This window comes from Rhodococcus sp. SORGH_AS_0301 (assembly GCF_030818285.1).
Lineage (GTDB): Bacteria > Actinomycetota > Actinomycetes > Mycobacteriales > Mycobacteriaceae > Rhodococcoides.
This window is the reverse complement of the sequence record NZ_JAUTAC010000002.1, coordinates 3,253,626-3,310,115: the sequence shown is the minus strand read 5'-3', so window position 1 is coordinate 3,310,115 and position 56,490 is coordinate 3,253,626. Positions and strand designations below refer to the sequence as shown.

The 56,490-nt window shown below is 66.2% G+C and carries 59 protein-coding genes and 2 pseudogenes (2 of these 61 running past the window's edge); 18 read left to right on the top strand and 43 right to left on the bottom strand.

Going from position 1 to position 56,490, the window contains the following annotated elements:
• On the top strand, positions 1–632 hold the 3' portion of the coding sequence (locus QE397_RS16305) for an SDR family NAD(P)-dependent oxidoreductase (RefSeq protein ID WP_307095991.1). It extends 130 nt beyond the left edge of the window; only the last 632 of its 762 coding nucleotides appear in the window; the start codon falls outside the window, past its left edge; it ends in the stop codon at positions 630–632.
• A gap of 80 nt (positions 633–712) precedes the next feature.
• Positions 713–1,615 (top strand): oxidoreductase, encoded by a 903-nt coding sequence (locus QE397_RS16300; protein WP_307095989.1) that lies wholly within the window; start codon positions 713–715, stop codon positions 1,613–1,615.
• A gap of 163 nt (positions 1,616–1,778) precedes the next feature.
• Here the strand turns inward: QE397_RS16300 and QE397_RS16295 are convergent, their stop codons facing one another.
• The 17 genes and pseudogenes from QE397_RS16295 to mftA form a co-directional block, all read right to left on the bottom strand.
• Positions 1,779–2,366, bottom strand: coding sequence for a hypothetical protein (locus tag QE397_RS16295; RefSeq protein WP_307095987.1), 588 nt, complete (start codon positions 2,364–2,366; stop codon positions 1,779–1,781).
• A gap of 122 nt (positions 2,367–2,488) precedes the next feature.
• Positions 2,489–2,671 (bottom strand): annotated as a pseudogene (locus tag QE397_RS16290) (hypothetical protein); the annotation flags it as partial.
• 507 nt (positions 2,672–3,178) lie between these two features.
• Positions 3,179–3,967 carry an alpha/beta fold hydrolase gene (locus tag QE397_RS16285; RefSeq protein ID WP_307095985.1) on the bottom strand — a complete coding sequence of 263 codons (789 nt, stop codon included), beginning with the start codon at positions 3,965–3,967 and terminating at the stop codon, positions 3,179–3,181.
• A 364-nt stretch (positions 3,968–4,331) separates the two neighbouring features.
• The gene (locus tag QE397_RS16280) at positions 4,332–6,122 is read right to left on the bottom strand and encodes a siderophore-interacting protein (RefSeq protein WP_307095982.1); all 1,791 of its coding nucleotides are present in this window, start codon (positions 6,120–6,122) and stop codon (positions 4,332–4,334) included.
• A gap of 84 nt (positions 6,123–6,206) precedes the next feature.
• Positions 6,207–7,220, bottom strand: coding sequence for an ABC transporter substrate-binding protein (locus QE397_RS16275; RefSeq protein WP_307095980.1), 1,014 nt, complete (start codon positions 7,218–7,220; stop codon positions 6,207–6,209).
• 32 nt (positions 7,221–7,252) lie between these two features.
• On the bottom strand, positions 7,253–8,050 hold the full coding sequence (locus QE397_RS16270) for an ABC transporter ATP-binding protein (protein WP_307095979.1): 798 nt from the start codon (positions 8,048–8,050) through the stop codon (positions 7,253–7,255).
• Positions 8,047–9,024, bottom strand: a complete 978-nt coding sequence (locus QE397_RS16265) for an iron chelate uptake ABC transporter family permease subunit (protein WP_307095977.1) — start codon at positions 9,022–9,024, stop codon at positions 8,047–8,049. The genes QE397_RS16270 and QE397_RS16265 overlap by 4 nt, the downstream gene beginning before the upstream one ends.
• 10 nt (positions 9,025–9,034) lie before the next feature.
• The gene (locus QE397_RS16260) at positions 9,035–10,000 is read right to left on the bottom strand and encodes an ABC transporter permease (RefSeq protein WP_307095974.1); all 966 of its coding nucleotides are present in this window, start codon (positions 9,998–10,000) and stop codon (positions 9,035–9,037) included.
• Positions 9,990–10,949 (bottom strand): siderophore ABC transporter substrate-binding protein, encoded by a 960-nt coding sequence (locus tag QE397_RS16255; RefSeq protein ID WP_307095971.1) that lies wholly within the window; start codon positions 10,947–10,949, stop codon positions 9,990–9,992. Before QE397_RS16255 ends, QE397_RS16260 begins: the two co-directional genes overlap by 11 nt.
• 104 nt (positions 10,950–11,053) lie before the next feature.
• Positions 11,054–11,296, bottom strand: coding sequence for a hypothetical protein (locus QE397_RS16250; protein WP_307095969.1), 243 nt, complete (start codon positions 11,294–11,296; stop codon positions 11,054–11,056).
• A gap of 138 nt (positions 11,297–11,434) precedes the next feature.
• Positions 11,435–12,454, bottom strand: a complete 1,020-nt coding sequence (locus tag QE397_RS16245) for a hypothetical protein (protein WP_307097603.1) — start codon at positions 12,452–12,454, stop codon at positions 11,435–11,437.
• Positions 12,455–12,704: 250 nt separating this feature from the next.
• Positions 12,705–14,120, bottom strand: a complete 1,416-nt coding sequence (mftG, locus tag QE397_RS16240; RefSeq protein WP_307095967.1) for a mycofactocin system GMC family oxidoreductase MftG — start codon at positions 14,118–14,120, stop codon at positions 12,705–12,707.
• On the bottom strand, positions 14,117–14,776 hold the full coding sequence (mftE, locus tag QE397_RS16235) for a mycofactocin biosynthesis peptidyl-dipeptidase MftE (protein ID WP_307095965.1): 660 nt from the start codon (positions 14,774–14,776) through the stop codon (positions 14,117–14,119). Before mftE ends, mftG begins: the two co-directional genes overlap by 4 nt.
• A gap of 59 nt (positions 14,777–14,835) precedes the next feature.
• A complete protein-coding gene (gene mftD / locus QE397_RS16230) occupies positions 14,836–16,092 on the bottom strand; it encodes a pre-mycofactocin synthase MftD (protein ID WP_307095963.1) in 1,257 nt (418 codons plus the stop codon).
• Positions 16,093–16,096: 4 nt separating this feature from the next.
• Positions 16,097–17,404, bottom strand: coding sequence for a mycofactocin radical SAM maturase (gene mftC / locus QE397_RS16225; RefSeq protein ID WP_307095961.1), 1,308 nt, complete (start codon positions 17,402–17,404; stop codon positions 16,097–16,099).
• Positions 17,401–17,715, bottom strand: a complete 315-nt coding sequence (gene mftB / locus QE397_RS16220) for a mycofactocin biosynthesis chaperone MftB (RefSeq protein WP_307095959.1) — start codon at positions 17,713–17,715, stop codon at positions 17,401–17,403. Before mftB ends, mftC begins: the two co-directional genes overlap by 4 nt.
• Before the next feature lie 7 nt (positions 17,716–17,722).
• A complete protein-coding gene (gene mftA, locus QE397_RS16215) occupies positions 17,723–17,833 on the bottom strand; it encodes a mycofactocin precursor MftA (RefSeq protein WP_155957132.1) in 111 nt (36 codons plus the stop codon).
• 202 nt (positions 17,834–18,035) lie between these two features.
• Here mftA and mftM point away from each other — a divergent pair, with 202 nt between their 5' ends.
• Positions 18,036–18,884: a mycofactocin oligosaccharide methyltransferase MftM gene (mftM, locus tag QE397_RS16210; protein WP_307095955.1), complete on the top strand. Its 849-nt coding sequence runs from the start codon at positions 18,036–18,038 to the stop codon at positions 18,882–18,884.
• Here the strand turns inward: mftM and QE397_RS16205 are convergent.
• From QE397_RS16205 to QE397_RS16175, 7 genes are all read right to left on the bottom strand, one after another.
• Positions 18,881–19,513: a response regulator transcription factor gene (locus QE397_RS16205; protein ID WP_027507086.1), complete on the bottom strand. Its 633-nt coding sequence runs from the start codon at positions 19,511–19,513 to the stop codon at positions 18,881–18,883. The genes mftM and QE397_RS16205 overlap by 4 nt on opposite strands.
• Complete coding sequence (locus QE397_RS16200; protein ID WP_027507087.1) at positions 19,513–20,805, bottom strand: sensor histidine kinase; 1,293 nt, start codon at positions 20,803–20,805, stop codon at positions 19,513–19,515. The genes QE397_RS16205 and QE397_RS16200 overlap by 1 nt, the downstream gene beginning before the upstream one ends.
• A complete protein-coding gene (locus QE397_RS16195) occupies positions 20,802–22,040 on the bottom strand; it encodes an iron-containing alcohol dehydrogenase (protein WP_081821461.1) in 1,239 nt (412 codons plus the stop codon). The genes QE397_RS16200 and QE397_RS16195 overlap by 4 nt, the downstream gene beginning before the upstream one ends.
• A gap of 56 nt (positions 22,041–22,096) precedes the next feature.
• On the bottom strand, positions 22,097–23,602 hold the full coding sequence (locus QE397_RS16190) for a VWA domain-containing protein (protein WP_027507089.1): 1,506 nt from the start codon (positions 23,600–23,602) through the stop codon (positions 22,097–22,099).
• A gap of 1 nt (position 23,603) precedes the next feature.
• A complete protein-coding gene (locus QE397_RS16185) occupies positions 23,604–24,671 on the bottom strand; it encodes a MoxR family ATPase (protein WP_307095950.1) in 1,068 nt (355 codons plus the stop codon).
• Between the two features lie 31 nt (positions 24,672–24,702).
• Positions 24,703–25,974 carry an NDMA-dependent methanol dehydrogenase gene (gene mdo, locus QE397_RS16180; protein ID WP_027507091.1) on the bottom strand — a complete coding sequence of 424 codons (1,272 nt, stop codon included), beginning with the start codon at positions 25,972–25,974 and terminating at the stop codon, positions 24,703–24,705.
• 397 nt (positions 25,975–26,371) lie between these two features.
• Positions 26,372–27,235 (bottom strand): LysR family transcriptional regulator, encoded by an 864-nt coding sequence (locus QE397_RS16175; RefSeq protein ID WP_027507092.1) that lies wholly within the window; start codon positions 27,233–27,235, stop codon positions 26,372–26,374.
• Between the two features lie 70 nt (positions 27,236–27,305).
• Here QE397_RS16175 and QE397_RS16170 point away from each other — a divergent pair, with 70 nt between their 5' ends.
• A complete protein-coding gene (locus QE397_RS16170; RefSeq protein WP_307095946.1) occupies positions 27,306–28,199 on the top strand; it encodes a DMT family transporter in 894 nt (297 codons plus the stop codon).
• 97 nt (positions 28,200–28,296) lie between these two features.
• On the opposite strand, the gene QE397_RS16165 is transcribed toward QE397_RS16170, so the two are convergent.
• Entirely contained in the window at positions 28,297–28,734 is a 438-nt protein-coding gene (locus tag QE397_RS16165; protein ID WP_307095943.1) for an SRPBCC family protein, read from the bottom strand.
• Between the two features lie 145 nt (positions 28,735–28,879).
• Here QE397_RS16165 and QE397_RS16160 point away from each other — a divergent pair, with 145 nt between their 5' ends.
• Together QE397_RS16160 and QE397_RS16155 are read left to right on the top strand one after the other, a co-directional pair.
• Positions 28,880–30,097, top strand: coding sequence for an oxidoreductase (locus QE397_RS16160; protein ID WP_307095940.1), 1,218 nt, complete (start codon positions 28,880–28,882; stop codon positions 30,095–30,097).
• Between the two features lie 56 nt (positions 30,098–30,153).
• The gene (locus QE397_RS16155; RefSeq protein WP_222640156.1) at positions 30,154–30,816 is read left to right on the top strand and encodes a TetR/AcrR family transcriptional regulator; all 663 of its coding nucleotides are present in this window, start codon (positions 30,154–30,156) and stop codon (positions 30,814–30,816) included.
• A 90-nt stretch (positions 30,817–30,906) separates the two neighbouring features.
• Here QE397_RS16155 and QE397_RS16150 read toward each other — a convergent pair whose 3' ends face one another.
• The 3 genes from QE397_RS16150 to QE397_RS16140 are packed head-to-tail and all read right to left on the bottom strand — an operon-like array spanning position 30,907 to position 32,739.
• The gene (locus QE397_RS16150) at positions 30,907–31,716 is read right to left on the bottom strand and encodes an SGNH/GDSL hydrolase family protein (protein ID WP_051613665.1); all 810 of its coding nucleotides are present in this window, start codon (positions 31,714–31,716) and stop codon (positions 30,907–30,909) included.
• On the bottom strand, positions 31,713–32,114 hold the full coding sequence (locus QE397_RS16145) for a nuclear transport factor 2 family protein (protein WP_027507097.1): 402 nt from the start codon (positions 32,112–32,114) through the stop codon (positions 31,713–31,715). Before QE397_RS16145 ends, QE397_RS16150 begins: the two co-directional genes overlap by 4 nt.
• A 40-nt stretch (positions 32,115–32,154) precedes the next feature.
• Positions 32,155–32,739: a PadR family transcriptional regulator gene (locus QE397_RS16140; protein WP_027507098.1), complete on the bottom strand. Its 585-nt coding sequence runs from the start codon at positions 32,737–32,739 to the stop codon at positions 32,155–32,157.
• Between the two features lie 558 nt (positions 32,740–33,297).
• On the opposite strand from QE397_RS16140, the gene QE397_RS16135 reads away from it, so the two are divergent.
• Positions 33,298–33,528 (top strand): ANTAR domain-containing protein, encoded by a 231-nt coding sequence (locus QE397_RS16135; protein ID WP_155957134.1) that lies wholly within the window; start codon positions 33,298–33,300, stop codon positions 33,526–33,528.
• 373 nt (positions 33,529–33,901) lie between these two features.
• Positions 33,902–34,789, top strand: a complete 888-nt coding sequence (locus QE397_RS16130; protein ID WP_307095934.1) for a sugar phosphate isomerase/epimerase — start codon at positions 33,902–33,904, stop codon at positions 34,787–34,789.
• A gap of 27 nt (positions 34,790–34,816) precedes the next feature.
• Here the strand turns inward: QE397_RS16130 and QE397_RS16125 are convergent, their stop codons facing one another.
• Positions 34,817–35,602: an SDR family NAD(P)-dependent oxidoreductase gene (locus QE397_RS16125; RefSeq protein WP_307095933.1), complete on the bottom strand. Its 786-nt coding sequence runs from the start codon at positions 35,600–35,602 to the stop codon at positions 34,817–34,819.
• A gap of 89 nt (positions 35,603–35,691) precedes the next feature.
• Between QE397_RS16125 and QE397_RS16120 the strand changes: the two genes are divergently transcribed.
• Positions 35,692–36,180, top strand: coding sequence for a MarR family winged helix-turn-helix transcriptional regulator (locus QE397_RS16120; protein ID WP_056449297.1), 489 nt, complete (start codon positions 35,692–35,694; stop codon positions 36,178–36,180).
• A 308-nt stretch (positions 36,181–36,488) separates the two neighbouring features.
• Here the strand turns inward: QE397_RS16120 and QE397_RS16115 are convergent, their stop codons facing one another.
• The 8 genes from QE397_RS16115 to QE397_RS16080 form a co-directional block, all read right to left on the bottom strand.
• Positions 36,489–37,043: a dihydrofolate reductase family protein gene (locus QE397_RS16115; protein ID WP_307095930.1), complete on the bottom strand. Its 555-nt coding sequence runs from the start codon at positions 37,041–37,043 to the stop codon at positions 36,489–36,491.
• 24 nt (positions 37,044–37,067) lie between these two features.
• A complete protein-coding gene (locus QE397_RS16110) occupies positions 37,068–38,675 on the bottom strand; it encodes a carboxylesterase/lipase family protein (RefSeq protein ID WP_307095928.1) in 1,608 nt (535 codons plus the stop codon).
• Positions 38,672–39,262, bottom strand: a complete 591-nt coding sequence (locus tag QE397_RS16105; protein WP_027507105.1) for a TetR/AcrR family transcriptional regulator — start codon at positions 39,260–39,262, stop codon at positions 38,672–38,674. The genes QE397_RS16110 and QE397_RS16105 overlap by 4 nt, the downstream gene beginning before the upstream one ends.
• A gap of 75 nt (positions 39,263–39,337) precedes the next feature.
• Positions 39,338–39,490: a hypothetical protein gene (locus QE397_RS16100; RefSeq protein ID WP_155957135.1), complete on the bottom strand. Its 153-nt coding sequence runs from the start codon at positions 39,488–39,490 to the stop codon at positions 39,338–39,340.
• A 448-nt stretch (positions 39,491–39,938) separates the two neighbouring features.
• Positions 39,939–40,451 carry a DinB family protein gene (locus tag QE397_RS16095; RefSeq protein WP_027507107.1) on the bottom strand — a complete coding sequence of 171 codons (513 nt, stop codon included), beginning with the start codon at positions 40,449–40,451 and terminating at the stop codon, positions 39,939–39,941.
• Between the two features lie 97 nt (positions 40,452–40,548).
• Positions 40,549–40,953, bottom strand: coding sequence for an ATP-binding protein (locus QE397_RS16090; protein ID WP_081821462.1), 405 nt, complete (start codon positions 40,951–40,953; stop codon positions 40,549–40,551).
• Positions 40,954–41,042: 89 nt separating this feature from the next.
• The gene (locus tag QE397_RS16085; RefSeq protein ID WP_307095923.1) at positions 41,043–41,426 is read right to left on the bottom strand and encodes an STAS domain-containing protein; all 384 of its coding nucleotides are present in this window, start codon (positions 41,424–41,426) and stop codon (positions 41,043–41,045) included.
• Complete coding sequence (locus QE397_RS16080; RefSeq protein WP_051613667.1) at positions 41,423–42,280, bottom strand: GAF and ANTAR domain-containing protein; 858 nt, start codon at positions 42,278–42,280, stop codon at positions 41,423–41,425. The genes QE397_RS16085 and QE397_RS16080 overlap by 4 nt, the downstream gene beginning before the upstream one ends.
• Positions 42,281–42,629: 349 nt before the next feature.
• Between QE397_RS16080 and QE397_RS16075 the strand changes: the two genes are divergently transcribed.
• Together QE397_RS16075 and QE397_RS16070 are read left to right on the top strand one after the other, a co-directional pair.
• Positions 42,630–43,430 carry an enoyl-CoA hydratase-related protein gene (locus tag QE397_RS16075; RefSeq protein WP_307095920.1) on the top strand — a complete coding sequence of 267 codons (801 nt, stop codon included), beginning with the start codon at positions 42,630–42,632 and terminating at the stop codon, positions 43,428–43,430.
• Positions 43,431–43,516: 86 nt separating this feature from the next.
• The gene (locus tag QE397_RS16070; protein WP_027507111.1) at positions 43,517–43,759 is read left to right on the top strand and encodes a hypothetical protein; all 243 of its coding nucleotides are present in this window, start codon (positions 43,517–43,519) and stop codon (positions 43,757–43,759) included.
• A 69-nt stretch (positions 43,760–43,828) separates the two neighbouring features.
• On the opposite strand, the gene QE397_RS16065 is transcribed toward QE397_RS16070, so the two are convergent.
• The 3 genes and pseudogenes from QE397_RS16065 to fdxA all read right to left on the bottom strand — a co-directional run bounded on the left by QE397_RS16065 (position 43,829) and on the right by fdxA (position 45,938).
• On the bottom strand, positions 43,829–44,260 hold the full coding sequence (locus QE397_RS16065) for a molybdenum cofactor biosynthesis protein MoaE (RefSeq protein ID WP_027507112.1): 432 nt from the start codon (positions 44,258–44,260) through the stop codon (positions 43,829–43,831).
• Between the two features lie 332 nt (positions 44,261–44,592).
• Positions 44,593–45,612, bottom strand: a pseudogene (gene glp, locus QE397_RS21825) (gephyrin-like molybdotransferase Glp); the annotation flags it as partial.
• The gene (fdxA, locus tag QE397_RS16060; RefSeq protein ID WP_027507114.1) at positions 45,612–45,938 is read right to left on the bottom strand and encodes a ferredoxin; all 327 of its coding nucleotides are present in this window, start codon (positions 45,936–45,938) and stop codon (positions 45,612–45,614) included. The pseudogene glp and the gene fdxA, both read right to left, overlap by 1 nt.
• A 286-nt stretch (positions 45,939–46,224) precedes the next feature.
• On the opposite strand from fdxA, the gene QE397_RS16055 reads away from it, so the two are divergent.
• Positions 46,225–48,468 (top strand): molybdopterin-dependent oxidoreductase, encoded by a 2,244-nt coding sequence (locus QE397_RS16055; protein ID WP_307095916.1) that lies wholly within the window; start codon positions 46,225–46,227, stop codon positions 48,466–48,468.
• 125 nt (positions 48,469–48,593) lie between these two features.
• Positions 48,594–48,806 (top strand): molybdopterin-binding protein, encoded by a 213-nt coding sequence (locus tag QE397_RS16050; RefSeq protein ID WP_307095914.1) that lies wholly within the window; start codon positions 48,594–48,596, stop codon positions 48,804–48,806.
• 28 nt (positions 48,807–48,834) lie between these two features.
• Here QE397_RS16050 and QE397_RS16045 read toward each other — a convergent pair whose 3' ends face one another.
• From QE397_RS16045 to QE397_RS16035, 3 genes are read right to left on the bottom strand one after another with little or no spacing between them, the layout of a single operon-like run.
• Entirely contained in the window at positions 48,835–49,092 is a 258-nt protein-coding gene (locus QE397_RS16045; RefSeq protein ID WP_307095912.1) for a MoaD/ThiS family protein, read from the bottom strand.
• Positions 49,085–50,173 carry a GTP 3',8-cyclase MoaA gene (moaA, locus tag QE397_RS16040; protein ID WP_307095909.1) on the bottom strand — a complete coding sequence of 363 codons (1,089 nt, stop codon included), beginning with the start codon at positions 50,171–50,173 and terminating at the stop codon, positions 49,085–49,087. The genes QE397_RS16045 and moaA overlap by 8 nt, the downstream gene beginning before the upstream one ends.
• Before the next feature lie 28 nt (positions 50,174–50,201).
• Entirely contained in the window at positions 50,202–51,452 is a 1,251-nt protein-coding gene (locus QE397_RS16035; protein WP_307095907.1) for an MCE family protein, read from the bottom strand.
• Positions 51,453–52,847: 1,395 nt separating this feature from the next.
• Between QE397_RS16035 and QE397_RS16030 the strand changes: the two genes are divergently transcribed.
• The 5 genes from QE397_RS16030 to QE397_RS16010 all read left to right on the top strand — a co-directional run.
• Positions 52,848–54,080 carry a molybdopterin-dependent oxidoreductase gene (locus QE397_RS16030; protein WP_307097601.1) on the top strand — a complete coding sequence of 411 codons (1,233 nt, stop codon included), beginning with the start codon at positions 52,848–52,850 and terminating at the stop codon, positions 54,078–54,080.
• Complete coding sequence (locus tag QE397_RS16025; protein ID WP_307095905.1) at positions 54,077–54,589, top strand: hypothetical protein; 513 nt, start codon at positions 54,077–54,079, stop codon at positions 54,587–54,589. The genes QE397_RS16030 and QE397_RS16025 overlap by 4 nt, the downstream gene beginning before the upstream one ends.
• A 164-nt stretch (positions 54,590–54,753) precedes the next feature.
• Entirely contained in the window at positions 54,754–55,443 is a 690-nt protein-coding gene (locus tag QE397_RS16020; RefSeq protein WP_222650878.1) for a hypothetical protein, read from the top strand.
• Between the two features lie 39 nt (positions 55,444–55,482).
• A complete protein-coding gene (locus QE397_RS16015) occupies positions 55,483–56,334 on the top strand; it encodes a class I SAM-dependent methyltransferase (protein WP_307095903.1) in 852 nt (283 codons plus the stop codon).
• 14 nt (positions 56,335–56,348) lie between these two features.
• On the top strand, positions 56,349–56,490 hold the 5' end (the start) of the coding sequence (locus QE397_RS16010; RefSeq protein ID WP_307097599.1) for a hypothetical protein. It continues 1,220 nt past the right edge of the window; 142 of the gene's 1,362 nt are visible here — the first part of the coding sequence; its start codon is at positions 56,349–56,351; its stop codon lies off the right edge, out of view.

The following is a 56,490-nucleotide window of genomic DNA, read 5'->3' as shown; positions in this document are numbered from 1 at the left end:
AACGTGGTGCGCACCTGGTCGCCGAGATCGAAGGCGCCGGCGGATCCGCCGCGTTCGTGAACGGCGATCTCGCCGCGTCACCTGCCGACCTGCGTGCGCTGGCCGCCGCGTGGACCACCGCTCTCGACGGGCGGGTCGACATCCTGGTGCACAACGCGGCACTCTGCCCCGCCGTCGACACCGTCTCCCTCACCGACGCCGATCTGGAAGCGACACTTGCCGTCAACGTCCGGGCACCGCATGTTCTCACCGCAGCCCTGGCGCCGGCAATGGCCGAACGAGGCACCGGCGCGATCGTGGTCGTCGGATCGTGGATGGCCACGGTGGGCCATGCATTCGTCGGCCTGTATTCCGCCACGAAAGCGGCCGAAGCTCAGCTCGCTCGAAGCTGGGCCGCCGAGTTCGGACCGCAAGGGGTGCGAGTGAACACTGTTGCGCCGGGCGCCACGCGCACTCCGATCAACGACTCGAGTAGCGACGTCATCAGTCAGATGACGGCCGGCATTCCGGCCCAACGTCCGGGTAGGCCGGAAGAGATCGCGTCGGCCATCGCGTGGATGGTCTCGGATGAGGCGGCTTACCTGCACGGGGCGACGATTCCGGTGGACGGTGGCATCACCGCAACCCGTTAGGCGGCGGTGGCTGAGGTTCTCGTGGAGTGCACCTTTGCAGTTCGCCGAGTGACCCGCCGCGCACGGCTACTGTTGGACCGGTGACCTCGACGTGGACGACCGTAGACATCCCGGATCAGACGGGGCGGCGTTTCGTCGTGACCGGCGCCAACAGTGGCTTGGGTGCGGCCACGGCCCGAGCCCTGGGTGCTCGTGGGGCGGAGGTGGTACTCGCGTGTCGCAATACCGACAGGGGAGTGGATGTCGCCCGCGAGATCGGGCCGACTGCGACCGTTCGCGAGCTCGATCTCGCCGATCTGGCCTCCGTGAGACGCTTCGCCGACGCAACCGAGCCCTTCGACGTCCTGGTCAACAACGCCGGTGTGATGGCGCTGCCGCAGAAGAAGACGGCCGACGGTTTCGAGATGCAGTTCGGGACCAATCACCTCGGCCATTTCGCGTTGACCGGACTGCTCGTCGACCGCATCTCCGACCGGATCGTCACGCTCTCCAGTCTCGCGCACACGAGCGGACACATCTCGATCGACGACCCCAACTTCGAGCACCGCCGCTACAGTCGCTGGGCTGCCTACGGCCAGTCCAAGTTGGCGAATCTTTTGTTCGCGTACAAGCTTCAGCGGCGCCTGTCGGAAGCGCGCTCCTCGGTCGTCTCCGTCGCGGCGCATCCCGGTATCTCGTCCACGAACCTGGCGTCCCATACCGAATCCGCCCTGGACAAGATTTTCTCGTTGGGAGCGGGCGTCATCGGTCAGAGCTCGAACATGGGAGCATTGCCGCAGCTGTACGCGGCGACGGTCGCCGGCGTCGAGGGAGGCTCGTACATCGGACCCGACGGGTTCCGGGAGATGCGTGGACATCCGACAGTCGTCTCGTCCAGTAAACGTTCGCGCGACTTGAAGCTCGCGACCGCCCTGTGGAATCTGTCCGAGCAGCTGACCGGGGTGAGCTACACGAGCCTGCGCCGGGACCCGCCGATTGCCTGAGGGCTCCACTGCCCGGGGGAGCACGCTGCCGAGATGCTGTTCACAGGCAGTCGCGTCACAGCGGAGACCAGCTTCCCATCGGACTCGCGAACCGGGTGATTCCGGCGGACCAGCCAGCACATCGGTGCAGGCTCGGATGGACCTCCGCGCGTGCGGATACCCCTCACAAGTTCGCATTCGGTGAACCATTCATCCAAGCCTCTGTCCGTGCCCGGTTCTCGGGCAGATCCACCGCGAAACCGAGGTGCCGTGACAACGTGGTCAGGCGGTGAGCCACGCTGCTGTGGTGCAGGTTCACTAGCCGTGCTGCGCTCCGGAGCGTTCCGGAGTCGCGGTAGACCTCCAGCGTCGACACCAGTTCGGCTCCGTTGTACATGTCGTCCAACGTTCGGATGCGCACGAGGTCGGCAACGTTGTCGTAGTCGGGTGGGTGTTCGCCCGCGAGGAGGTCGCCGAGCACCGAGGTCGGCCGCATCGACGACCGGACGGGTAGTCGTGGTCTGGTGGTAGGCGAACTTGCTGTGCCGACGAGGCGGTGAGCCGTCGCTGCTGGCGCCAGAAGCGAAATACCCATTGCCACGGTTCGAGTCGTCGTGCCGGCAGGCAGATGTTCCGCGTCGGCGAGTGCCCTCCGCGGCTGCACGATATGAGCCGGTGTCAGAACCATTCGATCGACGAGCATGTCATCGAGTGGAAATGGCGTGCCGATCCACTCGATCCTGACGGTTCCGACGACGATGTCGTCGATCACGACGACTCTCGTGGACGACGTCGAATGGCGTGATGTCAGCAGATCTATATCGACGTCGGAGGCGTGGAGCGTGCTGACTGCGCCCCGCACAGTGCACCGCTCGCTTCGGAATTCTCACCTGTTCACTCTTTCTGCGTGTTGTCGTGTCGCTGGCGCTGTCTGGTTCCGTAGGCGGCTTCCTTGACTGCGTCGTCGTCTTCGAGGCCGGATCCGAGGGCGCCGCCGATGGTGGCGATCGAGGCGAGGAGCCAGCTGAGTTCGAGGTAGTCGGCGGTGGTCGCGCTGTGCCCGAGGGTCGAGGACAGGACGTGCGCTCGGAGGGAGAGGGAACTGACACCCTCCGAGTAGCACCGACGATGCGGCCCTGCTCACGATGCCCATTCCCGGGCAGCGTCGCGGCGACCTCGCCGCCGAGGACCGGGGCGATATATTCGGCCGGCCCCGATTCGTTCAGCATGTCAGCAGTGAAGCAGGCACCCGCGCCAGGCAATGCGTCGGGTCACGACCACTCCTGAGCCTCATGCCCGATTGCACGAAGATCGTCGACTCGCTCAGTTCGGGGAAATGCCGGAGGCGTGCTCGTGCGCCACCTGTGAAGTCACCGGACGAGAGGAATGGCGGCCCTCCGGCCCTGCCCGCACGCCGCCTCCGATCTGATGTGCGGGCAGGGCCGGATCCCTCGGTAGGACGCGCCGCGACCCTCCCGCGACACCGGGACAGTCGTCACCACGCAGCGAGTTCGCCGGGGGCCGGTCGAGGTCGCCGGCGAATGGTGACCCGCGATCGACATGCACTGGTCGGACCTTTGAGAATCATCCTCTCTCGGTGCGGTCGAGAATCAATCGAGTGGCTTCTCGAGGTGCGTCCCACTGCGGAAAGTGACCGCATCGCTCGAACCAGTGCAGAACGGCATCGGGGAACAGCTCCGAAGCGCGCGCCGCTTGCTTCGGCACTGTCACCAGATCTCGTCGTCCCCAACCGATTGTGACCCGTCCGGGCACTGTGCCGGGCGAGGCGCCTTCCTGCTTCGGCCCATGGATGAGGGCATCGAGAGCGGCCTCGGTCGACGGGGAGTCGGCGAGCCCTCGCACGTCGGGCAACACGGTGTCGCGCGGGAGCGCCCATGGCCGCGCCGACAACTGTGCCAGCAGCAGGGTCCTTCCCGCAGGGTTGCCCAGAAGTGCAGGCAGGAAGCGCCGCAACAATTTGACAAGGGCTATCGACGGCCGGAGTGTGGCGCCGAAGACAGCGCGTTCGCGGTCGCTCCAGAAACCGCCGGGGTCGAGTGCCACGGTGTCGCCGCCGACTCCCCGTCGAGCAAGTTCGAGGACGATTCGACCGCCCATGGATTGACCGACGGTGGAAATGCCACCCAGATCGTGTTCGCGAATGAAGTCCGCGACGGAGTCGGCGAGAGCAGCGATCGATACTTCGCCCGTCAATGGCGGCGTGTCGCCGAACCCCGGTAGGTCGACCGCGATGACGTCACGGTGTTCCGCCAGTTCGTCGATGATCGGGGACCAGGATCGCCATCCGACGCCCAAGCCGTGCACCAGCAGCAGCGGGCTGCCATGTCCGAATCTGACATAGTTCAACGTCATATAGTTGACAGTACGCGAATGCCCGGTCGACGCAGGGGTTCCGGAAGACCGATGGCACCCGCTCGCCCAGCGTTCGAGTCGGCCACTCTTCGCCGGGTACGACTGTTCGGGACCACGTCACCGGCGTGGCGATTCGCCTTCGCTGATGATTTCGAGATGTCCCGGAGGCGACAGCGCGTCTTCGCGTTGCGGCTCGTCCCGCGGTGAGAACGCAGGTGCGCCGAGGCGGTCGTCATCGGGCTGTCCTGCTGATCGCGTGTGTGCAGCAAGTCCAATTGCAGGTACTTGTCTCGGTCGTCGAGACCGCGTGCGCGAAACAGTCGGTCGGCTTCCTGCGAGGTTCAGACGAGAGTCGTCCGACCCATCACGTCGCCGACCCAGATCGGCCTCGAAATTCGACCACAGTGGACCCCCACCCGAGGGTTCCGACACGTGCGTCGGCCCCGACGGACTCGGCAATCAGCTCGCGCACCTCGGCTTCGGTGCGTCGCCCGGATCCGTACAGGCACAGTCGCAGAAGGTCGTCCTCGGTGTCGTGGTCGTCGGTGGTGGCCGGATCGAGCACGTCGGTGACGAGGACGACCCTGCGCGCGGAGGTCGCCAGCATCGACAGCAGCAGGCGGGCGTCGGCGTCCGGGTGGGTGTCGATCAGGTCGACGGCGATCGCGAGGTCCACGGGGGACGCAGACCGGGCGACGTCGCCGGAGTCGACGCATCGGACCGCACCTCGCCGTTCGTGGGCCACGTCCGCCACGTTTCGGCCGTTGCGGTCGGGATGACCGACGAGCGTGATCTCGAGGTCGGGACGTTCCCGTACGAGGGTGTCGGCGTAGACGCCTGCCCCGTCGCCGTGGAGTGCGACCGTCCGGACTCCGTCGAGATCGACCGCGTCGGGCAGTGCGGGAGCGCGGTAGACAGCGGAGAACGCCGCTTCCTCGTGGAACTCGTCCGCGACACCGGGCTCGGCCATCTTGTCGGCGAAACGATGTGTCGCAGCGGGTGTCCCGGTCCGGATCGTCTCGGTGAGTCCGAGGAGCGACCGTTCGAGTCGGGTGTGGATCCTGTCGTCGTGCAGCGACTGGTTGAGAAACGCGTCCGGGTCGGCGAGCAGGGACCCCATCTCGGTGAGGGCGCAACGCTGACCGTCGGTGGTGAGAAGGTCGAGCAGCACGAGGTGCCGCACCAGCTTCGCCGTGGCGCCGGGGTGAGTGCTGCATGCTGCGGCGATCGCGTCGACGGTGTCGGCGCCGCCGTCGACAGCAGCGAACACCCCGAGCGTCACCGCGGTCCTGATCACCAGCGGGGTCGCCAGGTCCGCCATCTCGTGCAGGCGCGCCGCGGCGTCCCTCGCCTGGCCGCTCTCGGCCGGGGACGCGTCCGTTCGTTCCTCGCGTCTACGCCAGTACCCGGCGATCTCGACGAACTTCTTGTCGATCTGCTTGTCTAGCTTCGCCCATCGACGTAGTGGCGTGATGGTCTGTGCTTCGCCGGCCACCCACAGGTACGGCTGCCCGGGTCGCCACGGCGCCGTTCGGACCGCGTCGACGAGCCGGGAGTCGCCTCCGGCTTCGGACCGGTACAGCCAGGTGATGTCGACGTCGGCAGCCGAGCGCAGTTCCTGTCGGTGCGAGCGCTCGGCCACTTCGACGACCACCGTCGCCGGCAGATCAGCGGGCAGCATCTCGAGGCAGCGCGCGATGGCGGGCAGGGCGGTCTCGTCGCCGGCGACGAGCATCCAGTCCACCTCGCGCGGCAGGCTCGCGGAGTGTTTCGGTCCGGCGATCAGCACCGTGTCGCCGGGCTCCACCGTCCGGGACCACGTCGCTGCGAGTCCGCCCTCGTGGGCTGCGAAGTCCAGCACCATCTCTCGCTCGGCCTCGTCGAACCGGCGCACGGTGTACGTGCGTGCGTACGGGAACGATCCTGCGGGCCAGTCGACGGTGCCGTCGTCCTGATTCCTGGGTACCGGGAACGGCAGGGTCCCGGTGACCGGGTCGACCGGAAGAATCTTGACGTCGTCGTCGAATCCGGTGGTCCGCACCGGAGGCAGCTCGACACCGTCGCGCACGTGCCGGTCCATCGACGGCCCGCCCACCACGACCCGTCGCATCCCGGGGGTCACGTCCTCCACCCGCAGGACATCGAGTTCTCGCATGCAGATCGGAAAGACCTGAACGTCGCGCACTGTGCCCGCCATAGGAATCCCTACCTCCTGATCCGTTCTCACCGAGTGGCACTGCTACGCGGCGAACGTCTGCTGGATCTGGTCCAGCGTGGCCATGACCCCGTCGTAGTCGGGTCGGTAGCTCGTCGCCGGGAGTTCGTGGACAGTGCTCGCGGCGAAGGCCGGCAACACCGCGTAGGCCGGATCCTGCTTCAGCTGCTCAAGGGTGCGCCCGGCAACCGGGACGACGAACATCACCGGGGCGGTGGCGACGGAACCGAGCAATTCGGGGCTGACGATGAACGAGTCCCCGGAACCGTACAACTCCGGATTCCCGGCCTTGGTGAGAATGTCGTCGGCTTCGAAACCGACTTCCGACAACAACGTCGGCAATGCCGCGGTCTGCGGAATGAAGGAGGGTTCATTGGTGCTCAGCGACAGGAAATAGGCGACGGGAGACCCGGGAACGGTGATGGAATCCCTGACATCGGCGACCTTGTCCTCGTATGCCTGCAGGAGAGAGTCGACCTTGTCGCTCTCCCCGGCGGCGTCGGCGACTGCCGCGAGTTCGCCTTGCCAGGTGGTGACCGTGGACGGGATCAGCACGGTGGGTGCGATCGCGGCGAGCTGATCGTAGGCATCATTGGCCAGGATGGCGGAGTAGCCCTGCCCGCCACCGATGATGAGATCAGGTTCGGCCTGCGCAATGGCTTCGATGTTCAGCGATTCCCCCGCCGGCAGTTCCACTGTGCCCCGGGCGGAAGCCTTGTCGGCCCACTGTGGAGGGAAGCCGCCGTCGAGGTTGGTCACACCGAGCAGTCGGGTGTCGGTGATGGCGACGGGCGCGTCGAGTGTGTAGAGGTATCCGGCGAATCCGGCCGAGAGGACCGCGATGCGCTGGGGGTCGGCGGGCACGGTCACCTCTCCTTTGTCGGTGGCGATCACGCGGGTCTCGCTCGGTGTCGGCTCGACAGTTGCAGCGGTGTCGTCGGCGGTCGAACTGCACGCGGACGCGCCGAGGACGACGAGCGCCATCGACGCAGCGGCGACGAGGCGGACGCCTCGCCGGCGAAGGGGGGAGTGCACCATGGCGAATCCTTTCGAGAGCACTGTCGTGCGTGTCATGGTTGTGTCGAGGCCGCGATACGCACCTCGTTCCGAGGGCGGGCGTACACGGCGGTCCGCGCGCCGTCGATGTCGTGGACGCGCACCCGGGTATCGAACACGTCGCTCAGGATGTCGTCGTGCATGATCTCGCCGGCGGGCCCGCTGACGACTATCCGGCCGTCCCGCATCGCGACGATGTCGTCCGACCAGGCCGCCGCGAAGTTGATGTCGTGCACCACGAGCACGATCGTGCGCCCCAACTCGTCGGCCGCGCGTCGGAGATGGCCCATCATCGCCACCGAGTGCTTCATGTCCAGATTGTTCAGCGGCTCGTCGAGCAGGACGTACGGAGTGTCCTGCGCGAGAACCATGGCGACGAACGCCCGCTGGCGTTGACCACCCGACACCTGGTCGAGGTGGCGCCCAGCGAGGGTGTCGAGGTGCAGGAAGTCGAGCGCACGGTCGACGTGTTCGTGGTCGTGTGCGCGGAGTCGGCCGCCGCAGTGCGGGAACCGGCCGAACGAGACGAGCTCGCGGATGGTGAGCCGCGCGGTCAGGTGGTTGTCCTGGCGCAGCACCGAGACGATGCGGGCCAAGTCTCTCGTGGCCGTGTGCTGCACCACGGCGTCTCCGATGGTCACGGTTCCGGTGGTCGGCTCGAGCAGTCTGCCCATGATCGAGAGCAGGGTCGACTTGCCCGCTCCGTTGGGCCCGACGACCGAGGTGATGCCACCCTCTGCGATGGTGCCGCTGACCGGTCCGAGCACCGTCTCGCTCTGGTAGGTCTTGGAGACGTCCGAGAACGTGATCACAGTCTGCCTTTCCGGAGGACGACGACGAGGAAGAGCAGTCCACCCGCGAATTCGATGACGACCGTGAGGAAACCGGCCGCGTAGAACACGTGCTGCATGACGAACTGTCCGACGACGAGCGTGAGCATGCCGAGCAGGAATGCCATCGGCAGCACGTACTGGTGTTTGTAGCTGCCGGTCACCTGATAGGCCATCGTCGCGACGATGAAGCCGAAGAAGGTCATCGGCCCTGCCAGCGCGGTGGAGAACGACACCAGCAGCGCCACCAGAACGAGCACGAGCGTCAGTTCACGCTTGTGGTCGACGCCGATGGTCGTCGCGGAGTCACGGCCGAGCAACAGCGCATCGAGCCGGAAGCGTCTGCGCCACAACACCACTCCCACCGCGACGCACACCGTGAACGCGAGGGGAAGCATGCCCGGATCCACCCCGCTGAGGCGACCGAACAGGCGAACGGACAGGAGGTCGTACTCGGTGGGGGAGAGCAGACGCTGCAGGAACGTCGAGAGGCTGTCGAAGGCCAGCCCCAGGACGACGCCGACGAGCAGCATCGTGAAGAGACTGCCGAGGCGACCGGAGAAGAGCCAGCGATAGAGGATCGTGGCGAACAGGACCATGGTGAGGGTCTGTGCGATCACTTTCGGGGTGCCGTCGGTCCGAGCGATGACGGAGCCGCCGAAGACGAACACCATGACGGTCTGCATCAGCACGTACAGCGAGTCGAAACCGACGATGGACGGAGTGAGCAATCGGTTGTCTGTGACGGTGTGGAAGACGACGGTGCCGAGCCCGTGGGCGAAGGCCGCGACGGCCATGGCGCCCAGCATCGTGGCGCGGCGTTCCACCGCGAACTCGAAGGAACCCCGGACGAACAGGAGAAGGAAGCAGGCGATCGCCCCCGCCAGCACCGCGGAGGCCACGAGAAGTCGTCGGCGCGGACGTGGTCCCGAGTCGGTGCGTACCAGCGTCGGCATCGAGGGTGATTCACGCAAGAACATGACGTCGCTGCCTCACCACGAGAAGGACGAAGACCGCGGCGCCGAGCGCGCCGAGAATCACCGAGGCCGGAATCTCCATGGGCGCGACCACCGTGCGCCCGATCAGGTCGCACACCAGCAGCAGTCCGACGCCCAGCACCGCCACCCACGGGAGGTTCCTCCGTACGTCGTCTCCCAGGACCATGGACACGATGTTCGGCACGATGAGGCCCAGGAACGGGATGAAGCCGACCACCACGCTGGTGACACCGGTGCACACCGCCACCATCGCGACGCCGAGCACGACGGTCGCGTCGTAGTTCAGTCCGACCGTGGTGGCGAGGTCCTTCCCGAGGCCGGCGACGGTGAAGCGGTGCGCGAGCAGGTAGACGAGCACGGCGATGACGACGACGGCCCACAAGGGTTCGTAGAAACCGCGCACGATGCCGCTGAATCCGCCGGACCGCCACGCGGACATGGACTGCAGCAGGTCGAATGTGCCGGCGAGGAAGGTGGTGATCGCGCCGACGACGGCGCCCAGCATGATGCCGACCAGGGGGACCACCAGTTGTTGTTCCAACGAGATTCGACGTAGCACGCCCACGAACAACATGGTGCCGACGAAGGCGAACGCGGTGGCGATCAGCATCTTCGGCATCGGCCCCAGATTCGGCGCCAGCAGCAGGGCCGCGAGAATGCCCAATCCCGCCCACTGGCTCGTGCCGGCGGTGGTGGGCTCGACGAACTTGTTCTGAGTGATCATCTGCATGACCACGCCGGACACCGCCATCGCGACGCCGGCGAAGATCAACGAGAGGGTCCGCGGGACGCGGGAGATGAGGAACATCTCCCGCGCCACCGGGTCGGTGAGCAGTGTGCCGAGCGAGATGTCGAACTCGCCGACGAGCAGCGACGCCGCGACCAGGGCGGCGGTGACCACCGCCGAGCCCAGAAGTACTGTCCTACGATGCATTCGAGAAGGCATCCGCGAGCTGCTTGTACGTCTCGGCGTACGCCTGGATGCTCTCCCGGGTGTAGAAGTACGGATCGAGGTAGACGATCTGGTCCTCGGACGCGAACGTCGTGCGGACGAACGCCTCCTGCGCATCGATCACCGACTTCGCCGGAGCTGCACCGGGTTCACCGGCCGCGGCGTCGCGGTCCAGCACGATCATCCAGTCCGGGTTCGCCGCGGCGACGGCCTCCGGCGCGAGGCCGGAGTCCCCGTGCACATCGCCGGCCTCACCGGCGAAGACGTCGCGCAGGTTCAGCGGCTCGATGATCCGCCCGATCCGTCCGGCGCCGTTGTCGATCTTGCCGCCCGAGACGACGGACAGGAACACCGACTGGCCGGTGGTCCGCTCCGCCGCGTTGTCTTCGGCGGCGTCGAGAGCCGCGATGATCTCGGCCGCCTGCTCCTCGCGGTCGAAAACGACGCCGAGAGAGGCGGTCTGGCGCTTCAGTGACTCGACGTAACCACCCTCGGCATCGTCGGACGGCGCGATGTCCAGCGTCGGGGCGATACGACCGAGTTCGTCGGTGTACTCCGAGAAGCGGTAACCGCCGATGATGAGATCGGGTTCCGCCTCGTTCACGATCTCCAGATTCGGCTCCCTGTGCGTCCCCACGTCGAGGATGGCGTCGTCATCGATCCAGTCCTCGAACCCTTCGTACGGCATGATCGGCTTGGGCAGCGCCACCGGTTCGACGCCGAACGCGCGCAGGGTCTCCAGCGACGTGTTGTCGAGGGCGACGACACGCTGCGGGTTCTGGGGGACCTCGACAGGTCCGGTGGCGGTGTCGATGGAGACGGCGGTGGCGGAGTCCGCGGACGTGGTGTCGTCGGTGCTGCAACTCGCGAGCGCGCTCACCGTGATCACGGTGGCGAGGAGGGCGAGGATCGGGGTTTTCGGGGTCTTCACGAGGCTCCAGAGGGTGTGATGTCTTGACCGAACCTTTACTCGCTGGAGCCTAGCTACTTAGGTAAGGCTACGCAAACCCCTACCGCGTGGTCGTGACGGTCTCATCAGTCCGTGCGTGAATCGTCGTCTTGTCTGAGCCACCAGCATGTTGCCGCGTACAACGCTCCGAGCCACACGGCGGCAACCGCCAGCATGCCGCTGAGGTTGCTGCTGCCGGAGAACATCGCGACGGCGATAGCGACGATCAGCACGGCATAGCTGATGGCCACAAACATCATTCGGTATCTAGACCGGCCAACCGCGACGCGGCGGTCGGCGAGGGAGGCGCTGAGAACGGAGCTGCTCATGATCAAGGCATACTCTTCCGTCCGAACCGGGGAGCGTTCGACGCGCTCGCAAGGGGGCGCACCACGCTCATTCAGATCAACGGGTCCACCAACCCCGTGCCTGGACAGTGCACCGCTCGCTTCGGAATTCTCACCTGTTCACTCTTTCTGCGTGTTGTCGTGTCGTTGGCGTTGTCTGGTTCCGTAGGCGGCTTCCTTGACTGCGTCGTCGTCTTCGAGGCCGGATCCGAGGGCGCCGCCGATGGTGGCGATGGAGGCGAGGAGCCAGCTGAGTTCGAGGTAGTCGGCGACGGTCGCGTCGTGCCCGAGGGTCGAGGACAGGACGTGCGCTCGGAGGGAGAGCCAGGCGGTGAAGAGCAGCAGACCGAACAGGGCGATGTGGAGGACGACGACACCGATGGTCAGGGTGATGACGGTCGCGGTGTTGTAGAGCCTGGAGCGTTCGCGTTCCTCGTCGGATTCGGGCCGTTCCCACAGTTCGTGGTCGATGACGAGCCAGAGGATGAGCGCCACCGTCGACAGGATCGTCGCCGCACAGAGGCGCGATCCGCCCATGGTGTCGGCGAACGACCAGATGGTGCTGGTGGACAATGCGAATGCGCCGGTGGCGAAGGCGCCGACGAGCACTTTGGACAGGCTGGTGACCAGCCGCCAGGGCCGGTTGGCTCGCACCATTCCGGAGACCAGTCGGAGCGTGCGCAGTCCCTTCGGTGCGAGGTACCGGGTGCTGGTTTCGTGCTGTTCGGCGGGGAATCGTCTCGCGGCGCTCGTCGGTGCGAGTTCGGGTTCGCCGAGGATGCGTGCAAGGGCGAGTTCGACGACGGTGGTGACGCGTCGAGTGAGGTCGATGCCGCCGACGGCGGCGATGGAGATCAGTGCGAACTTGTGATCGGCGCTGACCTCGCCGATGACGGGGACGGTGTTGTCGCGGCGGGGGAGGTCGGTGAGGTAGACGACGATGTCCTCGTGGTCGGAGTCGGTGTCGACGGTGTCGATCACGTCGTCGAGTGAGGCGTGTTCGTCGGATACGAGGGGTTGTCGGCGCACGGTGGTGGTCCATCGGCGGGGCGGTGATCCTCGTTCGGTGAGGCGTCGGGGTAGGTGGTCCGAGAGGTGCTCGGCGAGATCGGCGGGTTTGCCGGGGTCGGCGATGAGCAGTACCGATACGCCGTCTCCCGCTGGACGGGTGGGTCCTTTTTCGGTGTGGGTCGTGGTCTGTCATCGCCCGGTGCTACCCGGTCGATCGACCGATAAATGTGACGACTGGCCGTCCGTGGTGGCTTTTCGCCAAGGCCGAGGTGCACGTGCAAATATCGAGCGGGCGGAGAACGCCGACACGGTCGACCTTGGGTGAGAACGCAGATTTCCGGCGCCGGGGATCTCGGAGCGCCCGAGGTGACACTGCGCGTCACAGTTGTCGTTCGCGATGCGATCCTGTGGTCGAGGGCTGACCGATCGCGAGATGCGCGGCGTGCAGTGCCGCCATCACCACCGTCTCGTGCGGCCCGACTGAGGGGACGCTCGGGAACATCGACGAGTCCATCACGTGGAGGCCGTCGATTCCGTGCACGGCGCAGTGGTCGTCGACCACGGAGAGCGGATCGGTGCCCATGCGGGCACTGCAGCACATGTGCGCCGACGTTCCGAGCCTGTCCACCAAGCGCTCCGAGCGAGCACTCTCGACCACGCCGAGCGACGACGCGAGCGTTCGAGCGAGGGTGACGCCGTCCAGCAGTCCAGCTCTGTCTCGTTGTGAAGTGAGGTAGCGGTATTCGATCCGCGGCGCGGCGAAAGGGTCGGCCGACACCGGCGAGATGCGTCCGCGCGAATCGGGTCGCATGAGAGCAACACCCAGCACCGGATTCATCGGCGGCAGCCCGGGTATCAGCTGGTCGAAAGATGCTGTGTAAGGGCGGATCTCCACATCGCCGACGTGCAGGACGACGTCGAGAGCGCGGGTTCGTACCTCGGACGGAGGTCGAAGCGGAACGTACGGCACCGTCACCTCCGGGTGATCACGAAACCCCACTCCCACGCCGGGCAGCGCATGGTGCACGTCCACGCCCACGCTTCTGAGCAGTGCAGGGTCGCCGATGCCTGAATGCATCAGAAGCAGTGGTGTTCTCACCGCGCCCGCGGTCAGGATGATCGTGTCCGCCCGGAGGACGAAGTCCCCGTCGTCGTCGATGCCCGTGACGCCGACCGCGCGTGTCCCCTCGAGAAGTACCCGCGCGACACGGGTGCGCGGTCGCACGTCGACGAGATGGCGTACCGGCGCCAGATACGCGTGTGCCGTGGTGACGCGGTAACCGTCCCGAACATTCGAGGGCACGGCCATCCAGGCATCGGTGCCTCTTTCGGCTCGGCTGACGCACGAGAACCCGGCCGACGAGCATGCCCGGGCGAAGGCTCGGCCGATCTCCGAGTCGATACTCGCCGTGGGCACCATGTGCCGCTCGACGTCGTCGTAACGGCGCCGGACAGTGGGCCAGGACCATGTCGTCCGCGGCCAGGCGTCGAAGTCGGCAGAGGGGGCGCGGAGAAAGTACGCACCGTTGACGGCGCCGCTTCCCCCGAGGACTCGGCCTCTGGCCATGAATCCTGTCCGGCCGGCGGAGAGCTCGACCTCGAACGTGTCCACCCGCTCCGATCGGGGCCCGATAGGCAGCTGCGTCGCAGAGCGCAGATCCTCGGCGTCGATGTCGGACTTTCCGGCTTCGAGAAGTGCGACGGTGGCCCCCGCCGCAGCGACTGTCGCTGCGACAACGCATCCCGCACTACCGCCCCCGACGACGACGACGTCGAACGAGTCACCGGTGGTCACAGTCGGCCGTGCGTGTCGGGAGCCCACGATCGAACGGCTGCGGCGAGGGAGTCCCCCATCGATGCCACGAGCGAAGCGCCCTCGGCGGCGCTCGCACCCCGAGGGTTGCCCAGAACACCGTTGCTGGTGATCGCGCTCATCCCCAGGGTGCGTAGGCGCGGAAGCAACGAGGCGATCGGGGCGGTGATTCCCACCTCCACAGCAGACTCGTCCACCAGGTTCGGTGCGAGATGCATCATGAGGGACGTTTCGGTACGACCGGCGTGGGCATCGCCGCCGGCGACCGCGCAGGGAAACCATGCGACATCTCGGCCCTCGTATCGCAGGAGACCGACCGCGGAGACGAGGGACGACAGGTTGCCACCGTGGCCATTGACGAACACCACTCGATCGGCCCATCGGCAGATGGATCGGCCGTACTCGACGAGGACAGCGGTCAGTGCTTCGGCTCCGAGAGAGACCGTGCCGGCGAAGCCCTCATGTTCGCCGCTGGCCCCATAGGCCAGGGCAGGGGCGAGAAAGGCGTCATCGAGAGACCCCGCGACTGCTGCGGCGACGCGGGTGTCGGTGTCCAAGGGGAGATGCGGGCCGTGTTGCTCCAGCGACCCCACCGGCACCGCCACCAACCGAGCCCCGACTGTCTCGCGCGAGCGCATCGCTCCCAGGTTCGAGGACTGAGCGGGCCTCGACGACGACACGCTGAACCGCCCTACCGTCAGGACGACCGACGTGCGGAGGTCAGCACGGTGGTGGCAGCATCGGACACTGTCGGCGAGGGCACGCTCTCGCCCAGCCGGCGAGTGAACCCGTCCGGAACGACGATGTCCTGCGGGGTCAGGTCGTGGATCGAACTCTTGCCCATGCCGAGCAGCGCGCTGTCTGTGCCCATACGCAGTACATCCAGAACGTTCTCCACACCGGCCTGCCCGTTCGCGGCGAGCCCCCACAGATAGGCGCGGCCGATCATCACTGCGCGGGCACCGAGGGCGACGGCTTTGACGACATCGCTGCCGCGGCGGATTCCGCCGTCGAGTAGTACCTCGATCTCGTCGCCCACGGCCTCGGCGACGGCGGGCAGCATACGGATGGTGGCCGGTGTGCCGTCGAGGTTGTTGCCGCCGTGGTTGGAGACGGAGATGGCGGAGAAACCGGCGTCGACGGCTCGGTGGGCGTCGTCGATGCGGGAGATGCCCTTGAGCATGAACGGGCCGTCCCACTGCGCACGGAGCCAGGCGATGTCGTCCCAGGACGGCGGTGGAGTCTGCTGCCACATGCCGTACGCGCCGAAGAACGTGGGTAGCTGAGGTGCGCCGGCGGGCAGGATGTTCGGCGTCGTCAGGTCTGGCACTCTGCCGGTTCGTGCGAACTTGTACAGCCAGGCGGGCCGGAGAATGCCTTCGGGTGCGAACTTGACCATGGACGCGAGATTCATTTTCTCCGGAATGGTGGGGCTGCCCCAGTCGCGCCCGTAGGAGAACGACCAGTCGAGGGTGAGGATCATCCCCACCGCCCCGGCAGCTTTCGCCCGTTCCATGCGGGCGACCATCTCGTCGCGGGTGCCGAGCCAGTAGACCTGGAAGAGTGTCTGCGGGTTGGCCGCCGCCACGTCCTCGACGGACTTCGATGCGAACGAGGACAGGCCGATGGCGGTGCCACGCGCCGCCGCCGCACGAGCCACGGCGACCTCGCCGTCGGGGTCGACCGCCTGAACTCCTGTCGGCGAGATGATGACAGGCATGGAGATGTGCTGCCCCATCACCGTTGTCGACTGATCACGCTCGTGACAATGTCCGGCGACCCTGGGTGCGAATCCGAGTTCGCCGAAGGCCGCGAGATTGTCGTCGTAGGTCGTGCCACGTTCGGAGCCGGCGATCAGTGCGGAGTACACCGATGCCGGGAGTCGCTTCTTCGCTCGTCTCTGCGCTTCGGCGACAGTCTCCATCCAGGCGGGTCGTGACCAGGGGGTGCGCATGGTGTCAGTCCTTCTCTCGAGGCATCCCCGCAAGGGGGCTCTCGTCACACAGTTTCGGGGCCGGCCGGCCTCCGGCCTTCCCGAGGGCCGGCCGGCCTCCGGCCTCCACGAGGGCGGGTGCGCCGTCGCGGCGGGTGAGCAGCGTCAAGGGGATCGACGCTTTCGGGGTGGAACGCTTGCCGGTGCGGGAGTGGTCGACACTCGACTTCGGCACGGTGCCGCGGTCGGCGGCGAGGGCAGATTCGCCGTAACCCTGCACGCATTCGGGGTCGGGGCCGTCCATGGGAAGGCCGGTGAAGAACTTCGCGGCCATGCATCCGCCGCGGCAGGCATCGAAGTGCGCGCACTTCGTGCACGCGCCGGACGTCTGCGGTGAGCGCAGTTCCTGGAACAGTTCCGAGGTCTGCCAGACGGCCTGGAAGCCGCCCATGGTGGGGGTGGCGTCGCGGACGATATTGCCGGCGAGGAACTGTTCGTGAATGGCGAAGGGGCAGGCATAGACGTCGCCGATCGGGTCGATCAGGCACACCACTCGTCCTGCGCCGCACAGATTCAGACCCGGTAGGGCGTCGCCGAAGGCGGAGAGGTGGAAGAACGAGTCGCCGGTGAGCACACCCTCGCCGTTGGCGACGAGCCAATCGTAGAGCTCGCGCTGCTGTCCCGCGGTGGGATGCAGGTCGTCCCACACGTCCGCGCCGCGACCGGACGGACGCAGGCGGGTGATGCGCAGGGTGGCGTCGTAGGCGTCGGCGAGGGCCTTGAACTCGTCGAGCTGAGAGACATTGTGCCGGGTGACGACGACGGAGATCTTCGCATCGCGGAACCCGGCGTCTTTCAGGTTCTTCAGGGCGCGGACGGCCATGTCGAACGAGCCGGGGCCGCGGACGGCGTCGTTGACCTCGGCGGTGGCGCCGTCGATGGAGATCTGCACGTCGACGTAGTCGGACGCGGCGAGCCTGGCGGCGACCTTCTCGTCGATCTTGACGCCGTTGGTGGAGAACTTGACGCCCACCTGGTGGGCGGTGGCGTAGTCGACGAGCTCCCAGAAGTCCGATCGCACAGTCGGTTCGCCGCCGCCGATGTTGACGTAGAACACCTGCATCTTCTGCAGTTCGTCGATGATCGACTTGCACTGCTCGGTCGACAGCTCCCTCGGGTCGCGCCGCCCGGAGGAGGACAGGCAGTGCACGCAGGAGAGATTGCAGGCGTAGGTGAGCTCCCAGGTCAGGCAGATGGGGGCGTCGAGGCCGAGTTCGAACTGGTCGACCAGGCGGCCGACCGGTTGCTCGGGGCGGGCGAGGGTGGAGGTCATGCCGGGCCTTCCTTCACGGGAGTGGGAACGATCATCGTCGAGTCCGCGAGAGCGGCGAGTGCCTGCGCGTAGCGCGGTATCGCCGATTCCTCGATTCCCATGGCCGACATCGCGGATCGTGCATCCGGATGCGACGACAGCGAGGTGACCAGTGACACGATGACGGCGTTCTTGAGGAACGAGAGCTTGCGGGTCCCGAAGTGATACAGCAACGCCCCGAACGGTTCCGGGCGCAACGCGACCTGAGGATTGAGCTGCCACGCCAGGGCCAGGTCCACCGTTCGGGGCGATGCAGCGAGCACGTCGGTCACGGCCGACTCAGTAGACGCCGCACATGCCGTCGATGGAGACTTCCTCCACCAACGACTCCTGAACCAATGGCTCCTGCTGCGACGTGTCGGTCGTCTCGGTGGGATCGCTGTGAGTCATGACGTACCTCCGGTCTCGGGTGTCTCGAACGCGCATTCTCGGGTGAGGTGCGTGAATTCACTGTAGGACCGAGAGAGATTCAGGTGTCCGATGTTCCTCTGTGACAGGCCTGTTGGCGCCCGAGGACTGCCCGATCGGGCAGGTTCGGAACCGGCCGTCACGTCGCGGCGTTCGGCCCTAGGATCGATGCTGTCCCCGACAGATGTGGGAGAGGCCTGTGACCGCGACACTCCAACCATTCGATTCCCTCGCACCGTGTGCGCCCGGTGTGTGGAGGCACGGCAACGTGACCGTCACCCGCTCCGACGATCGGATCGCCGGTGGCATCCATATCGGGCGCAGCGGAGGCGTGCTGGAGGTGCGACACTCCCTGACCGCGGATCGCCTCAGCGATGCGCTGGTCGGCGAGGTCACCGACCGAGTCTCGGCATCCGGCTCAAGCAGATCGGAGTTCGAAGCGATCATGGTCGGCCTCGTGAGGTCCACCGTCCCCGGCGCGGTCGCGGCCTGGGCCACTTTTTATCGTAATTCGTTGACAGAGTTGACATCCGGTACATCAGACTTTGCACCGATTCATGCCTGCGCTGACGACCTGGTCGACGGCGACAGCGTGCTCGACCTCGGTTCGTGCTTCGGATTCTTTCCCCTGCGGCTCGCTTCTCGTGGCGTGGACGTGATCGCTACGGATCTTCACGGGGGAACCGTGCGTCTGCTCGACGCCATGACGACTGCTCTGGGCCTCGACGTCGCCACCCTGGTGTGCGATGCCGCCTCCGTGCCTGTGCCCGACGCTCACGTCGACACCGTGACGGCGTTGCACCTTCTCGAACACGTCGACCTGAGATCGGGTGACGCGATCGTGCAGGAGGCGCTGCGCGTCGCACGCCGGCGAGTGGTGATCGCGGTGCCGTTCGAAGAGGAAGCCGAACGCTGTCACGGCCATGTCCGCACCTTCGATCTCGCCGCACTGGCATCCGCGGTCTCGCGCAGTGGCGCGCCCTTCGACGTGTTCGAGCACCACGGTGGCTGGGCCGTGCTCGACGCACGCTAGATCAAGCCGCCCTTGCTCGCAGCGTAGACGGCCTCTGCACGGCGACTGACGCCCAATTTGCGCATGATGTTGCTGACGTGGAACTTGACTGTGGTCGCCGAGATGAACAGTTCGGTGCCGATCCTGGTGTTGGACATGCCGTTCGCGAGCAGGCGCAAGACTTCGAGTTCGCGCTCGGTCAGTCTTCCGTCGGGTTCGCCTCCTCGGTTGAGCGACCGCACCACGGCGGATGCACTGCGGGCGTCGAACGCGGACTCGCCGCGAGACACTGCACGGATGGCTCGCACGAGTTCGGTGGTGTCGACATCCTTGACCACGTAGCCGCGTGCGCCCGCATGAACGGCTTCGACGACGAGTCGTTCGTCGAGGAACGTGGTGAGCACGAGCAGGCCCATGGACGGATGCGACTTCGACAATTTCTTGCACAGGGTCAGACCCTCGTAATCCGAACTGGCGGAGAGCTTGAGATCCATCAGAACCACGTCAGGGGTGAGGTGAGCCGCCGTCGTGGTGGCTTCGTCGAGTGATGCCGCCTCGCCGACGATTCTCAGGTCGGGCTCACGTTCGAGGACGGAACGCAGACCCTGGCGCAGGATCGCGTGGTCGTCGACGAGAAGGATGGAGGTCATCATGCTCCGATCGGAATCGTTGCGGCGATGCGTATCCCGCCCAGGCGCGAACGTCTGACGTCGAAGGTGCCGTCGAACTCTCGTACGCGCGCCGCCATGTTCACGAGACCGCGGTGTGAGCCGCCGAGGTCGTTGGTCTCCGCGAGTCGCATCACGACGCGGAGATCGCGGGGATCGCCGTCGCCGTCGTCGTCGACTGTCAGCAGTACCGAGTGGTCGCGATACGTGAGGCGGAGTGCCGCGCGGGAGGCGTTCGAATGCACCGCCGAATTGAACAACGCTTCACCGGCGATACGAAGGACCGCGTGCTCGAGGTCGCTCGACAACTCGACAGCGTTACCGACGGTGTTCACTTTGACCTGCAATTCGTCCGGCATGTGCACGACAGCGAGTTGATCGAGCATCTCCGGGAGTGTGGACCGATCAGAGTCACCCGCGTGGTTCAGCGCGTAGATCGCTGATCGCAATTGTTCGACTGCACGCTTGGTCAGGTCTTTCGCCAGATCGAGGCGATCTCGGCGTTCCGCGTCGGGGATCTCGCTGCGGCACACCTCGATCTGCATACCGGCGGACAGCACTGCCTGGGTGACACTGTCGTGTAGTTCACGGGCGATGCGGTGCCGCTCCTCGTCCACTACCTGGTGGCGCTGGACCGCGCCGAGCTGTCGCTGCGTGGTCTCCAGTTCAGCGTTACGCACCGCGAGGTCCGCCGCGGTGCGGCGGGCATTCTGGAACAGGGCCGAGTTCTGCAGCGCCACCGCAGTTTGCGAGGCGAGGATGCTCAGGACGGCCCCGTCGGTGGCATCGAGAGTCCGATGCTCACCGGTCCACGCGGCGAACGCCCCCACAGCGCCGCCCACCGAATCGATGGGGACGAACGCGTAGTGGGGTTCTATGACAATGCCACCCTGCACCCGCGCTCGGCGGATGTCGTCGAGGCACTTGACCACGTCGTCGGGCAGGGGAGGGCCCTCGACGTCGCCCACGAGAAACGGTGTCGCGTCGGGGCCCAGGACCAGGCGGCGAGGGCCGGCGTCCGGAAGTGCGCCGTCCGTGAGGGCGAAGACGACCCAGCGGGCGCCGAGGTGCGCGCGAGCGGCCTCGGCCACTGCACAGATCAGGGTCTCGGGCCCCTCGACCGTGCGGACGAGTGCACGCGACACCAGATCGAGGGCGTGGAAGATCCGTTCGGCCCGTTCGGCGGCTCCCCGGTATTGCGGGTAGTAGGTGCTCTTCGACGATCGCAGGCCGGTGAGGCGGGACAGGTCCGTCACCGGTTCGCGCTGAGTCACAGTGCTTTCCGGAACAGTGCTGCGATATCGCTCTGAGTGGCCGGCCGCGGATTGGTGGCCATGCAGGCGTCGCGGAGCGAGAACTCCGCGAGGCGCTCGACATCGGCGTCGGTGACGCCGATGTTCCCGAGTGTGCGGGGAACCCCGACGGCCCGCGCCAGAGTCTCGACACGATCCGCGACCGCGAACGCTGCCTCCGCGGCCGATCCGCGGGCCTCGGGGAGCCCGAGACTCGCGGCGACGGGCACGTACGGCCGGCCGTCGGCGCCTGCGTTGAAGCGGATGACATGCGGCAGAAGTATTCCGTTGATGACGCCGTGGGGGAGGTCGAGAAGACCACCCACCTGGTGACTCATCGCGTGCGCGGCTCCGAGGATGGCATTGGTGAACGCGAGTCCGCCCTCGAGGCTGGCCTGGGCCATCACGGTGCGCGCAGGAAGTCCGTCGGGGTCTGCGATCGTGTGGGCGAGAGTCTCGATGACGAGAGTGACCGCCCGGAGGGCATGGTGGTCCGTGAGGGGATTGTGGGCGAGCGAGACGAAAGCCTCGATCCCGTGCGTCAGGGCGTCCAGGCCGGTGGCCGCACTGAGCCATTCCGGCATGGTGGTGAGCAGTCGCGGATCGATGATCGTGATGTCCGGGACCAGTGCACGGCCGAGGATGGTGATCTTGGTGCCACGGTCGGTGTCCGTGACGATGCAGAACTGAGAGACATCGGCGCCGGTGCCGGCGGTGCTGGGGACCATCACGACAGGCGGGATGGGTGATTCGACCGTGTCGACGCCCTCGTAGTCGAGGATGCGACCGCCGTTCGACGCGAGGATGGCCACGCCCTTCGCCGCGTCCATGACGCTACCGCCACCGATTGCGACGAGGACGTCGCATCCGCGGTCGCGATAGACGACGTGGCCGGCCGCGATCTCGTGGTCTTTCGGGTTCGGGGTCGGGTCCGCCCACACCACCGGTGCCATGCCGTGCTCTCGTAATTCCTTCTCGATCGCCGCGACCCACCCTGCCTCGAGCAGTCCCACGTCGGTCACCAGGAACGGGCGCACTCCTCCCAGTCTCGCGACCGCGTGCGCGACCTCGCCGGTGGAACCCACCCCGAAGACGATCTCGGGGGCGTGGAACTTGACGACCCGGCCGACGGCGTTGACGTCACCGAGCGGAACGTCCAGGCCGGGAACAGTCGGGTCCGCCGAATGCGCCGAGGACGGTGCAGAGAATCCGGACATGTGATCCAGCTTACGGCGCAACGGCCTGTCGATACCTGCCCGATCGGGCAGGACCGTCACCGCAGAGCATTGCCGAGTTCGGGTGCTCGGTCGATGAGTTGCCGAGCATCGCGGGCCACCACGACGCCGTCGCACACGTCTGCGTACTCGCGCATGGAGCACGATGCCTGGTCCCAGTACCGCTCAGATTCCGGGGTGATCCATGCCAGTCGGTGAACCCGGCGTGAGATCTCCTGAAGCCTGTCCACTCCCGCGGGGAGACCGTTGCATCGGCCGTCGCCGACGACGATGACGGACGTCCGTGATGTGATGAACGAGCCGTGGTGGGTGAGTACCTCGTCGAGCACGCGTCCGTAGTCGCTGCTGGCTTCGAGGTCCAGTTCCGGACTGGACAGCACCGTGGCGAGAGCGTCGTCGCCTGTGCTTCGAGCCAACTCGTCCGTGACGTCGACCGGTCGGTCGACGAAGGCCAACACCGTGCATCTGTTGACCCGGTGGCGCATGCTCTGCGCGAGTCGCAGGGTGAATGCGGTGATGGGCCGAACGGACAAGGAGACGTCGGCGAGTACGAGCAGTCGAACCTGTTCCGGAACGGGGGTGCGCACGATCAGATGGAACGGCACCCCGTCGGTCCGCATCCCGGCGCGCACGGTCCTGCGCATGTCGAGTCTGCCGCGACCGTGTTCACGAGGTCGAGGTCTGGGCGCCCCCCTCATCCGGCGGAGTATCTCCCGGCACGCCCCGTCCACGTCGACGCGAGACAGGGCGTTCGGATCGGCCTCCGTCGCGGGTGTCGTACCCCCCGCGCTGCGCGCCAGCGCATCGACGAAGGCCTCGATGGCCTCCGCGAGTCGATCGAGCTGGGTCCGAGTCATCTCCCCCGCGTCGAGTGCGTCGCCGTAGACCGCCGCGGGATCGTAGGCGTCCAGCCAGCCCAGAATCCCGTTCGGGTCGTCCCACCGAAGAGTTCCCCGCGACACGACCGCGTCATCGGACGACAACTCACCGACCGTCGCGCTGTCGGCACGGTCCACGTCCACGGTGAACGTGACTCCGCGGCGACCCGACGCGGAATCAGCGTCCACGGACACCTGAGAGTCGCTGCTCGTGAGGCTCAGATCGTCGTCGTCCTTGTGCGGATTGAACCCCTGCTCGGCATCGGGCGTGTCGAAGTGTTCGCCCACGTCGGCGGCGCGCTCGTTGAAGTCCGCGTAGCGGGCGGTGGTGTGCTCGTCGCCGGAGACCTCCAAGTCCGTGGGCAATCCGCCGGCCACCGCCGCCGCGCTCGCTGTGCGTCCTGGCTCGTCGATCGGGAGAACGGGATCGAAGAGCGCCGAGAACGCCAGGTCGAAGCCCTCCTGCTCGTGTGGGTACTTCGCGCACGTCGCGCGCAGTGCCGAGCGCAGAAGCGGTGTGTCGGAGGCGCCGATCAGGCCCAGAACCCGCCTCACCTCGATCACCTCGGCGGGCGACGCCGCGACACCGAATCGGCGGAGGAGCCGGCCGAACACGGCCGACAGAACGTCGAGTACCCGTGCCGGAGTGGCGGACGTGGTTGTCACGTCACGCCTTCTTCCCGACTCCGCCACGGTCACGTCCGCCGTGTCCGCGGAAAGCAGCGGTGGTGCTGTTGGGTGGTCGACTGGCGATGCTGGGCGGTGGACCCGAACGGTCGGCAGTGTCGTGCGGTGCAGAGGGCTCTCGTTGTCGCCGAACGAGTTCGACGTCGCTCACGTATTTCAGCAGTGCGGAGGACAGCAACTCCCTCGTGCGCTCGGTGTCGTGCTCCTTCAGGATCATCGCGGCTCGGGCTGCGTCGATGACCTCGGAGACCGACGGGCTCTTGCGCAGGGGCAGTTCCCGCATCGACCGAGCAAGGTCGACGACGTCAGCGACCACGGACTCCTCCACCTCCGGAGCGCGGGAGGAGACGATCTCGCGCTCGACCTCCGCGCTCGGGAAATCGACCGCGAAGTGCAGGCAGCGCCGCTTGAGCGCGGCGGACAGTTCACGAGTGTCGTTGGATGTCAGGATCACCCACGGATCGGTTCGCGCCCGGAAGGTACCGACTTCGGGAATGGTGATCTGCTTCTCAGCCAACACCTCGAGGAGCAGTGCTTCCATCGCTTCCTCTGTGCGGTCGACCTCGTCGATGAGCAGCACCACCGGCTGCTCCGAGAGGATCGCATCGAGGAGGGGTCTGACAGCGAGAAAGCCCTCGGAGTAGAGACCGAAATCCGTGTCGGACAGTAGGGCGGACGCTGCGGCGAGATCCGGTGCATCGGCGAGTTCGGCCCCCATGCGGTCCCGCAACATCTGGACGTGCAGCAGTTGCTTCGCGTAGTCCCACTCGTACAGCGCGCGATTGTCGTCGAGACCCTCGTAGCACTGCAGGCGGACCAGCCGACGCCCTCCCGCGAGGGCGAGCGCCTTGGCCAGTTCCGTCTTACCGACGCCGGCCGGACCTTCGAGCAACAACGGTCGATCCAGCGCGATGGCGAGATGCACCACCACCGACAGGTCGTCGGTCGCGATGTATCCGGTCTCCCGGAGCGATGCGCGCACGTCCGCGGGCGTCGCCAGATCCGAAGTGGTGTCCTGTTGTCGAACGAAGGGTCCGGCCGTGGTCATACTCGTGGTCCTTTCCGTGATCTCTCGAGTGTCAGTACGACTCGTTGATGGAGTGACCGACGACCGGAATCATCGACTCGACCGTGACCTCGCGGGGATTGCCCGGCGTGCACCAGTCGTCCTGGATGTGCTCGGAAATGGCGAGGACGGTCTTCTCGTCTCCGGTGATGACGTCTCCGCGGCCGGTGTACTTGCCCGTGTTCATCCGGTTCTTGTCGTACAGGCGGGTGTTCACCTCCCCGAAGTTGTCCGGGATGCCGACGTCCTTCGACAGTCGAATGGCCGCCTCGACAGCAGCGTCCGCCGCTTGCACGGTGGTGAGGTTGCGGGTGTCGACTCCCAGGGCGCCGGCCAGCTGCGCGTACCTCTCGTACCGGCTCGGCAGGTTGTACTCCCAGACCCGCGGAAGAGCGATGGCGTTGTTGAGTCCGTGGTGGCTGTCGAAGAAGGCGCTCACGGCATGCGAGATGGAGTGCACAATGCCGAGGCCGCCGGAGTTGAAGGCCTGCCCGGCGATGTACTGCGCGTTCATCATTCCTTCTCGAGCTTTCAAGTTCCGAGGTTCGTACACCGCTTCGCGAAGGTTCTTCGCGACCAGTTCGACGGAATACAACGCATTGCCCAGCGACGGCGCGAAGTCCAGCCGGGAGACGAAGGGCTCGCTTCCGTGGGCAAGCACGTCGAATCCGCAGTACGCGGTGAAGTGCTGCGGGCAGGTGTAGTAGAGCAACGGGTCGTCGATCGCGACGGTGACGATGGAGGCCTCGTCGAACGCCACCCACTTGTGGGGCTTGTCCATGTCGGAGGTGTCGGTGATGACGTAGGCCCACGAGGTCTCCGAGCCCGTACCCGCCGTCGTCGAGACGGCGATGTGCGGTGGGTTCTCTTTGTTGGTCGACTTGGAGAAACCCTCGAACTCGTTGATGTTGCGTCCGTCGTGCGCGATGACGACACGTGCACCCTTGGCTGCATCGTGACTCGAGCCGCCACCGACGGAGATGATGCTGTCGCACTTCTCCTTCTGGTAGAGCGCGGCGGCGTCCATGACGTTGTAGTCCTTGGGGTTGGACTCCACCTTGTCGAACAACACGACCTCGACGCCCTGGTACTCGATCTTCCCGATCAGTTCCTCGATGATCCCCGAACCCCGGAGGCCCGTCGTGACCAGAAGTGATCGCTTGAAGCCCAGGTTCTTGGCCTCGACGCCGATGATGTCGTGTGCGCCGACCCCGAGAAGGGCGCGAGGAAAGGGGTGGAACTCCTTGATCGGGAAGTCCCAGATCTGATTGAGCTCGATGGCCATGGTCGTCTCCTGTGGTCGGCAACGGTTCGACAGTCGATGTGACTGCCATCACCATCCCTGGGGAGTTCGACGGACGGCGGACTTCCCGCTCGAACTGACCTGTTGCGCACCGAGACTGTCCTTTCGGAGAGGTCTCGATGCTGGCCGAAACGAGTGCGCACGACCAATGAAGGCCCTTGCGACGCTCCGCGCGCGCGCTGATGTGCGCTGTGGCAGCAGGACCAGGGTGTGGTAGCAGCGAATGCTACCCCTGACTGTGTGACTGAGATGCTGTGCAAGACAGCGCATTGCGACATCGCGAGTGCTCGCCCCAGCCGCTCCGCGTCGAAAGAATGTCACGCGTCACTCGTGCATGTTCCCCACAGGGTCGACATCGGGGGCGTGACGGCGCGGACGGTCACGTCGAGTAGAACGACGTGAGAGTGTCGACCAGTTCGCGCAGTCCGATCGGCGGTTCATGTCTCCACCACGCGAGATGGACCGGGATGCTCGGTCCGTCCGTGATCGGTCGGTAGGTGACCCCGGATCGGGGATGGTGCAGGGCGGTGGCTTCGGCGGTGGAGCCCACTCCTCGGCCCGCCGCGATGGTGTCGAGCCACTCGTCGACGTCGGTGGTCTCGATGAGGTCCGGTACGGGGTCGGTGCCGTCGTGGGTCCAGAGCGCGGGAGTCGTCGTACCCACTCGAGGGTCGACGACGAGCGTGCGACGGCCCACCTCGGCCATGGTCAGTGTCCGCCTGCGGCGCCAGAGTGCGTCGTCGGTCGCGAACGCGGCCAGTCGTCTCTCGAGTCCGACGACGACGGTGTCGAATCGAGAGGTGTTCACCGGTGTGCGGACGACGGCGACGTCACAGAAACCTTCCGCGAGTCCGGCAGTGGGGGAGTTGTGGCGTACGAGTTGCAGTTCGATTGTCGGATGCTCGGCGGGCCACGAACGCAGGAGTGGTGTGGTGTGACGACCGACCGCGGCCCACGCGTAGCCCAGACGTAACCGTCGGCGCCTGGTGCGAGCGATGTCGTCGAGCACGTCGAGTTCGGACAGGATGCGGCGCGCCTGTGGCAGGAGTTGCAGTCCGAGAGCGGTCGGTTCGCAGCCATGAGGTGTGCGACGCAGAAGTCTTTCGCCGAGCCGGTTCTCGGTGGCGGCGATGGCGCGAGAGACGGCCGCTTGGGACACGCCGAGTTCGATGGCCGCATCCGTGAACGACCCACAGCCGGCGACAGCGACAAAGTAGACCACTTCGCGAGACGACCACGTCATAACCGCAGAGCATACCCGGAGCGTTGTATGCATTTCAGTTCTGGCTGGAGCTGCTCCTACGGTTCTCGTCATGGTGCTCAGGCAACGTCCGTCGCAGGGTTCGCGAGTTCACATGGCCGGTGCCCGGCCGGAGAACGGCAGGCGCCGATCGGTGGGCGTGACGGCCGCGCTCGCTGGATCTGCGGCCAACCAGTCCGGCGCAGCGGCGGGCGCTCTGGCTTTTCCCGCGATGGGTCCCGTGGGCGTGGTCGCCGTGCGCCAGTTGGTCACGGCGCTGGTCATGGTGTTCGTGGCGCGGCCGCGCTTCCGTTCGATGACGAGCACTCAAGTGGTGGCGGTGATGGCGCTGGCTGCGGTGTTCGGCGTCATGAATCTGAGCCTGTACCTCGCCGTCGAGCGCATCGGTCTGGGTCTGGCGGTGACGTTGGAGTTTCTCGGTCCGTTGGCTGTCGCGGTCGCCGGGTCGCGCCGCGCCCTCGACGTGCTGTGCGCCGGACTGGCCGCCGTCGGTGTCATCGTTCTCGTCGGACCGAGCGGGACCTCCGACATCGCTGGTGTCGTCGCGGCTCTCGTCGCCGCAGCGGGGTGGGCGGGCTACATCCTGCTCAATCAGCGCGTGGGAGCGCTCTTCTCGGGCTTTCGCGGAACCTCGGCTGCGGCGATTCTGTCGGCAGTCGTGTGGGCTCCGGTGGCGGTGGCGTTGTTCACGGTGAATCCGCCGTCGCCGCGATTCGTGTTGTTGGCAGCGCTGTGCGGTGTGCTCGCCTCTGTGATGCCGTTCGCGGTGGACATGGTGAGTCTGCGGCATCTCGACGCCGGCGCCTTCGGAACGCTGGCGAGTGTGAATCCCGTCTGGGCCGCGGTAGGTGGGTGGATCGTCCTCGGGCAGGTGCTGTCTCCCTGGCAGATGCTGGCTCTGGTGCTCATCGTCGCGGCCAATGTCATCGTCTCGACCACCCGGTGATCTCCGCGCTGGTTCGTACTCGGGGCGGGCCGGATGCGTTGTGAAGGCACGTCGCGCGGTCCGCTCCCCGTGACGCGACGTGCGCCCCGATGTGACCTCAGACTGCGATCACATGTCGGGACAACCCGTCCAGTGTCTCCCGTAGCCGCTTCTCGAACGTTCCCCGCAGAGCTTTGCCCACCGGGCCGACCAGCAGCGGGCTCGTGACGTCGAGGTCGATGGTGACGGTGGTCGTGTCACCGGACGCGTCCAACCCCAGGCGCATGTGGATCTTCGAGCCGGTCGAACCCTTGCCGCGGAAGACGACCTCGCTCGGCGGCCGGAACGATTCCACCTCGAAGGTGATGGTGTCGACCAGGGCGGCCACCTTGATCTTCTCCACCATCGTCGCGCCGACCTCGATCGTGCTCGGCGGCAGGTCTTCCCAGCCGGCGTGCAGAGCGTGCCAGTGCTCGAAGGTGGTCACGTCGGAGACGGTTTCCCAGACCTTCTGCTGGGGCGCGGCGATGTTCCGGCTCACGGATGTGGGGCTCATTCGGATTCCTTTCGGATGCGGTCGACGAGGCAATCAGGCCATGTCGTTGACTCGATGTCAATATTGACACGAAGTCAACGAAACTCTACGTTCGGTGTCACAGATCGCATCTCCGCTCCTCAGGGGCCCGACCGAGAGTGACACCATGACGACACTGACCGAGTCCTCCGCACCGACCACGGGCATCGACACCGGTGCCGAGGTAGTACGACAGCTACGCGACCTGCTGCCGCAGCTGAAGTCCGGTGCCGCGGCGAACGAGCAGGCGCGCAGGTTGTCCGAGGACACGGTCGACGCCCTCCGCCGTTCCGGCGTGTTCCGGATCGCAGCGCCGGCCCGTTTCGGAGGGCTGGAGACGAACTTGCGGACGATGCTCGAGGTGTCTGCCACCATTGCCGAGGGTGACGGCGGCGCAGCGTGGGTCACCACGCTCTCCAACATCAATCACTGGGCACTCGGAATGTTCACCGAGCAAGCGCAGTCCGAGGTGTACGCGGACGGGCCGGACGTCATCATCTCCGGCGTCGTGTCGCCCACTGCCACCGCGCGACCGGTACCCGGCGGTTACCGCGTCAGCGGCCAGTGGCCGTACGCCTCGGCCAGTCTGCACGCCACGTGGTGCACCGGAGGCGTGGTGATCCTGGACGAGGACGAGACGGTGATGGATCAGGGAATGGCGCTGATCCCCCGAACCGATTACCACGTCGACGACACCTGGTACGTGACCGGAATGCGTGCATCCGGCAGCAACACCGTCGTCGCAGACGACGTGTTCGTCCCCCAACATCGGATGCTCTCGATGACGGGTGCCTTCAGCGGTTCCTATGTCTCCGAGCGCACCGATTCCGCGTTCGCCAGGTCCGCGTTCGGCCCCATGCTGGTCATGGTCCTTGTCGGACCGCAGCTCGGAATGGGTCGAGCTGCACTGGAACTGGTGCGCACCAAGGCTGCGGAAAAGTCTCTCGCCTACACCGTGTTCGAGCGCCAGGCAGACTCGGTGGCGTTTCAGATGCTCGTGGCCGAGGCGGCTCTGAAGATCGACACCGCCCACCTGCACGCTTTCCGCGCAGCCGACGATGTCGAGCGGTGGGCGGACGCGGGGGAGTATCCGGACCTCCTCTCGCGGGCCCGTGTCCGCGGCGATGCTGCGACCGCGCTGCGCAGCATCAACGAGGCGCTCAACACGTTGCTCGATGCCACCGGCGCCGGCGCCTTCGCGGAGGTGAATGCGCTGCAGCGGATCTGGCGCGACTCGAACGTCGGTGCGCGCCACGCGGTGATGCTGCCCCGAGTGTCGATCGAGACGTACGGAAAGGCTCTGCTGGGGGTCGAGCTGCACGATCACATCACCCCGATCATCTGACGATCGCGGCCGTCACCTACTCACCCCGGGTCGGCTGTTCCCGATACAGTGACGTCGTGTCGCGCCCGCCTGCCAAGATGACCGCCCGGTCCGCCCGGGCGGCGGAGACCCGCCAGCGACTCATCGACACCGCCGTCACGCTCTTCGCCGAGAACGACTACGACAAGGTCGGCGTCGGTGAGATCTCCAAGACGGCCGACGTCGCGCACGGGCTGTTGTTCCACTACTTCGGCACCAAGCGAGGCATCTACCTCGAGGCCATGCGATCGACCGCCGAGGCGATGGCGCGCGCGTTCGACGGCATCCCCGACGCAACCCCGGACAAGCAGATCCGGGCAGCGCTGACCGCACACCTGACATATCTGCGTGAACACCGTGGCCTGGCGCTGCGGATGGTTCTGGGCGGTCGAGGCGCCGATCCCGAGGCGTGGCAGGTATTCGAGAATGCCCGCACAGCAGCGCTCGTCGCCGCCGCTGCCATGCTCGGCATCGATCCCCACAACGACGCGATCAGGTTGGTCGGACGGACAGCCGTTGCCGCTGTGGACGAGACGAGTGCTCGGTGGCTGGAAGTGGAGAGTCGGTTCGACGTCGATGTCGTCGTCGACATGCTCGTCCACCTCATCGCCGGGTGCCTGAGATCTGTCCCGTTCCTCGATTCCACGGTCGACGTGGATCACGCGGTGTCCGTGCTACTCGGCGACTCCGCACCCGCGTAGCTCAGGTGGCATGGCCTGTGAGTGGCAGGATTGCCGGCGCCCCTCGACCGAACAGTGCCTCGCTTCCACATCGAAGCCGATCGCGCGTGCTCAGCTCGAAGGGTCGTCGAAGATTCCGGCTGACGCACGGTGGTGTGGTGGCTCCTGCTCCACGGCCGCGAGCACGCCGTGTGTGCCGGCCCGGTCGAGTGCGGTGACGACACCGTCGGCGAAGATGCCGTGCAACGCCGACGAGGGATGAAATCCGTCAGCGGCGAACATTCGATGTGACGGTTCGAAAGCCACGTCCGACAATAGAATTCGCGGACGCACGGCGATGAGTTCGCCGGCGATGGCATTGAACTCGTCGGCTCGGCGGCCGAGTACGGTTTTCAGCGGCGCGGGCAGGGCCGGGAACTCTGCAAGTGGGGCGAGCGGGATGAACAGGATTGCCGCCTGAGGGGAGGCCTCGATGACGCGGTCGAGCAGTGCGGACAACTGAGCCCGCCAGGTCGCCCGTGAGTGCAGATTCTTCGTGTCGTTCACACCGACCGAGACGACCACGATGTCGGCAGCTCCGAGCACCGCGTCGTCGACGAGAGCCGACACCTCGCGTGCGGTCGCTCCCGATCTGCCGATGATCGTCCACTCGACGGGTCTGCTCGTTCGAGTACTGATCCGTGTCGCGAGATGTCCACCGAGAGCATCGGCATGCTGGTCGACTCCCACGGCAGCGGCGAGGCTGTCGCCCAACACTACGAGCTGCACAGCCCGCCCATCGGTCTCGCCGATCCGGCCTTTCAGGCCGAGTGCCGCGGGCAGGCGGGGAGTGGAGCGCCGCACTCGGATGCCCTGGGCGAGGACGATCGCAGCTCGATGCCTGCTGAGCCATGCGAGGAGCAGAACGCCGGAGAGGGTCACCGTGCGCTTCGCTCGGCGGCGTCGGCCTTGATCTGTTCGAAGCGAGAGCCCATGGCAGCCGAGAGGGCCTCGGCCGCGCGAAGTGGTCGCACCATCACCATGAAGTCGACGATCCGACCCTCGTCGTCGTACCGAAGGAAATCGCACCCGGTCACGGTCAGTCCGTTCACTGTCGCCTCGAAGACGAACGCGTGGTCTCGACCGTGTACGTCGTGGATCTCCCGGCTGTAGTGAAAACCTTCGAACACCTGAAGGACTGTCCGGAGGATCGCGGAGACGATGGCCTTCCCTTGATAAGGGGCGAAGGCCACGGGGCTTCGGAACACGACGTCGTCCGCCAACATGTCGTCGACGGCATCGAGATCTCGCGCATCGATCGCCTGGCGGAAGGTCGTCATGACAGCCCCTAGTCAACTTGTTGAGTACGTCAGGGCGAGGCTACTGCGATGCACGCACCGTGTCCAGGCTCGGCCCAGCTCGGCCCGACAGAATGTCGCGCACGTAGTCGCACCATCTGATGTTCTCCTCCTCGAAAGCAATTCCGCGTGCGAGGGTGAGGAAGTGCCCGATTCTCGTTGTGTCCGCGAGGTACTCGGCCTCTGTCTGTCCGTCGAGCAATACTTCTCGAGATTGTTTGTACTGCAGCAGTTTGCGGGTCGAGGCGGCCCCCCTTGTGTCAAGGTGCGCCATGATCGCGTGGACGTCACCCACGTCCACTGCCTCGATCTGCACCAGTAGTTCGTCACGTACGGCTGTGGGCTTGGGTTCGCGAACGATGAACTGCTGCAGCGCGGCTCGTCCTTCGGAGGTGAGGCTGAACAGTCGCTTGTTCGGCCGTCGTTGCTGCTCGACCAGGCGTGCTTCGACGAGGCCGTCGGCCTCCAACTTGTCGAGTTCGCGATAGAGCTGTTGCGAGGTGCAACTCCAGAAATTCGCCACCGCGACGTCGAAGCTCTTCGTCATGTCGTAACCGGAGGACTCACCGTCGAGGAGTGCGGCGAGGATCGCGTTCCGTAGAGCCATTGCGCGATGCTACATCGGGGTAGGTGTCGAATTGAGTACTCAGCGGCATCCTGGGCGCGACGTACCGTCGCGGTCGATGTGTGAAGGCTGCCCGGCGCAGACCACCCGAGCGATGAGCGTTTCGAACCTCCCGGTCCGATCGATGGCACGATGAGAAACAGAGGCGGCTCGGAACGGGGGCATCGGCGTGAACGACGGCGCCGACGGTGCCGCGGTGATCGTCACCTCCGCCGAGAATTCGGATGCACGTTCGCTCATGCACGCGACGAGCGCATCGGCGACGGCGGTGGCGGATGTGCTGTACGTGCACGGGTGCGGTCCCGATCGGGCTGCGATCGACGACAACGCGGTGTGCACGATCACGTCGGGTGATCCGTTGGATCGCTTGCGGTGGCCGGCGCTCGTCGAGCAATGTCGTCGCTGGGCGTGGGGTGGGTGCAGATCTATCCGATCGGTTCGGGTGATCGTGCATCGGGGATGATGCAGATGCATCGATGCACCCCGCCGACGCGTCGATGGCCCGGGGAAGTCGACGTCTTCGTTTCCAAGCTGGCCCGCGTGTTGGGTGATGACCTGGTCGGCCACGTCGGGATCGACGGTCTCATGCGTCACCATGTCGATCTGCAGTCTGCGAACATCGCGATCGGCATGCTGATGGCACGTCATGATCTGGCGGCAGACGATGCCTCGGCTCTGCTGCGGGCCCGCGTTTATGCGTTGTCGATCTCGTTGGTCGAGGTGGCCCGGTGGGTCATCGACGGTGGCGACGTCACTGCCGGAACGGTCTGACAGTGGTCGGATCGACCACCACGTCACCCTGCCTGCGTCGGGATCACGCGAGCCGTCGCGAGAGCGGATGACTACCGGGTCACGACTTTCGATCGGTGACGTCGTTCGAATGAGCCTCGACGTGCCCGACAAGCTGAGTCGCCTTCACTCGGTATGACGCGATCGTCCGGCCACGACCGGATCGGACCGGCAGCGCCACTTCACCTCGGCGAGGGGTTTTTGATGGGTCCACCTGCTTGATCCGACGATGGCGCAATCGGCACACTGCAGGTGACCACCTCGCTCCCGGTGCCACCTCATGCATGCGGACCACGTCGCACCAGTCCTCATCGCAGTGGCCGCGAGGTACCCCGACGCAGACAGGATCCTGACCATGACCGGCGGACGAGACCGACGCATCGCCCCGAAGACGACGGAACTGATCGCAGCGTGTTGGACGTCGGCGGGTGATGTCCGCCCCGACGCGCCACACCCTGTGAGTCCGATTCCGATCGCGGACCGGATCACGGCGGTCTCCGATGCCGGGTTCGCCGGCATGGGGATCGTCGCCGCGGACCTCGCGGTCATTCGCGACGACATCGGACTACCGGCCCTGCGGAGCATGCTCGACGATTCACCGTTGCGGTATGTCGAGATCGAACTGCTGGAACGGTGGTGGATCCCCAGAGGAGAGAACGGAAGCACCCACGACACTCGCGACCTGCTGCTGGAGGCCGCCGAGATCCTCCGGCCGACGCACATCAAGATCGGCTCGGAGAATGCGCCGCCCCAGGACCTCGAACCCTTGGTCGACGCCTTACGCGTGTTGACCCGCGAGGCCGCGGAGCGCGGCACCCGCATCGCCATCGAACCGATGCCGTTCTCGATCATCTCCACCATCCCGGATGGGGCCGACCTCGCCCGCGCCACAGGAGATCCCGCGTGCGGCGTGATCGTCGATGCCTGGCACGTCTTCCGCGCCGGCACCACCTTCGACGAACTGCGATCTTCCCTGACCGGCGACGTCGTGTTCGGTGTGGAACTCGACGACGCCGACGAGGACGTCGTCGGATCATTGTTCGACGACACGATCGACAACCGGCGACTGTGCGGTGAGGGAGTGTTCGACCTGAACGGACTGATCAGTGTTCTGCGCGAGGTCGGATACGACGGAACTTGGGGTGTGGAGATCTTGTCCGACGACTTCCGGCGCATGCCACTCGATCTCGCCCTCACCCGAGCGCACGAGAGCGCAGTCGCACTGGTGCATCCCCTGCCATGACGTCGGGTCGGCGAGGTCGATCCACTGTCAAATGATCGTGGGGAGTACACCGCCGTCGGCGCGAATGGCTGAGCCGTTGATGGCCGAGGAGCGAGGACTTGCCAGGAACGTGACCAGGTCGGCAACCTCCTCGGGTTCGATGAAGCGTTCAATGAGTGAACTCGAGCGCACCAGCGACGACGTCAGATCCTCCGGCGGGACGCGCTGGGCGGACGCGATCCCCTCGACCGCTTCGGCGACGCCATCGGAGTAGGTCGGGCCGGCAAGAACGGTGTTCACCGTAACGGCGGTACCTCTGGTGAGTTTGGCCAGCCCATTGCCGAGAGCCAGTGCCGTGGCCTTGGTCGCTCCGTAGTGGACCATGTCGACAGGGACATCGATCGCCGACTCTGTGCCTGTGAAGATGATCCTTCCCCATCCTCTGTCGATCATTCCACCGAGCAGGGCTCGCGAAAGCCGAACTGCGCTCATCACATTGATGTCGAAATAACGCGACCACTGCTCGTCGTTGATCTCGAAGAAGGGCGCGACCTCGAACACGCCGACATTGTTGACCAGAATGTCCACCTGTCCCAGCCTGCCCAGAAGTGTGGATACCTGTTCCATCTCGCACATGTCCGCTGAGATGCCGTCGACACTCGCGCCGGGGACGGCCTTCCGGAGACGGGTCACAGCCCCGCTCACCTTCTCCTCGGTGCGACCGTTGAGGACGACCGATGCGCCTTCGGCTGCGCACGCTGCGGCCACGGCGTACCCGATGCCTCGAGTGGAGCCGCTGACGAAGACCCGTCGTCCCGTGAGGTTCAGGTTCACGGCTACTCCTCCAGTCATTTTGCTTGCCTGAGCAACTCAACTGTAGCGGCAGACACTTTCCCGAGCAATCAATGGGTAGGGTGCGAGTCATGGACGAACCGCTGCATCCCGTCGACTTCACGGCCGACGAGCTCGGGACGTGGTCCTCGTTCGCCACGATGCTCGAGTGGCTTCCGGTTGCTCTTGACGCTCAGCTGCAACGGGATTCGGGTATGAGTCATTTCGAGTACGGACTGCTCTACGCCCTGTCGCGTGCCGAGGGGCGCACAGTGCGCATGAGTACACTGGCGGGCTTCGCCAACAGCACTCTGTCGCGTTTGTCCCGCGCTGTGGCACGGCTGGAGCGCCGCGGGTGGGTGCAGCGTTCCCCCGATCCGATCGATGGCCGGGTCACGACAGCGACCCTGACGCCGAGCGGTCTCGATGTCACGCGGGCTGCCACACCGGCTCACGTGGCCCTGGTCCGGACGCTGGTGTTCGGCTCGCTCACCGGCGGTCAGGCAGAGGAACTCAGGCGCATCAGCTCGCAGATCGCCAGTTCGATCGGTGCCGACGGTCGATGGGTTCCGGGTGGGTGACTTACGGAGATCCGAGCGCCCGTCGGAGAGGTCACGCGGGCCTGGTCGCCACGATCCCACCGGCGACGTCGAGGGTCGTCCCGTGTACGAAGGCAGCCTCGTCGCTCGCGTCGACGCATTCTCGTCCTCGACGAGCCGGTCTCGCTCGCCGCGGCCACGGTCGGCTACGTCAGCGCCGCGCATTTCTCGCGGGACTACCGCGCGGCCTACGAGGTGCCTGCGGCGTCCGATGCCGCGCGCCGACCACGAGCCGACACAGCCACCGGCTCGGGCATTCTCGCCGCGTGGCAGTCAGTCCTCGAGAAGGCTCAGCTCGTCCGTTGCGTGTCGTATCGGACGAGAGCAGCACCGGAAGGAAAGGCGCGGAACTCCCGCAGTACGAGGTGTCGTGGGGGAGTTCCGTCGAACATTCGCCTTCCGTGTCCCCTCGCGAACGGGTGGACGAAGAGCCTGTACTCGTCGACGAGATCTGCGCCGATCAGGGCATGGCAGAGGTCGATACTTCCCGTGCAGACGATGTCGGAGCCGTCGAGTGCGGTGATTCGTCCGATCTCCTCGACGAGCGGACCCGACAACACTGTGGTGTTCGCCCACCCCGGATCCTGCAGCGTCGAGGACACCACGTACTTCGCGACGCGGTTCAGATGTTCCGTCACGCCGGTCGTGTCATCGGTTCGAGGTGCCCAGAAATCGCGCATGCCCTCGAACGTCCTCCGTCCCACGAGAAAGCCGTCGGATGCGTCGCGCTGAGCGGCCAACGCCCTGTCCATGTCGGGATCGTGACCGGCGCGCGCGAACCAGTCATCGGTAGCTTCGATCACCCCGTCGACCGTGATGTTCTGGGTCACGACAAGTCGTCGCACGACTCGATCCTTTCTCGCGCGTGCTCAGCCACGGTCGACCGTGTCCCAGAACGCGCAGTGATGTTCGGCGCGGTGGTCGATCAGGTGTACCCCGGAGCCGGTGGCGGCATTGTCGAACTGCATGACAGTGGTCTCGATGCCGGTGGTGGCCGGCCACTCGGCACCGTCGGCAGGACCGGGTGTGCCGTTGTGGGCGAACGCAGCCCATGCCGCCACCATGGCGTCACCGAGCTCGCGTTGCCCTGGCCCCGTGAGGAGGTTCTCGCCGCCGAGATCGAACAGATACGGCAGGTCGGTGGCGTGCGCCGCGCCCTGCGGCATACCGGACGCCGACACTCCGCTGACATCGGGCGCACTGCGATCGGCGAATTCGTAGCTGTAGACCGGTGTCCCGTCGGCGGCGAGCTCACGGGCGCCACGGGAGGTCGTGCATGCCCAGGCGACGTCGGTGACCAGGGTCGCCCAGGCGACGGGCGCCGACTCGTGGTCCGCCAGCGGATAGTGCGCGCCGACGGATGCAGCGTCGGCGGGAAACGAGGCTTGGATGAGGGACTGGTAGTTGTCCGCCGTGACCGCCGCGGGATCGGTCAGGAGCAGTCCGCCGATGAAGGAACGGTGCTCGTCCCGGTTGCCGCCGGTCAGGACGGGCACGTGAAGCCAGTCTCCGGCCTCGACGGCGAGTGCGGGTTCCTGTGGGAGCAGGTCGGTGCCGTAGGCCAACGGATTGCCGAACGACGCGGCTTGCCCGAGCAGGGCATCGACGGGTCGTTCTCGCAGGCATCCCAACGGGTCGGGGTGGGTACACCCGAGTGCAGTGGCTACAACTACGCCCTGTGATTCACTGTCGGACAACGGGATAAGTGACGATGACGCGGGTAGTCCGGGGAACAGGGTGCCGGGGGGCCATGCGAGACGGCAGGAACCGGAGGAGAAGATGGCGCGGTCGATCAGTCCTTCGGCGGCCGGTGAGGTGAGCGCCGCGCAGGTGGAGGTTCCACCGGCCGACTCCCCGTAGAGCGTCACCGAATCCGGGTCTCCGCCGAAGGCCGCGGCATTGTCGTTGGCCCAGCGCAGGGCGGCCACTTGATCGGCGAGACCGAAGTTGCCGGATCCTGCCAGGCCGGGGAGTCCAAGATATCCGAGCATCCCGAGTCGGTAGTTCGCCGAGACGACGATGACGTCACCCTGGTCGGCGAGCTTCTGCGCGTCGTACTGCGCGCCGGCTCCGCTGGTGAATCCGCCACCGTGCCACCACATCAGAATCGGACGAGGCTCGGCGCTCGCGCGTGCCGGGACGGTGACGTTCAGGAACAGGCAGTCCTCGTCGGTCGAGGAGACTGCCTGCGCGGTCTCGCCGGTCTGCGGACACGGTGAGCCCGCTTGCGTGGCGTCGAGGACCTCGTCGGTGTCGGGCACCGGCTCGGGGAGGGTCCATCGGCGGTCACCGGTGGGGGGTTGTGCATACCGCACGCCGAGAAACTGGTGCGTGTTCCCGACTGCGACTCCCTGCAAGGTTCCGGTCGTGCTGTCCACCAACAGGTTCGACTCGGTGTCCGGTTCGATCCCCGTCGAGGTGCACGCGGACACCATGAGAGTGGTGGCTGCGACGACGGCAGCGAGTGCGCGCCTCACGGGAGCGCCCGCGTTGCGGCGTCGAGGGTGTTCACGAGTTCGTCCGCGAGAACACCGGGGTCGGCTCCTGCTGCGGTGAGCCCGACCGCGGTGTCGAGAACGGCGCGAATGGTCAATGCCATGAGTGTCACATCGAAATCACGCATCTCGCCGGTCACCTGACCTCGTCGGAGAAGATCGGCGACGGACATCATCTCGGTCGCGTGCTCGGGTCGCTCGTCCCGTCGCAGGTTGTCCTCGGTGCGGCTGGTGTAGATCGCCGTGAGAGCTCGAAGGTGGATCGGGTGGCGGGCGTAGAAGGCGATGCTTCCCCGGACGAACGATGCCAGCCCGCGTCGCGGAGACGGGGCGGACTCGGTGTCGGGCTGCACTTCACGGCGGCCCAGGTCGTAGATCTCGTCGACCGCGGCCTCGAACAGTTCTCGTCGCCCGCCAGGGAAGTGGTAGTTCACCACCCCACGGCTGACGCCGGCGTGCTCGGCGATGCGTGAGAGTGATGCTCCTTCCACGCCCAGGTCGGCGAGAGAACGAATGGCAGCCTCGACGAGCTGTGCGCGTCGTGCCGAGCGAAGGAACGTGCGAGTCATGGTTCAGAATCTAGCAAGCATGACCATAATCTGACAGTACTGTCAGAAAATCCGAAGGGTCGAGATGCCCGCACGTCAGGCAGGCCCGCGAAGCTTCCCCCGTACGACGATGACTCCGACCAGGATCACCAGTGCCGCGACGACGAGCGCCGACGGTCCGCCCCGAGGTAGCGAGGTCAGAACCGGTGCGGCTGCGAACAGCGCGAGACCGAGCGGGGGCAGGGTCATCAGTCCCACCCCCGTCCCGTACCAGAGGCCTTGTCGTTTGTCCCAGTCCGATCTGGCCTGCACGGCTTCCTCGAAGCGGACGATCGCGATTCCGAGTGGTGTAGCGACGAGCAGCCACACCAGAGGCGACGTCGGTAGTCCCGGTCGACCGAGAAGTGCATCCGTGATCAGAGTGGCACCGAGATAGGCCGGCAGGAACATACTCGCCGCCAGAACGACTCCGAGCGTGACGTCTGAAGGTTCGTCACCTGAAGGCGACCCGACAGACGAGGTCGGGTCGGGACTCATGACTCGAGCGTATCGTCACCGAGGAGATCGAGGGCGGTGTGCCGCCACCGCGCCGTGCACTGTTGTCAGGACCCAGCGCGGACACATCAGACTTCTGCGCGAGTGGACCGTTCACCGCGATCCGATCGCCGAGCGTGGTCTGTCGCGCGACTATCGGCGGTCATTCCCCGGTGTCCCCGTCGATGCACTGGCGGAGGAGATCTGCGTGTCCGTTGTGTCGGGCGTACTCCTCGATCAGGTGCAGGTGAATCCAGCGCAGCGAGACCTGCAGGCCGTCGACCGTGCCGATCGACAACGCTTCCAGGTCGGTGTTCGCGGCGAGGGCCCGACTGTCCTGGACGGCCCTGTCGTAGGCGGCGAACACCTCCGCGACAGGTGCCGAGTCGAGGCTGTCGAAGTCTCCGTCGGGCTCGGCGTCCGAGTAGTACAGAGGTGGGCGTTCACGGCCCGCGAGCCGTCCGGCGTACCAACTACGTTCGACTTCTGTCAGGTGTCTCACCAAGCCGAGAAGGGACAGAGTGGACGGCGGTATCGACCGCATTGTCAACTGCGCGTCGGTGAGACCGTGGCACTTCCACAGCAGAGTTGCTCGGTGGTAGTCCAACCACGATTCGAGCATGGTCACTTCGTCCGCGACGAACGGCGGTTCCACGCGGTTCACAGGGTCGGTCATGGTCGAACTCTATGTCCGGACACCGACACGTGGGTTCGACCGACTCGATGCTACGGATCCAGGTGAGCTGCGCGAGTGGGTCATCCCGAGCGTTCAGTCAGTGGAAAGCGGACTCCGGGTGCTGACGCGCCGTCGAGGACCATGTCGCGCGGACGGTGGTCCCCGTGCCCGAACGATCCACTGTCGACGATGTGCTCAGTGCCGTGATGAGCGGCAGGCCGTTACCCCGAAGAGCGTTGTGCACAGGCAGTTTCCACCGCCCGAGATCAGCGACGGTGACGTCCAGCGCGCCGAGGTCGACCGAGTAGGTGGCGCTGATCTGCATCGTGCCGACACCGTCCGTGTCGAGGTACGCGTGGTCGACGACATTGGCCATCGCTTCGTACACCGCCAGCACCACATCGGCTCTGCGGGCATCGTCGAACGGCAGGATACGGAGCCAGGCGGCCAATGCTCTGCGTACGGCGCCGATGCACAGGGCGTCAGCGGGGACATCGGACATGACGAGGCCCGGATTCCGGACGCTCGGACCGAGAGTGCTGTCTGTGACACCGTCATGGGTCGCGTCCAGCACGCCCGCCGTGCGACCGTTCAGGACGACACCGCGGCCAGTGCCGCGTCGAGGTCGGCGTGGAGCGAGAGCATCTCGTCCATTCCGACCAGCGTGAGTGGACGGGTGGTCGCGGGCCCGTTCGACACGACAGCGAGCGCGACGAGTGCGCCGAGTCGGCGGTGCGTGTCGATGAGGGCCGTCATGCCGGTGGAAGAGAGAAAATCGACGTCGGTCAGGTCGATGATCACCGCGGAGGGCACGTCGTCCGACAGTGCTCGGTCGAGACCTGCCGTCAGCATGGGCGTGGACTCGAGGTCCAGATCGCCGCGGACCGACACGATGAGTACAGACCCGTTGCGGGCAACGGTGACCTGGACGGATCGTCGGTCTACGTCCTGCTCGCTTGCGCGATCAAGGGTCACTGCGGTACCGCCACGACCGAGGTGACCGTGCGTTCCGCGAGTACCGACACGCGCACGTTCTCACGTTGCGATTGCTCGACCAGAGCGGCGAAGGCCGCGTCCGCGGTGATACCCCGAACTGCCATGACGATGCCCTTCGCCTGTTCGATGCAGGCGCGGGTCTCCATCGCTCTGCGGAGGTTGCCTGACTCTTCCCGAGCGTCCGCGGTGTGCCGCGATTCCCACACCGCGACCTCCACGGCGGTCACGAGCACCGTGACCAGCACCTCGTCGATGTCGCTGAAGCCGTGATCGCCGAAGCTGTAGATGTTCAGCGATCCCGCATGTTCGGAATCGACGTCCAGGGGTGCGGACAGGAAGCTGCGCACACCGGCCTCGGAGGCTGCCGCGGCGAAGAGCGGCCATCGCGCCGCAGCATCCTCGACGTGCACGCACACGATGCGCCCGGTCCGGGCGGCTTCGAGGCAGGGCCCCTCGTTCACGCGGTACTGATCGGCATCGATGTCGCTGACTCGGGAATCCGACCGCGCCGCGGTCTCCGGGTTCGCCGCGTCGTGATGCAGGAGGGTCACCCCGGCCATGTCCGCTCCGGGGATCGCGGCGACCGCCTGTTCGCACAAGCCCTGGAGGAGGATCTCGAACCGACTGTGCGACAGCAGGAGTCCACGAAAGGCATCCAATGCGTCGAAGGTGTCCGCGGCGAAGTACCGCATCGTGATCGCCGTGCGAACCCCGCCGGCCGTGCGGGACGACAACGCTCCTGCGATCTCGTCGTCGAAGGCGTTCGCGGCGGCCAGTGCGGCCGCCGTGCTGTGATCGTCCGGGGGCAGGCCGGACGTGACCGAATCCGTCATGCGGAGTCCTCTGTGGTGTAGTCATGACACCTGTCGACGTGCGCGGAGGACGCTGCGCGGTGATGACTTCACCGGATGCGCCCAACCGTACGCCGCGGGTCAACCCCACACACGGTATGTCGCAATGCGCGACCCCCGTACGAACGGTCGATGCTCGTCGGACGCGGACTTACTAGTGACGTGTGGGTGCGCGGGAGGTGGCACGGCGCAGGAATGCGCGGTCACGACCACGGGACAGTGTGGCCGGGTTGTGAGACCGCCAGACAATGGTTCGGCCGCGCTCTCGGTGGAAGGCCCGAATCTAAAATTCGTGCATGGAGCACCCAGAAGTTCGCCGAAACGGCCTGTCATGACTGCCACAGTGGAGCAGAAAGGCTCTGTCTCCGTCGAGATCGACGGTGCGGTCGCATGGGCCGTGATCAGCAATCCGACTCGTCGCAACGCATTGAGCGCAGCGATGATGCGCGATCTGCACGCGCGACTGCAAGAGCTGGACACACGCCCCGACATCCGCGCCATCGTGCTGCGCGGGGAAGGTTCGGAGGCATTCGTCTCCGGAGCCGACATCTCGGAGTTCGAATCGCAGCACGGTTCCACCGATGCCAAGCAGGCCGCCGACGACGCCATCGCCGCGTTGTTCTTCGGACTCGCCGCCATGCACACGCCGACCATCGCGATGGTGCACGGCTTCTGCATGGGCGCCGGCGTCGCCGTCGCGCTCACCGCGGACATCCGCATCGCCGATGAGGCGTGCGCGTTCGCGATTCCCGCCGCACGTCTGGGAATTGCATACCCGGTTCCGCCGACGCGCGTGCTGCAGCGCATGGTCGGCTCCGGTCACGCCGCCGAGATGCTCTACACCGGCGGTCGCGTCACGGCAGAGACCGCGCTCTCCATCGGTCTCGTGAATCGGGTGGTTCCGAAAGACCAGTTGCACGAGGCCGTACGCACACTCGCGACGACCATCGCGGCCAATTCACCCATGTCGGTGCGGGCTGCGAAGGTGGCCCTCGCGAGCGACCTCTACCCGGAGATGCTCTCCGAAGCCGAGGCTTTCGTGGCCATGTGCGCCGGCTCGGACGATGCCGTGGAAGGTGGGCGCGCCTTCATGGAGAAGCGGCGACCCAAGTTCACAGGCGTCATGTCCTGACGCAGTCCTGCAACCACATCCGGGTTGCGAGAATCATGTGGGCCGGTCGTACCGACTGAACGCATCGGGTCGAGGCGGTACTCGAGGTGCGCTCGTTGTTCGCGTTCGCGCTGGCTGCCGGGGAGTCGACCATCGGGTCACTGGAGTTGTACCGCACCGCGCCGGAGGTGCACTCGGCCATCGGGATGCTCGCTGCCCGGTTGCGTATCCCGATCGACGATGCGGCGGTTCGGCTCCGCGGGCACGCGTACGCCGAATCGCAACCCATCAGCAGCGTCGCCCGCGACCTGATGCGGCGTGTACTCGACCCTCGAATTCTCGACGATTGAACGCGCTCGTGTCCGCGACGCCGTCTCGACCTCGTGGGGCGGTCGAGCGCATTCCGAGTGAGCGCGACCTCAGAGACCCACCCACTCGCTGGTGCCGCCGGGGAACTGCTGGCGTTTCCAGATGGGTACCTCGGTCTTGATGTGGTCGACCAACGCCTCCAACGCTGTGAACGCCTCGGCGCGATGGGGAGACGCGACCGCGGCGACGAGAGCGGTGTCACCGATCGTCAGGTCGCCGACGCGATGCACGGCCGCCGTCGGCAGACCGGACGACGCGGCCGCGTCCTCGCAGCAGCGCCGGAGGAACTTCTCGGCGTCGGGGTGGGCTCGGTACTCGAGTGCGGACACCGACTCGCCGTGGTCGTGGTCGCGCACGACTCCCCAGAACACCAGCACGGCGCCGCGTTCGGGGCCGGTGACGGCGTCGGCGACCTCCGCTGGATCGATGGGATCGCTCGAGATCCTGGCGAGAACCGTTGTCCTCGGGCGCCTGTCGCCCACGTCGGATGCTGAAGCAGCACCCGGCGTACCGGCAGCGGCGTGTCGATACGGCGGGCGCTCCGTCTTCGGCCGCCCGCCAGTGGTGTTGCTCTGGACCATGAACCGTCTCTTCCGCTCGTGGTGATCAGATGTGGCCACTCGATCAGAGCACTGTCGCCGTGACCGTCGCGCCGGCATCGAGGGAAGGAACCTCGCCGTCCAGCTCCACGAGACAGCGCGCCTCCCGTACCGCCCCGAGTCCGTGTCGTCCCGAACCGGTGAGAAGAGCGAGCGACCCGTCGGGGCGTTCGGCGGCGAGATCCAGAGTGTGTCGGCCGGGGCCTCCTGACCAGCGGGTCGGCCAGAGGTATCTGCACGGTGGGCCTGTTGTCCGGCACCAGACCCATGGCGCGCCGGAGAATCGGTCGCGCGAGGATTTCGAACGAGGCGTAGGCCGCGAGGGGGTTGCCGGGAAACGTCAGCAGAGTCGTACCGAAGGCGGTCCCGGCACCCTGCGGCCGCCCGGGCGACATCGAGACGCCGGTGAAACGCACGCCGTGGGGCGTGAGCGTCTGCTTGACCACCTCGTGATCCCCCGTGCTGACTCCGCCCGAGGTGATGACGACGTCCGCACGTGCTCCGAGGTCTTCGAGGTGTGCACGAAGCCGGTTCACCGAATCCGACACGGCGACACAGGCGACGAGTTCGGCGCCGCAGTCCTCGACCGCGGCGGACAGGAGTGCCGAGTTCGCATCGTGGATCGAACCGTGTCGCAGGGGAGCGGAGGTGTCGACGATCTCGGCGCCGGTCGACACCACGGCGACACGGACTCGACGATGCACGAGAACCTGCCCCACACCGGACGCGGCCAGCAGTCCGATCCGCGACGGTGTCAGGACCGTACCCGCACCGAAGAGCCGCTCGGGAGGCATGAGGTCCTCGCCGGTCCGCCGCACGTGCGCACCGAGCGTGCCGGGACGACGAAACGCCACCTGCAGCCCGTCGTACCGAGCGTCCTCCACCGGCACCACCGCATCGGCCCCGACAGGAAGGGGTGCGCCGGTCATGATGCGCGCCACCGTTCCCGCGCGCAGCTCTTTCGGTACCGGGTGTCCTGCGGGTATCAGGTGGGACACGGGGAGCCGAACCAGCGCGTCCGATCCGGCAGTGGCCAGGTCAGCGGTATGCACCGCATATCCGTCGACTGCGGAGTTGTCGAACGGCGGGAGCGGGATCGACGCGGTCACTTCCTCGGCCAGGACGAGTCCCGTGGCCGCCGCCAGCGGTGTCAGCACTGTCGGCGTACGCGAGATCAGGCCGGCGATGATCCTTCGGTGCTGCTCCACCGTCCGCAGGCTCGGTGCCGACGGCATCACGGCGAGGGTGCGCCGACGACGACCGCGGACACGAGGGCCGTGTCCACGCCGGTGGCACCGAACTTCGCTGCGCCGCCCGGAGAACCGATGATGTCGAAGAAGTCCACGTTGGTCGAGATGTACGCGGACCACTGAGTGGGCACGTCCTCCTCGTAGAAGATCGCCTCCACCGGACACACCGGTTCACACGCTCCGCAGTCGACGCATTCGTCCGGATGGATGTAGAGCATGCGGTCACCCTGATACATGCAGTCGACCGGGCACTCCTCGATGCAGGCCCTGTCCAGAACATCGACGCACGGCTCCGCCACCACGTAAGTCATGAAAACCCCTTCTATGTCGACAGCCATAGTACAGAGAAACGAGTGCAGCGCAACGCATCTCGTGACGAGAGTGGGCAAGATGCGTGATGTGTGCGTATGCACAGCATGTCCGACGCGAACGTGTACCGATACCTCTTGTCATCGCCATCCGGTCCCCGCGACACTCGCCATCAGGGCCGGGTGACGCTGCTGTAGGCGATTCGTGACCTAGCAACCCACCCTCGACCGACAGATCGAATCGATCATGCGCGGCGACGATCACCACATACACCGACTGGAGACGATCGTGACGGACGAGAACGGCACCGGCTGGCAGAAGACCGCGTGCATTCTGTGCGAGAACAACTGCGGCATCACCGTTTCCATGGAAGGCCGAAGTATTGCCAAGATACGTGGCGACAAGGAACATCCCAAGTCGCTGGGGTACACGTGCAACAAGGCGCTTCGACTGAATCACTACCAGAACGGCGGGTCACGACTGGACACCCCCATGCGACGCGAAGCCGACGGCACCTACAGCCCGATCGACTGGGACACGGCGATCAGCGAGATCGCACACCGTCTGCGGGCCGTGCGCGACGAACACGGCGGCGAGAGCATCTTCTTCTGCGGGGGTGGAGGACAGGGAAACCATCTGGGTGGCGCGTACGCCGGTGCCATGATGCGCGGACTCGGCGCGAGGTACAGATCGAACGCCATTGCGCAGGAGAAGACCGGGGAAGCCTGGGTGGACGCGCACCTCACCGGTGGGCACACGGTGGGCGACTTCGACCGCGCGCAGGTCAGCGTCTTCCTCGGAAAGAATCCGTGGCAGTCTCACGGTGTCGCTCGGGCGCGCACCGTGTTGCAGGAGATCGTCAAGGACCCGAACAGATCGATGATCGTTCTGGACCCGGTGCGTACGGAGACAGCGGAGCGCGCCGACCTCCATCTCCAGGTCAAGCCGGGAACCGATGCCTGGTGCCTCGCTGCCGTTCTGGCCGTCATCATCGACGACGGAATGATGGACCACGCCTTCCTCCGTGAGCACACGGCCGGTGTCGAGCAGGTCGTGGCGGCTGTCCGCGGACTCGACGTCTCCGCGTACGCGCGGACGTGTGGGGTGGACGAGTCGTCGATCAGACGAGCCGCGCATCTCATCGGGACAGCGGACAGCGTCTCGGTGTACGAGGATCTCGGAGTCCAGCAGAGCCCCAACAGCACCTTGGTGTCCTACCTCGAGAAGCTCATCTGGCTGATCACGGGAAACTTCGCGAAAAGTGGCGCCATGCAGAATCACTCGTGGATGGCGCCGGTGGTGAACTACTCGCTGGACGTGAAACACACACCGGTCCACGGAACTCCGATGTTCGGCGGTTTGGTTCCGGGTAACGCCATCGCGGAGGAGGTGTCGAACGATCACCCCGCGAGATTCCGGGCGATGGTGATCGAGTCGTCCAACCCAGCGCATTCGATGGCCGACTCGGCGAGTTTCCGGCAAGCCATGGACGACCTCGAGTTCAGCCTCGTGATCGATGTCGCCATGACGGAGACCGCACGGCGCGCCGATTACGTGCTGCCTGCGTCCAGCCAGTTCGAGAAGTGGGAGGCCACCTTCTTCAGTCTGGAGTTCCCGCGCAACAGTTTTCAGCTCCGGGCACCGATTCTGGACCCGCTGCCGGGCACATTGCCGGAACCCGAGATCTACGCACGGCTGATCGACGCTCTCGGGCTGACCGAACAGTGGTGGCTCGCGCTGCTGCGCGGAGCGCTGAAGCTCGGTCACAAGGTGTACGGCGCCGTTTTTCTCGCTCTGCTCAGACTGGACAAGAGGTCCGTCCCGGTCGCGGCATACCTGCTCTACGCGACACTGGGGCCCACGCTCCCGAACGGCGCGACATCGGCCTCGGTCATGTGGGCGTTGTCCCAGAAAATCTTCCACGAACATCCCGGCTCGGTCCGCGCAGCAGGCCATCGCAACGCCGAGGCCCTGTTCACCGCGATCCTGGAGAACAGATCAGGCGTCGAGATCACCGTGGACGATCTCGACGGCGGAGCGTGGAACTATGTCCCTGCTGCGAACCGGCCGATACAGCTGGCCATCACACCCCTGCTGAAGTCGTTGACGGCGTTGACGGGCAAGAACCCGTCCCATGTCAGCGACGAATTCCCGTTCGTTCTCTCCGCCGGCGAGCGACGCGCGTTCACAGCGAACACCATCTTCCGTGACGACACGTGGCGCAAGCGGGGCGGAAACGGCGGCTTGCGCATCTGCCCCGTCGATGCCGAGAAGCTCGGTCTCTCCGAAGGTTCCAGTGCCCGGATCACGACTGCCAAGGGGTCGGCGATGGCACACGTGGAGATCACGGACACCATGCAGCCCGGCCACATCGCCCTGCCGAACGGCTTCGGACTCGACCTTCCCGGTTCGGCCCGCGTGGGAGTGGCACCCAACGAGTTGACCGATGCTGCCCGCCGCGACGAGTACTCGGCCACCCCGTGGCACAAGAACGTGCCCGCACGCGTGGACGCGATGCACGCTCCGCAGTGAGTGCGCCGCGCAGTCGACACGGGCACGCGACACCGAGGAATCAGCACGTGCTGCTTCCTCGGTGTCGTTGGTAGTCTTCACTTTCTCGAATCTGTCACAACATCGTTCTCACAGGAGGATTCATCATGCGACTGTCCACTCGCAACCAGCTCGTCGGCACCATCACCGAGGTCACTCTCGGGAGCGTGATGGCGACCGTGAAGGTACGTCTCGACGGCGGCGACCAGACCGTCACCTCCTCGATCACACGAGAGGGGGCCGAAGACCTCGGCCTCGAAGTGGGTCAGCAGGCAACCGCGTTCGTCAAGTCCACCGAGGTGACGATCGGCGTCGAGTGACCCCGCTAGCGGTCTCGGGTCGACACCGCTAGCCGCCGGCGAAGGGCGGCAGGACGTCGACCCGCGTACCGACCGGGTAGGCGTCGTCGCGGACCATCTCGTCGCCGATGAGGAACACCGCCACCGCCAGCACACGATCGAGTTTCTCCCCGTGGCGTCCACGCAGCGCCGACTTGACGTCCGCCACGGTCGCACCGGCTCGCAGGTCGTAGGACTCCCGGGTGGTGCCCGCGGCGTCCGCAGCCCCCGCGAAGTACCGCACGCCCACCGTCACGGACTCAGCCACCGATGGCACCCATCGAACGTTCCGGCGGCACGAAGTCCTCACGTTCCATCCCGTGCCCGGCCCACTTGTTCCACATCGCTCCACGCCAGAGGTCCGCGATCTCCTCGTCGGCCGCACCCCCGCGCAACGCCACCCGCAGATCGGTCTCGGCATCGCTGAACAGGCACGACCGCACGGTCCCCTCCGCCGTCAACCGCGTCCGATCGCAGTCGGCGCAGAACGAGCGGGTCACCGAGGCGATGATCCCCACCGTGGCCGGGCCACCGTCGACGGTCCACTCCTCGGCCGGCGCCGACGGGTCGGTGCGGCCGATCTCGGTGAGCGTGAACCGCTCCCCGAGCACATCCAACAGTTCCGCCGCCGACACCATCGTCGAACGGGCCCACTCCCGGTCGGCGTCGAGCGGCATCTGCTCGATGAACCGCAGGTCCACACCTCGGTCCAGGCACCACTGCACCAGATCGCGAGCGCCGTGCAGAGTCTCGCGCATGAGAACGGCGTTGATCTTGACCGGCGTCAGACCGGCCGCCAGGGCCCCGTCGATACCGGCGAGCACCGTGGGCAGCCGGTCCCGCCGGGTCAGCGACGCGAAGTGCTTGCGGTCGATCGTGTCGAGAGAGACGTTGACCCGGGTCAGACCCGCCTCGCGCAGCCGCTCCGCTCGGCGTTCGAGGCCGATGCCGTTGGTGGTCATCGACAGTTCGACACCGGGTGCGTGCTGAGAGGTCAGGGCGATGATGTCCACGATGTCCTTGCGGACCAACGGTTCGCCGCCGGTGAAGCGGACCTCGCGCACACCGAGGAGTCGATCGGCGATGCCGACGAGGCGGGCGATCTCCTGCGCGGTGAGCAGTTGCTCGAACTCCAGGTTCGGCAGCCCCTCCGCCGGCATGCAGTAGGTGCATCGCAGCGAGCACTTCTCGGTCACCGAGATCCGCAGATCCCGCGCGATGCGACCGAAACTGTCCAACAGGTGCGGCACATCGGGACGGCCCACCATCATGTCCTGCGGACCCGATAGGGCGGAGGACGCACGTACGACACCGGGCAGGCTGGGCATTCCCATGCTCACCGTCGTCATCCGATCACCTCCGGTCGAGTCGCAGGCATCATCGCACCGTGACACCGAGCAGTGTGGCCATCTGGTTCGCGATCGGGTTGAGGTCGAGTGCGCCGGGGTCGACCTTGGGCTTGTCGTCCCAGGGCTGCGGAATGGCGGGATCCATGTAGGGCGCACTGCCGGCACCTCGGACGCCCGTCACGGATCCTCGCGGTGCTGTGCATCCGACCGACAGATCGATCGGGAAGTCCCGGGTCGTCTCGTCGAAGTCCGGATCGGCGGCACGTTCGCGCTCGAGGGTTCTCTGGGTGGCCTCGTATCCCACTGTGCACGGTGGGGGGTTGTTCGTCTCCACGACGAGGCCGAAGTGGGTGGTTCCGTCACCGGGGCTCTGAGCTCGGGCCCCCATGGCCGTCCGGGGGAGAATCTGCAGCAGCGGCCGAAGGGCCCATGCTCGTGGACTGACCGCGGCGGCCACCGAGGCGACGTCGTTCGCGATCGATGTGACGCGTGCCCCTGCACCGGTGATCAGTGCACCGGTTTCGTCGGAAGCGTCGATTCCGCTGTCGACTATTCGACGTAGGTCACCGTCGTTCGCACGGAGCTGCGCGGTGATGTCGTCGAGCCCCGCGCTGAAATCGATGATGGCGGAGGATTGTTCGGACTGGGTGTCGAGCACGACGCGCCCGTCCCGTACGAGATCCAGCGTCTCGGGGAGGGCGTCGAGCTGCGCCGCACTGAGCGAGTCGAGTGACTCGACGAGTGTCGCGAGGTCGCCTCCCATACCGTCGAACCCGTCGCCCAGTTCGGTCACGACGGTCCGCAGTTCGTCGACCGGGATGCTGCGCGCGAGGCCGTCGACATTGGACAGCACGTTCTCCACTGGGGTGGGAATCGTCGTCCTCGATCGGTCGATGATCGAGCCGTCCTGGAGGTGAGGGCCCTCGTCGGTGTCAGGCCGCAGGTCCACGTACTGCTCACCGATGGCGGAGCGTGCGGCGACCGCGGCGGAGGTCGCCGCGGAGATCGGATCGGACGAGTCGTCGATCAGCAATTCGACGTCGACCCCCGCGTCGACGAGTGTCAGCGTTTCGACGCGACCCACGGGAATGCCGCGCGATGTCACCTCGGCGTTGGTGAAGATGCCGCCGGAGTCTCTGAGCTGCAGTGTGACCGAGTACTGGCCGACCCCCAGGAGGGACTCCATGCGGACATACGATCCGCCGGCCACGGCGAGAGCGGTCGCGGCGACTGCGAGGACTGTGAGTCTGGCGTAGGTGCTGCGTCCGACGGCGGTCATGCAGCGGTCGCGCGGTCAGCCGCAGGAGGACTGTCCATCACCGTGTCGAGATGTGGAGTGCCGCGGAGTGCTGTCATAGCGCATGTATATCAATGTTATGCCGCTCTCGCAACGCATCCCGATCGTTCACGCGAACCGTGGGTGCTGGACCACGCGTTCGGGCGGGGGGATCGATGCACGCTGACAGGTAACGGCACTCGACCACCGGCACGCGTCACAGCGGCACGATCCCGCCCGCTGGTCGCTCGAACATCAGGGCGTGGAAGGGGGATTGTCGACGGCGAGGCGACGACACTCCAGTGCCGACGCGACGGCGGCCCGGTCACCCGCATTCTCGGGTTCGCTCGCCGGCACGAGGCCGACCCTGCACCCACCGCACGCACGCGCGATGGCCCGGACCCTGACGGGCTCGGGCCATCCACTACCTACCGCAGCTCAGCTCCCGAAAATGTTCCCGAAACCACCGGCGGGCCCTGCGGGGCCGGCAGGTCCGGCAGGTCCGGCAGGTCCGGTAGCCCCGGGAGTGCCCGGTGCTCCTTCGGGCCCGGCAGGTCCCGCAGTTCCGGCAGGTCCGGCAGGCCCGGTGGCGCCGCCGCCGCCGAACGCACCCACGATCACCGGCAGATTCGTCACCGAGTACACCTCACCGATGCCCTGGCATGACACGTCCACCGCATACAACCCGTCGACCAACGGCCCTACCGGGAAACTCGGGATGCGCTGTCCCTGAGACAACACGCTCCCGATGAAGATAATGCCGGGACTCGAGTACTGCGTCGACACCCCGTCGATCGAGAAGGTGCAGATGGGCGAGCCGAAGGCAGTGAAGACGTTGGCCGTCACCGAGATCTGAATCGCCCCCGAGCCGTCTCCCGGGTCGACCTCCACCGCCGTGAACGTCACATCGTTCGGAGCAGCCGACGCCGACCCCGCACCTACCAGACACAACGGGACCACAGCAGCAGCCCCGACAACAGCACGAACAACACTCCTACGCATCACACGACTCCCCACGTTCACGGCCCCGAGCCTGCCGAGGAAGTCCCGCCTCCACCGCGGAGTACATCAGTGAACTGCACATTTTTTGTGAAAACGCCTGGTGACATCTCATAAATCCAGACCCGCTCACTGCTGGAGGGAGGAAGCTGCCGTCGGACAGGACGGCCAGTCTCGTGGCCCACCCGGTCTGGAATCGCCGACACCGACGTCCCTGTCGACTCGATATGGACTGTCGAGCCGATCGCCCGCGACATCCACGGCGCGAGGTGTGGCGGGCAGTCACGTGTGCGATGGCAGCCGGGTGGTAATTCGTCGGCGTGCGCGCCGGTTGCCTGCACAGCGAACGTCGTCGTGCGACGCTGGCATACACCAGTCGTTGGGTTAGCCGAAAGGGTTCTGCCGTTGCCTCCTCTGCCTCAGTTTCGAAGCACGATCCGCGGCCCGTGGTTGACGTCGGTGTTCGGTGCGGTCCTTCTGGTGGCCCTGCCGGTGATCACTGTGACCGGGCTGCTGTCCTACATCGCGTACGGTCCCGAGTTCGGTCAAGCTCGCCCCGGCGACGTGGGGTGGTTGAGGTTGCCCCAGTTCGACTGGCCGACCGATCCGTCGTGGATCTACCGGCTGAACCAAGGCCTGCACGTCACCCTCGGACTCGTCGTGATTCCACTGGTTCTCGCGAAGCTGTGGTCGGTGATGCCGAAGCTGGTGCAATGGCCGCCGGTCCGATCCCCGGCGCAGGCGCTCGAGCGGCTCAGCCTGTTGATGCTCGTCGGTGGTGTGCTGTTCGAGATCGTCACCGGTGTGCTCAACATCCAGTACGACTACGTCTTCGGCTTCGACTTCTACACGGCCCACTACTTCGGGGCGTGGGTGTTCATTGCCGGATTCCTCGCGCACGTGGCCGTCAAGGTTCCGGTCATGTGGAGGACGTTGCGACAGACGTCGCTGTCCGAGGTGCTCCGGGAGCGCAACCGAGCGGCCGGGGTGGAACCGGAGCACGAGCAGAAGGCGCCGGACGGAATCTCCCGGCGCGGGGCCCTTGCACTCGTGGCCGGCGGGAGCGGACTGCTGGCGGCACTCACCATCGGACAGACCATCGACGGGCCACTGCGATCGACCGCTCTGCTGGTGCCCCGCGGCCGCTCCTACGGCGACGGGCCGAACGACTTCCAGATCAATCGCACGGCGGTCGCAGCGGGAATCGATCCGGCGTCCACCGGGGATTCGTGGCGTGTGGAGTTGTCGGGAACGACGAGCGTGGTTCTCGACCGAGCAGCACTCGAGGCGATGGATCAGCACACCGCGGTCTTGCCGATCGCGTGCGTCGAGGGGTGGTCGACGACGCAGGAGTGGACCGGGGTGCGCCTGCGGGACCTCGCCGGCCTCGCCGGCGTGACCGACGGCACCGCCACAGTGGCCTCGCTGGAACAGGGAGGTGCGTTCGCGCAGGCGACGCTGGCGCAGAACCAGGTGTGGCATCCGGATTCGCTTCTCGCCTTGACCGTCAACGGTGCGGCGCTGTCGCTCGACCACGGCTATCCCGCGCGGGTGATCGTTCCGGGCCTTCCCGGTGTCCACAACACCAAGTGGGTGTCACGTATCGACTTCGCCGGCGGGGCCGATCGATGAGGCGGCTGTACGGGGCAGGCGCCGCTCATGCGGCCGTCATGGTCGTGTCCTTCGTCCTCGCGGGTGCCGCCGTCCTGACTCTCGGGGTGGACGCACTGTGGAACCCGGACAGGTGGTGGCAGTCGATCGCTGTGTGGTTCATCGGTGCGGCGATCCTGCACGACCTCGTTCTGTACCCGCTGTACTCGCTGGCGGATCGGGCGACGCGCCCGACTCGCAACTGGACGGTTCGACAGGTTTCGGTGCGCCAGCACATCCGGGTGCCGGCTCTCGGCGCCGCGCTGACGCTGCTGGTCTTCTTCCCGGGCGTCCTGAACACCGACGACACTGCCATCGTCGCGGCCACGGGCCTGAACCGTGACCCGTATCTCGAGCGGTGGCTGTGGCTCGTGGCGGTCATGGTCGCGATCAGCGTCGCCGTGTTCCTGGTGCGGGTGCTCGCGGCGGTGAGGCGGCCGTCACCTGCGATGCCACGCGTCCACGACCGGACGGATACACAGGGCGCATAGATGTAGCGCGAAAATGGCTGTGCTACAACGTTCTACGTCCGATCGGGTGAGGTTCCACCATCGCTGCCACGCAGGTGGCCGCGGGAACGATTGCGGTCGAACACCATCCATGGGCCGTGTCGCGGCGAATGTGGATTAACCATTACCGACGACAAGGAGCTGATATGTTCACCATCCGTAAATCCGTGGCCGCTACTGCGATCGGCGTGATGTCCCTGATTCCGCTGGCCGCCTGCTCGTCCAGTGACGACGGCGGATCGGCAGCGACGACGTCCAGTTCGTCCTCCGCCGCCGCATCGACGTCCACTCAGCCCGAACCTGCCGCGCAGGTCGATGCTTTGACCGGCGTGGACACCGCCGTTGCGCTCGATACCGGCTTCACGGACGCTCTGACCACGCTCGGGTTGACCCCGGGAACCGTGGGCACGGCGACCCTCGCGGATGGATCACTTCGATTCCCGATCACCGGCGGCAACGTCAAGTACTGGACGCCGGGCACGGTCGATCCGTACGTGCAGGGCTCCATCGACCACGAAGGCAGCGGATTGTCGCTGACCGCCGGCGGCACCACGGTGGAGCTGACCAACTTCGTCATCGATCCGGGCACCTCACTGCTCATGGGTGATGTGACCGTCAACGGAGAGAGCGCCGCCACCGACGCCGTGCTGTTCGATCTCGACGGCCGCACACTCGAGCCGCTGGCCACCGGCCCGAACAACACCGCGATTCTGCAAGGCACGACCGTGCATATCTCCGAGACCGCCGCCGGCCTGCTGAACGAGACGTTCAAGACCGACGCCGTCACCCCGGGACTGCTCGTGGGAGTCGCCACGATCACCGTCAACACGCAGTAACGAGGCACAGCCTCTTACCCGGCCCACATCGACACCGATGTGGGCCGGATCGTGTCGACGAGTCGGGCGGTGGCCCCTGAACGTGGAAAACGACTGAACGCGACGTTTGTCGCCGACGTCCACCGGGAATGGACAACCATCCACATCGAGGAAGTGCCGGACCAGTCGGGGTCTGTAGAAGGGACAAGCGTGACAGCGACTTCGGCGGGCGAGGCCCCTGACAATTTCGATGTTCTGTTCGACACCGCCTCCACCGGTACCGCGTGGTGGGTGCGGCACCGGGACGGCCGACGGAACTTGTTGCCGGTCGGGCGTTGGCTCGGCGGCGAGCACGCAGACGCCGATGACCGCGCAGTGGACGAGACGTTGCTTGCCCTTTGTCGCGGGCGCACGATCGATCTCGCGTGCGGGCCGGGCCGCTTGGTCGAGGAACTGCGCCGACGGGGAGTGTCGGCCATGGGCGTGGACACGTCCCCGGCAGCTGTCGCGCTGGTCCGTGAACGCGGCGCCAAGGCCGAGCTGGCCGACATCTTCGACATCGTTCCACACGAGGGGCATTGGGACACCGTGCTTCTCGTCGACGGGAACATCGGCATCGGAGGGGATCCCGGCCGTGTCATCGGTCGTGCGCACGACATCGCCTGTGAGAGCGGAACGGTTCACGTCGAAGTGGCAACCCCCGGAACGGGACTTGTTGCCGAATGTCTGCGTATCGAGAGCGACGAGACTGCGGGGCCGTGGTACGACTGGGCGCGCATCGATGCGGACACACTGGCACCACTCGCCGCGGCACGAGGGCTGGTACCGGTCGGCGTGACCGCGATCGCCGGTCGGCACTTCGCTCACTTCGTCAAACCCCCGTACGGTTCGGCCCCCGAGACTTCCGAGTGAGCGGCCCGACCGCGATGGATCGGCGGCGTGGGTGGGTTCCTCGAGTTCCGGAACTGATCGGCGCACTCCTCGCGGCTGCACTGATCGTCGCGGCAGTGGTCGTGGCGCGGCGGGAGAATGCCGTCGTCACTCCGCTGATCGGCGGCATGGGTTTCG

Bases quoted from the DNA above. Each gene is read 5' to 3' on its own strand.
- QE397_RS16285 (WP_307095985.1), bottom strand. From the start codon at position 3,967: ATGACGTTGAACTATGTCAGATTCGGACATGGCAGCCCGCTGCTGCTG.
- QE397_RS16280 (WP_307095982.1), bottom strand. From the start codon at position 6,122: ATGCGAGAACTCGATGTCCTGCGGGTGGAGGACGTGACCCCCGGGATG.
- QE397_RS16275 (WP_307095980.1), bottom strand. From the start codon at position 7,220: ATGGTGCACTCCCCCCTTCGCCGGCGAGGCGTCCGCCTCGTCGCCGCT.
- QE397_RS16265 (WP_307095977.1), bottom strand. From the start codon at position 9,024: ATGCCGACGCTGGTACGCACCGACTCGGGACCACGTCCGCGCCGACGA.
- QE397_RS16260 (WP_307095974.1), bottom strand. From the start codon at position 10,000: ATGCATCGTAGGACAGTACTTCTGGGCTCGGCGGTGGTCACCGCCGCC.
- QE397_RS16250 (WP_307095969.1), bottom strand. From the start codon at position 11,296: ATGAGCAGCTCCGTTCTCAGCGCCTCCCTCGCCGACCGCCGCGTCGCG.
- mftE (WP_307095965.1), bottom strand. From the start codon at position 14,776: ATGCGCTCGCGCGAGACAGTCGGGGCTCGGTTGGTGGCGGTGCCGGTG.
- mftD (WP_307095963.1), bottom strand. From the start codon at position 16,092: ATGCGCACCCCCTGGTCACGACCCGCCTGGATGGAGACTGTCGCCGAA.
- mftC (WP_307095961.1), bottom strand. From the start codon at position 17,404: ATGACCTCCACCCTCGCCCGCCCCGAGCAACCGGTCGGCCGCCTGGTC.
- mftA (WP_155957132.1), bottom strand. From the start codon at position 17,833: ATGACTCACAGCGATCCCACCGAGACGACCGACACGTCGCAGCAGGAG.
- mftM (WP_307095955.1), top strand. From the start codon at position 18,036: ATGTGGGAGAGGCCTGTGACCGCGACACTCCAACCATTCGATTCCCTC.
- QE397_RS16205 (WP_027507086.1), bottom strand. From the start codon at position 19,513: ATGACCTCCATCCTTCTCGTCGACGACCACGCGATCCTGCGCCAGGGT.
- QE397_RS16195 (WP_081821461.1), bottom strand. From the start codon at position 22,040: ATGTCCGGATTCTCTGCACCGTCCTCGGCGCATTCGGCGGACCCGACT.
- QE397_RS16185 (WP_307095950.1), bottom strand. From the start codon at position 24,671: ATGACCACGGCCGGACCCTTCGTTCGACAACAGGACACCACTTCGGAT.
- mdo (WP_027507091.1), bottom strand. From the start codon at position 25,974: ATGGCCATCGAGCTCAATCAGATCTGGGACTTCCCGATCAAGGAGTTC.
- QE397_RS16175 (WP_027507092.1), bottom strand. From the start codon at position 27,235: ATGACGTGGTCGTCTCGCGAAGTGGTCTACTTTGTCGCTGTCGCCGGC.
- QE397_RS16170 (WP_307095946.1), top strand. From the start codon at position 27,306: ATGGTGCTCAGGCAACGTCCGTCGCAGGGTTCGCGAGTTCACATGGCC.
- QE397_RS16165 (WP_307095943.1), bottom strand. From the start codon at position 28,734: ATGAGCCCCACATCCGTGAGCCGGAACATCGCCGCGCCCCAGCAGAAG.
- QE397_RS16160 (WP_307095940.1), top strand. From the start codon at position 28,880: ATGACGACACTGACCGAGTCCTCCGCACCGACCACGGGCATCGACACC.
- QE397_RS16145 (WP_027507097.1), bottom strand. From the start codon at position 32,114: ATGACGACCTTCCGCCAGGCGATCGATGCGCGAGATCTCGATGCCGTC.
- QE397_RS16140 (WP_027507098.1), bottom strand. From the start codon at position 32,739: ATGGCTCTACGGAACGCGATCCTCGCCGCACTCCTCGACGGTGAGTCC.
- QE397_RS16130 (WP_307095934.1), top strand. From the start codon at position 33,902: ATGACCGGCGGACGAGACCGACGCATCGCCCCGAAGACGACGGAACTG.
- QE397_RS16120 (WP_056449297.1), top strand. From the start codon at position 35,692: ATGGACGAACCGCTGCATCCCGTCGACTTCACGGCCGACGAGCTCGGG.
- QE397_RS16105 (WP_027507105.1), bottom strand. From the start codon at position 39,262: ATGACTCGCACGTTCCTTCGCTCGGCACGACGCGCACAGCTCGTCGAG.
- QE397_RS16100 (WP_155957135.1), bottom strand. From the start codon at position 39,490: ATGACCCTGCCCCCGCTCGGTCTCGCGCTGTTCGCAGCCGCACCGGTT.
- QE397_RS16095 (WP_027507107.1), bottom strand. From the start codon at position 40,451: ATGACCGACCCTGTGAACCGCGTGGAACCGCCGTTCGTCGCGGACGAA.
- QE397_RS16090 (WP_081821462.1), bottom strand. From the start codon at position 40,953: ATGTCCGATGTCCCCGCTGACGCCCTGTGCATCGGCGCCGTACGCAGA.
- QE397_RS16080 (WP_051613667.1), bottom strand. From the start codon at position 42,280: ATGACGGATTCGGTCACGTCCGGCCTGCCCCCGGACGATCACAGCACG.
- QE397_RS16075 (WP_307095920.1), top strand. From the start codon at position 42,630: ATGACTGCCACAGTGGAGCAGAAAGGCTCTGTCTCCGTCGAGATCGAC.
- fdxA (WP_027507114.1), bottom strand. From the start codon at position 45,938: ATGACTTACGTGGTGGCGGAGCCGTGCGTCGATGTTCTGGACAGGGCC.
- QE397_RS16050 (WP_307095914.1), top strand. From the start codon at position 48,594: ATGCGACTGTCCACTCGCAACCAGCTCGTCGGCACCATCACCGAGGTC.
- moaA (WP_307095909.1), bottom strand. From the start codon at position 50,173: ATGACGACGGTGAGCATGGGAATGCCCAGCCTGCCCGGTGTCGTACGT.
- QE397_RS16035 (WP_307095907.1), bottom strand. From the start codon at position 51,452: ATGACCGCCGTCGGACGCAGCACCTACGCCAGACTCACAGTCCTCGCA.
- QE397_RS16025 (WP_307095905.1), top strand. From the start codon at position 54,077: ATGAGGCGGCTGTACGGGGCAGGCGCCGCTCATGCGGCCGTCATGGTC.
- QE397_RS16020 (WP_222650878.1), top strand. From the start codon at position 54,754: ATGTTCACCATCCGTAAATCCGTGGCCGCTACTGCGATCGGCGTGATG.